This window comes from Trichococcus patagoniensis (assembly GCF_003051085.1).
Taxonomy (GTDB): Bacteria; Bacillota; Bacilli; order Lactobacillales; family Aerococcaceae; genus Trichococcus; species Trichococcus patagoniensis.
The window spans coordinates 57,672-115,342 of the sequence record NZ_QAOM01000010.1; the positions used below are offsets into that span (position 1 = coordinate 57,672).

The 57,671-nt window shown below is 50.4% G+C and carries 43 protein-coding genes and 1 pseudogene; 34 read left to right on the top strand and 10 right to left on the bottom strand.

Annotated features, from left to right (window positions below; translation table 11 throughout):
* The first annotated feature begins 392 nt into the window (after positions 1-392).
* From C8U37_RS08220 to C8U37_RS08245, 5 genes are all read left to right on the top strand, one after another.
* Positions 393-1,373 (top strand): LacI family DNA-binding transcriptional regulator, encoded by a 981-nt coding sequence (locus C8U37_RS08220; RefSeq protein WP_108032761.1) that lies wholly within the window; start codon positions 393-395, stop codon positions 1,371-1,373.
* Between the two features lie 408 nt (positions 1,374-1,781).
* On the top strand, positions 1,782-2,612 hold the full coding sequence (locus C8U37_RS08230) for a carbonic anhydrase family protein (protein WP_108032763.1): 831 nt from the start codon (positions 1,782-1,784) through the stop codon (positions 2,610-2,612).
* Between the two features lie 184 nt (positions 2,613-2,796).
* Positions 2,797-3,708, top strand: a complete 912-nt coding sequence (locus C8U37_RS08235; protein WP_108032764.1) for an AEC family transporter — start codon at positions 2,797-2,799, stop codon at positions 3,706-3,708.
* Positions 3,709-3,983: 275 nt separating this feature from the next.
* Complete coding sequence (locus tag C8U37_RS08240; protein WP_170100229.1) at positions 3,984-5,339, top strand: leucine-rich repeat domain-containing protein; 1,356 nt, start codon at positions 3,984-3,986, stop codon at positions 5,337-5,339.
* A 289-nt stretch (positions 5,340-5,628) separates the two neighbouring features.
* Positions 5,629-6,633, top strand: a complete 1,005-nt coding sequence (locus C8U37_RS08245; RefSeq protein ID WP_108032766.1) for an LCP family glycopolymer transferase — start codon at positions 5,629-5,631, stop codon at positions 6,631-6,633.
* A gap of 85 nt (positions 6,634-6,718) precedes the next feature.
* On the opposite strand, the gene C8U37_RS08250 is transcribed toward C8U37_RS08245, so the two are convergent.
* Positions 6,719-7,741: a PLP-dependent cysteine synthase family protein gene (locus C8U37_RS08250; protein ID WP_108032767.1), complete on the bottom strand. Its 1,023-nt coding sequence runs from the start codon at positions 7,739-7,741 to the stop codon at positions 6,719-6,721.
* A gap of 298 nt (positions 7,742-8,039) precedes the next feature.
* Between C8U37_RS08250 and C8U37_RS08255 the strand changes: the two genes are divergently transcribed.
* The 6 genes and pseudogenes from C8U37_RS08255 (at position 8,040) to C8U37_RS14670 (ending at position 18,436) form a co-directional block, all read left to right on the top strand.
* Entirely contained in the window at positions 8,040-9,470 is a 1,431-nt protein-coding gene (locus C8U37_RS08255) for a sucrose-specific PTS transporter subunit IIBC (protein ID WP_108032768.1), read from the top strand.
* An 8-nt stretch (positions 9,471-9,478) separates the two neighbouring features.
* Positions 9,479-11,158: a glycoside hydrolase family 13 protein gene (locus C8U37_RS08260; protein ID WP_108032769.1), complete on the top strand. Its 1,680-nt coding sequence runs from the start codon at positions 9,479-9,481 to the stop codon at positions 11,156-11,158.
* A gap of 4 nt (positions 11,159-11,162) precedes the next feature.
* A complete protein-coding gene (locus C8U37_RS08265) occupies positions 11,163-12,653 on the top strand; it encodes a glycoside hydrolase family 32 protein (RefSeq protein WP_108032770.1) in 1,491 nt (496 codons plus the stop codon).
* A gap of 438 nt (positions 12,654-13,091) precedes the next feature.
* Positions 13,092-14,765, top strand: coding sequence for a peptide ABC transporter substrate-binding protein (locus tag C8U37_RS08275; RefSeq protein WP_108032772.1), 1,674 nt, complete (start codon positions 13,092-13,094; stop codon positions 14,763-14,765).
* 655 nt (positions 14,766-15,420) lie between these two features.
* A complete protein-coding gene (locus C8U37_RS08280; protein WP_425445660.1) occupies positions 15,421-16,623 on the top strand; it encodes a quaternary amine ABC transporter ATP-binding protein in 1,203 nt (400 codons plus the stop codon).
* A pseudogene (locus C8U37_RS14670) lies at positions 16,616-18,436 on the top strand (ABC transporter permease/substrate binding protein). Before C8U37_RS08280 ends, C8U37_RS14670 begins: the two are co-directional and overlap by 8 nt.
* Here the strand turns inward: C8U37_RS14670 and C8U37_RS08295 are convergent.
* Together C8U37_RS08295 and C8U37_RS08300 are read right to left on the bottom strand one after the other, a co-directional pair.
* Positions 18,401-18,796, bottom strand: a complete 396-nt coding sequence (locus C8U37_RS08295) for a hypothetical protein (protein WP_108032776.1) — start codon at positions 18,794-18,796, stop codon at positions 18,401-18,403. The pseudogene C8U37_RS14670 and the gene C8U37_RS08295 sit on opposite strands and share 36 nt — an antisense overlap.
* Positions 18,789-19,604: a Fic family protein gene (locus tag C8U37_RS08300; RefSeq protein WP_108032777.1), complete on the bottom strand. Its 816-nt coding sequence runs from the start codon at positions 19,602-19,604 to the stop codon at positions 18,789-18,791. Before C8U37_RS08300 ends, C8U37_RS08295 begins: the two co-directional genes overlap by 8 nt.
* A gap of 752 nt (positions 19,605-20,356) precedes the next feature.
* Between C8U37_RS08300 and C8U37_RS08305 the strand changes: the two genes are divergently transcribed.
* The 7 genes from C8U37_RS08305 (at position 20,357) to C8U37_RS08335 (ending at position 26,674) form a co-directional block, all read left to right on the top strand.
* The gene (locus C8U37_RS08305; RefSeq protein ID WP_108032778.1) at positions 20,357-21,721 is read left to right on the top strand and encodes an aminotransferase class III-fold pyridoxal phosphate-dependent enzyme; all 1,365 of its coding nucleotides are present in this window, start codon (positions 20,357-20,359) and stop codon (positions 21,719-21,721) included.
* Positions 21,722-21,781: 60 nt separating this feature from the next.
* Positions 21,782-22,111 carry a P-II family nitrogen regulator gene (locus tag C8U37_RS08310; RefSeq protein WP_108032779.1) on the top strand — a complete coding sequence of 110 codons (330 nt, stop codon included), beginning with the start codon at positions 21,782-21,784 and terminating at the stop codon, positions 22,109-22,111.
* A 13-nt stretch (positions 22,112-22,124) separates the two neighbouring features.
* A complete protein-coding gene (locus tag C8U37_RS08315) occupies positions 22,125-22,442 on the top strand; it encodes a P-II family nitrogen regulator (protein WP_108032780.1) in 318 nt (105 codons plus the stop codon).
* 71 nt (positions 22,443-22,513) lie between these two features.
* Positions 22,514-23,365 (top strand): ABC transporter permease, encoded by an 852-nt coding sequence (locus C8U37_RS08320; protein ID WP_108032781.1) that lies wholly within the window; start codon positions 22,514-22,516, stop codon positions 23,363-23,365.
* A gap of 10 nt (positions 23,366-23,375) precedes the next feature.
* Positions 23,376-24,437: a taurine ABC transporter substrate-binding protein gene (locus tag C8U37_RS08325; RefSeq protein WP_108032782.1), complete on the top strand. Its 1,062-nt coding sequence runs from the start codon at positions 23,376-23,378 to the stop codon at positions 24,435-24,437.
* 11 nt (positions 24,438-24,448) lie between these two features.
* Positions 24,449-25,261 (top strand): ABC transporter ATP-binding protein, encoded by an 813-nt coding sequence (locus C8U37_RS08330; RefSeq protein WP_108032783.1) that lies wholly within the window; start codon positions 24,449-24,451, stop codon positions 25,259-25,261.
* Between the two features lie 264 nt (positions 25,262-25,525).
* Complete coding sequence (locus C8U37_RS08335) at positions 25,526-26,674, top strand: iron-containing alcohol dehydrogenase family protein (protein WP_108032784.1); 1,149 nt, start codon at positions 25,526-25,528, stop codon at positions 26,672-26,674.
* A gap of 236 nt (positions 26,675-26,910) precedes the next feature.
* Here the strand turns inward: C8U37_RS08335 and C8U37_RS08340 are convergent, their stop codons facing one another.
* Positions 26,911-27,867 (bottom strand): AEC family transporter, encoded by a 957-nt coding sequence (locus tag C8U37_RS08340; RefSeq protein ID WP_108032785.1) that lies wholly within the window; start codon positions 27,865-27,867, stop codon positions 26,911-26,913.
* 102 nt (positions 27,868-27,969) lie between these two features.
* Positions 27,970-28,743 (bottom strand): sulfite exporter TauE/SafE family protein, encoded by a 774-nt coding sequence (locus C8U37_RS08345; RefSeq protein WP_108032786.1) that lies wholly within the window; start codon positions 28,741-28,743, stop codon positions 27,970-27,972.
* 322 nt (positions 28,744-29,065) lie between these two features.
* Here C8U37_RS08345 and C8U37_RS08355 point away from each other — a divergent pair, with 322 nt between their 5' ends.
* From C8U37_RS08355 to C8U37_RS08365, 3 genes are all read left to right on the top strand, one after another.
* Positions 29,066-29,776, top strand: a complete 711-nt coding sequence (locus C8U37_RS08355) for a hypothetical protein (RefSeq protein ID WP_108032788.1) — start codon at positions 29,066-29,068, stop codon at positions 29,774-29,776.
* A 217-nt stretch (positions 29,777-29,993) separates the two neighbouring features.
* Positions 29,994-31,184: a family 16 glycosylhydrolase gene (locus C8U37_RS08360; RefSeq protein WP_170100230.1), complete on the top strand. Its 1,191-nt coding sequence runs from the start codon at positions 29,994-29,996 to the stop codon at positions 31,182-31,184.
* 517 nt (positions 31,185-31,701) lie between these two features.
* Positions 31,702-33,189 (top strand): DUF1538 domain-containing protein, encoded by a 1,488-nt coding sequence (locus C8U37_RS08365; protein ID WP_108032790.1) that lies wholly within the window; start codon positions 31,702-31,704, stop codon positions 33,187-33,189.
* 211 nt (positions 33,190-33,400) lie between these two features.
* Here C8U37_RS08365 and C8U37_RS08370 read toward each other — a convergent pair whose 3' ends face one another.
* Together C8U37_RS08370 and C8U37_RS08375 are read right to left on the bottom strand one after the other, a co-directional pair.
* The gene (locus tag C8U37_RS08370; protein WP_108032791.1) at positions 33,401-34,837 is read right to left on the bottom strand and encodes a response regulator transcription factor; all 1,437 of its coding nucleotides are present in this window, start codon (positions 34,835-34,837) and stop codon (positions 33,401-33,403) included.
* Between the two features lie 3 nt (positions 34,838-34,840).
* A complete protein-coding gene (locus tag C8U37_RS08375) occupies positions 34,841-36,574 on the bottom strand; it encodes a sensor histidine kinase (protein WP_108032792.1) in 1,734 nt (577 codons plus the stop codon).
* A gap of 107 nt (positions 36,575-36,681) precedes the next feature.
* Here C8U37_RS08375 and C8U37_RS08380 point away from each other — a divergent pair, with 107 nt between their 5' ends.
* The 6 genes from C8U37_RS08380 (at position 36,682) to C8U37_RS08410 (ending at position 43,566) form a co-directional block, all read left to right on the top strand.
* Positions 36,682-37,965 carry an ABC transporter substrate-binding protein gene (locus C8U37_RS08380; RefSeq protein ID WP_108032793.1) on the top strand — a complete coding sequence of 428 codons (1,284 nt, stop codon included), beginning with the start codon at positions 36,682-36,684 and terminating at the stop codon, positions 37,963-37,965.
* 88 nt (positions 37,966-38,053) lie between these two features.
* Complete coding sequence (locus C8U37_RS08385) at positions 38,054-39,004, top strand: carbohydrate ABC transporter permease (protein ID WP_211306152.1); 951 nt, start codon at positions 38,054-38,056, stop codon at positions 39,002-39,004.
* A complete protein-coding gene (locus C8U37_RS08390; protein ID WP_108032794.1) occupies positions 39,001-39,828 on the top strand; it encodes a carbohydrate ABC transporter permease in 828 nt (275 codons plus the stop codon). Before C8U37_RS08385 ends, C8U37_RS08390 begins: the two co-directional genes overlap by 4 nt.
* A gap of 6 nt (positions 39,829-39,834) precedes the next feature.
* The gene (locus C8U37_RS08395; RefSeq protein WP_108032795.1) at positions 39,835-40,497 is read left to right on the top strand and encodes a hypothetical protein; all 663 of its coding nucleotides are present in this window, start codon (positions 39,835-39,837) and stop codon (positions 40,495-40,497) included.
* A complete protein-coding gene (locus tag C8U37_RS08400; RefSeq protein ID WP_108032796.1) occupies positions 40,481-42,052 on the top strand; it encodes an alpha-L-rhamnosidase-related protein in 1,572 nt (523 codons plus the stop codon). The genes C8U37_RS08395 and C8U37_RS08400 overlap by 17 nt, the downstream gene beginning before the upstream one ends.
* A gap of 599 nt (positions 42,053-42,651) precedes the next feature.
* Positions 42,652-43,566 carry a nuclease-related domain-containing protein gene (locus C8U37_RS08410; RefSeq protein ID WP_108032798.1) on the top strand — a complete coding sequence of 305 codons (915 nt, stop codon included), beginning with the start codon at positions 42,652-42,654 and terminating at the stop codon, positions 43,564-43,566.
* Between the two features lie 473 nt (positions 43,567-44,039).
* Here C8U37_RS08410 and C8U37_RS08415 read toward each other — a convergent pair whose 3' ends face one another.
* On the bottom strand, positions 44,040-45,116 hold the full coding sequence (locus tag C8U37_RS08415) for a YeiH family protein (RefSeq protein WP_342749372.1): 1,077 nt from the start codon (positions 45,114-45,116) through the stop codon (positions 44,040-44,042).
* Positions 45,117-45,229: 113 nt separating this feature from the next.
* Between C8U37_RS08415 and C8U37_RS08420 the strand changes: the two genes are divergently transcribed.
* Together C8U37_RS08420 and C8U37_RS08425 are read left to right on the top strand one after the other, a co-directional pair.
* Complete coding sequence (locus C8U37_RS08420) at positions 45,230-46,102, top strand: LysR family transcriptional regulator (RefSeq protein WP_108032799.1); 873 nt, start codon at positions 45,230-45,232, stop codon at positions 46,100-46,102.
* 224 nt (positions 46,103-46,326) lie between these two features.
* Positions 46,327-47,358 carry a GMP reductase gene (locus C8U37_RS08425; RefSeq protein ID WP_108032800.1) on the top strand — a complete coding sequence of 344 codons (1,032 nt, stop codon included), beginning with the start codon at positions 46,327-46,329 and terminating at the stop codon, positions 47,356-47,358.
* Between the two features lie 1,502 nt (positions 47,359-48,860).
* On the opposite strand, the gene C8U37_RS14455 is transcribed toward C8U37_RS08425, so the two are convergent.
* Positions 48,861-49,031, bottom strand: coding sequence for a hypothetical protein (locus C8U37_RS14455; RefSeq protein WP_170100231.1), 171 nt, complete (start codon positions 49,029-49,031; stop codon positions 48,861-48,863).
* Positions 49,032-49,144: 113 nt separating this feature from the next.
* On the opposite strand from C8U37_RS14455, the gene C8U37_RS08430 reads away from it, so the two are divergent.
* Both C8U37_RS08430 and C8U37_RS08435 read left to right on the top strand, forming a co-directional pair.
* Positions 49,145-50,005 (top strand): helix-turn-helix domain-containing protein, encoded by an 861-nt coding sequence (locus tag C8U37_RS08430; RefSeq protein WP_108032801.1) that lies wholly within the window; start codon positions 49,145-49,147, stop codon positions 50,003-50,005.
* A 153-nt stretch (positions 50,006-50,158) separates the two neighbouring features.
* The gene (locus C8U37_RS08435) at positions 50,159-50,734 is read left to right on the top strand and encodes an NADPH-dependent F420 reductase (protein WP_108032829.1); all 576 of its coding nucleotides are present in this window, start codon (positions 50,159-50,161) and stop codon (positions 50,732-50,734) included.
* 623 nt (positions 50,735-51,357) lie between these two features.
* Here the strand turns inward: C8U37_RS08435 and C8U37_RS08440 are convergent.
* On the bottom strand, positions 51,358-52,185 hold the full coding sequence (locus tag C8U37_RS08440) for an AraC family transcriptional regulator (RefSeq protein WP_108032802.1): 828 nt from the start codon (positions 52,183-52,185) through the stop codon (positions 51,358-51,360).
* Positions 52,186-52,290: 105 nt separating this feature from the next.
* Here C8U37_RS08440 and C8U37_RS08445 point away from each other — a divergent pair, with 105 nt between their 5' ends.
* Genes C8U37_RS08445 through C8U37_RS08455 form a run of 3 tightly spaced genes read left to right on the top strand, consistent with a single transcriptional unit; the run spans position 52,291 to position 57,489 of the window.
* Complete coding sequence (locus tag C8U37_RS08445) at positions 52,291-53,742, top strand: PTS transporter subunit EIIC (RefSeq protein ID WP_108032803.1); 1,452 nt, start codon at positions 52,291-52,293, stop codon at positions 53,740-53,742.
* Between the two features lie 5 nt (positions 53,743-53,747).
* Positions 53,748-55,313 (top strand): sucrose-6-phosphate hydrolase, encoded by a 1,566-nt coding sequence (locus C8U37_RS08450; RefSeq protein ID WP_108032804.1) that lies wholly within the window; start codon positions 53,748-53,750, stop codon positions 55,311-55,313.
* Positions 55,294-57,489, top strand: coding sequence for an alpha-galactosidase (locus C8U37_RS08455; protein ID WP_108032805.1), 2,196 nt, complete (start codon positions 55,294-55,296; stop codon positions 57,487-57,489). Before C8U37_RS08450 ends, C8U37_RS08455 begins: the two co-directional genes overlap by 20 nt.
* Positions 57,490-57,671 lie beyond the last annotated feature (182 nt).

Sequence of the window (57,671 nt, forward strand, 5' to 3'; positions counted from 1 at the left end):
AGCCCCAAACCGCGCTTGCGGAGGCTGTCCGCGGTGGCGTGTGGATTTTTGCGTTCGATCTAAATGCGGGCTGTCCTCCGGCCAAGCCAGCGTTCGCCGGAGGACAGCACTTGCGAAATGCGCCCAGCTCCGGCGAGGCTGCCGCCGCCGGAGGAGCCCGATAATATCGTATCTCTCCTCCGATGGCGCATCCGCTGGTCGGAGAAGACGCTCAAAATGCCGGCCGGAACTCCGGCCAGTCGCGCGTTCGCTAGTCCCAACAGGCAGATTTCCTTCCCGGGTCCGTTGCGGCGAACCCCTCGCACCTGTATAATCAAAGACAGAGAACGAATATGTATACGGATACGGAACAAAGTCCGCTATGCAGCACAAGAAAGGGGTGCATGCTAACTATGGTCACCATCAATGACATCGCCAAAATGGCCGGTGTGGCGAAGAGCACCGTTTCCCGCTATCTGAACGGCGGGGCCATCAGCGAAAAAACAAAGGCGAAGCTGGATGAGATCGTTGCCGAGAACGACTATAAACCGAATAAATTTGCCCAAAGCCTGAAAGCGAAGCGCACGCACATGGTCGGGACGATCATTCCGCGTCTGAATTCCTTTGCGACGAATGAAGCGTTGCGGGGCTTGGAGAACAGTCTGCGCCTTTCCAAAAACCAATTGTTGATCACGAATGCGGATCAGAGCCGCGAACGCGAAATCGAAGCCATCTCCACCTTGGCGAAGCAGCGCGTCGACGGCATCGTCTTCTTCGCGGCAGCCATCACGCCGGCTCATGTGAAGGCGTTCGAAGAGGCTAATGTTCCCGTCGTCATCGTTGGGCAATCGCATCCCGATTTCCACTGCATCATCCATGATGACGAGAAGGCGGGCCATTCGGTCGGAGCCTACGCGGTGGCAAACGGGCACAGGAACGTCCTCGTTTTCGGCGTCGACGAATCCGATGAAGCGGTCGGGGTGAGCCGGCGCAACGGCATCGAGCAAGCTTTCGAAGGCCACGACATCGACTACATGTTCGTCAAAACCAGTTTTTCGATGAAGGATGCCTACGAAAAGGCGCTGGAAATCCTGCCGCAATCGAAAGCCACCTTCGTGATCGGCGCGACCGACAATATCGCGATCGGGATCATGCGCGCGGCCCACGAACTGCAGCTCGAGATCCCGAACCAATTCTCCTTGGCGGGCTTCGGTGGCTATGAAATCACGGAGGCAGTCTATCCGCGTATCACAACCGTCCATTATCCGTTCATGGAATCCGGTGAATTGGCGGCCAAAAGCCTGCTGGAATTGATCACGGAAAAAGAAGTCGCCATGATCCAGACGCTGGATAACGAACTTTTGATCAGGGAATCGACAATCAAAAAAGCATAATACCGGTGTTAGGGCCCGCAGCGAAGCGGGCAAGGAAGCGGCATTTATTTTGACTGTCCATTTTGGGACAGTCTGTTTTTTTGCATTTTTGATTTGGCGGGTTTCCCCGCGAAAATATAGCGCTCCTGGAAGCATCCAACGCAAATACAGAAAAAGTACAACCTATTCTGGTCGCTTGAAGCATGGCTGAACCTTGAACCGGCAAGCTTTCTCTTCCTTTTTAATTGCTCTCCTTATGCGCCGATGGGACGGGATAGCCCCGCCAGTCCTTTCATCGCAATATCCTTTTGAATTCAGGGAACGAAAGGGATTTGCTGTTGATTTATTGGTTTTCGAAAGCGAATCAATAATTTAATTGCGGATTAATATATAATAAGTGGATATTGCGTTAGAGGAGGAAAAGTAAAAATGAACGAAGCGAAAGGGTATAAAAAAATTTTGGCAGTTCTGGGGGCATTCGCCTTATTGGGACTGAGCGGCTGCGGCCAAGAAGAAACGCCGGAAGCGGATAGCAGCCTCCAGGCGACGACGGAACAGACTTCCGAGGCGGTAGCACAAGAAGCAACTGAAGAAACAACCGAAGCAGCCACTGAGGAACATTTGGATTATGAGAACCAGGATGAATGGGACTTCGAATCCGGCGAGATGCAATCCCCGATCAATATCGAAACGGGTGCAGCCGAAGCGATGACCACGGACGGCTCCCTGGCACTGGACTATGCGGAAGAAATCATCGATGTGGTCGACAACGGGCACAGCATCGAAATCGAGGACGGCGGGCAGGCGAAGATTGCCGGACGCAGTTTTGAACTGGCGCAATTCCATCTGCATTCCCCGAGCGAGCATACAGTGGATGGCGAAAGTTTCCCGATCGAACTGCATTTTGTCCACAAGGCCCAGGACGGACGCTTAGCGGTCATCGCGGTTTTCTTTAAAGAAGGAACAGAAAATGCTGCCTTTCAAGCGATTCTGGATGATGTCAAGGCGAATGAAGAAGCTACTGTTGCGAGCGGTCTCAGCCTCAACGTTGCCGAACTGCTTCCGGCCAACAAAAGCTACTACCATTACCTAGGCTCCTTGACGACACCGCCGCTGACCGAAAATGTCGAGTGGTATGTGATGGCTAACCCTGTGGAAGTTTCCGCGGAACAGATTGCGGCCTTCAACGAATATTATCAAGGCAACAACAGAGAGGTCCAACCATTGGGCGAGCGTTCTGTTTTGAAATACGAAGAATAACATGCCTTTGCGGTGATTTGAGCGCCTTGGCTGAAAAGTTCCGTCCCCCCGATTCGTATCGGGGCTGGCGGAACTTTTTCGTTTTCCTGGGAATCCGTAACGCGATTACAAAATTCCGAAAGATCGGAGACGCCGGCACTTTTTTTGATATAATGGAGGGAAAAACGCGAGCAGGAGGAACGTAATGGGGGAAATAGCAGCAAAGGCCGCATCACTGATTTTGATCATCGTGATCGGCTACGTCATCAAACGGATCGGATGGGTCAGCGCCGAGGATTTTCCGAAATTTTCAAAAATCGTATTGCGGATCACGCTTCCGTGCGCGCTGATCACGAGCTTCAATAATTTCGACATCACCTACAATCTGTTGTTTCTGACCGCGCTTGGCGTTGCCGCAAATTTGATCCAGCAAGTGACCGGTTATCTGGTGAATAAGCGCAAAGGCGGCAAAGAGCAAGCGTTCGCTATCGTCAATATCGCCAGCTACAATGTCGGGGCCTTTGCGATGCCATACATCGCCGGATTGATGGGCCCGCAGTCGATCATTTTCGCGTCGCTTTTCGATGTCGGCAATTCCTTCGGTGCTGCCGGAATCGGCTATGGCTGGTCCCGCTCGGTGGCTGATGAGAAGCAAAAAACGACGCTATTGAGCTTCCTCAAGCTTATGTTCCTGTCGCCGCTATTCGATACATACTTGATTCTTTTGTTGATGCGCCTCTTCGGGTTGCAATTGCCGGATGCAGTCATCACCTTTACGTCCACTGTCGGCGGCGCTAATACATTCCTGGCGATGCTGATGATCGGGATCGGTCTGGAATTGGGCTTGGATGCACACCGCTTCAAGTTGGCCTTCAAATATTTGGCCATCCGCTATGGCTATTCGCTGGTTTTCTCCATCCTGATCGTGCTCTTCCTGCCGGTCTCGACGGTCGTGAAGACAATCCTCTGCATGCTGTTCTTTTCACCAATCGCATCCATGGCGACCGGATTCACCGAAGAAGCGGGCGGCGACGTCGAAACCTCCGCCTTCATGAATTCCGTCTCCATCCTGATCGGGATCTTCGCGATGCCGCTCGTTTTGGCGGTTATGGGATAAAAACATATGGAATGAATCAATGGCTGCCTCAGATCAACTGAGGTGGCTTTTTTTTCCAGCCAAATTGAGGATGGCTTTTGAACTAGCGTATGGAGCGATTGCCTATACGAAGCAGCCCTTAATGTTAGCGCTTAAACAAACGGAGTCTTATAATGGGGGTATATCAAATCAGTTTCGGATCAAAGTAATCTGATTCAGCAATCATCGTCTGAGGGTCCCAAATGGAACGGATCCCATCGTCAGCTCCCGCAGTTCTATATAGGAGGCTGTTTTTTATGGAAAAAAGAATAAGGCTGTTAGCCCTCTTAACCTTGGTATTTTTGGTGGGTTGCACCGACACAATGATTTCGGGACAAAATGGAGGGATTGCCAGCCAAGAGAGCTCTGCCCAAGCCGTCAGTGGGGCAGATACAGAATCAGAAAATGAAATTGCAGAAGGCGGAACGGTTCTGACCTTCGCCGATGAAGATCTGGAGCTTTATGTGCGTAAGCTGATCGGGAAAGAAGAGGGCGAGCTTGCGTTAAGCGATGTCGAAGCGGTTGATGCCCTCTATCTGGGTAATAAAGACATCAGCGCCATCGATGGAATCGAGCATTTCACGAATCTGCGGATACTACACCTGAATCAAACAGAAGTCAGCGACATGAGCGCCTTGGCCGGGTTGACGCAATTGGAATACCTGGACATCAGCCATACCCGAGTAGAAGATATTGCCGCTTTAAAGGACCTGAAAAAGCTTAAAACCCTTTACCTCAACAACAACCAATTGGAGGACATCAAAGGATTAGCTGGTCTGAAGCAGCTTGAGGTGCTCTATTTGAACGATACTGCTGTCAGCAACATCCGCCCGTTGATCGACCTGACCAGCCTGCAATCGTTGAAGCTGCGCAACACCGAAGTTGAAAATGTCAGCTCCTTGGCTGACATGAATCAGTTGCGCTATTTAAGCCTAGGGAATACCCCGGTCAACAATATCACAGCTCTATCAGGATTAACTCAGCTGACTATCTTGGAGCTGGACAACACCTTCATCCTTGACGTTGAAGCTGTAGCAGCTTTGACGCAATTGCTAACGCTAGACTTGAGCGGGACTGAGATCAACGACGGTAGCGGGCTGGCGGAACTCGGAAACCTTTTGACGCTGGACCTGAGCGGCACCAACATAAGCGACATCTCACCGTTAGCCAACCTGAGGAAGCTATCGCGTCTGGATCTGAACAGTACATCGGTCGTGGACATCGGCAATTTGGCGGGCTTGACTGAACTGACGCACCTCGAAATGAGCGGGGCGCAAGTGAGCGATATCGGAGCCTTGGCAGGCCTGAAGGAATTGGTCTACCTTGATCTCGCGCACAATCAGATCAGCGCTATCGACAGTTTGGCCAATCTGACAAAAGTCAGACACCTGAATCTGGCAGGCAATCAGATCAGCGATGCCACCGCCTTGGCGAACTTGGCGGAGCTTTGGTACCTTGATGTGAGAGGGAATCCGATCAGCGATATCGCGCCTTTAACGGGCTTGGAAAAGTTGGGCAAACTCCACATCAGCGGAGCAGCAGTCAGCGCCGAACAACAAGCATTGATACAGAGCGCTCTGCCGGGCTGCGACATCAGTTGGTACGAAGAATGAACGCAAGAGCATAAAATCGCCCACGTAATTATTTGCGCTTCAGAGTCATCTTAGCGGACAAGGATTCAATTAATTCTTGAGAACTTTCGACAATTCAGATGAGTTGTCGAAAGTTCTGCTTGTTTCGGCTTCGTTTCTTCGGATAATCCGCGTTAAATGTCGTGACTTTCGGCAGCAATGGCCACTCAAAGATTGCAAAGCGGCTTTACTATCTGCTCCGACTCATCTAAAATATAGGCAACAGCAACAATTATTTGATAGTTGGCTATCGGGGAAGAGGAGAAAAATAATGCGCTCGAATAAGCGAAATAAGAACGGTTTGAAAATAGTTGTCAGTATCCTTGCAGTTCTGGTGATCGGTATCCTTGGATATGTCTACTCAATTTACGCAAATGTGAAAGACACGATGGACACAGCCTACATGCCTGTCGAAGTCGAAACTTTCCGCACAACCAACACCGGCACTGTTGCCGATTCGTCGGAAACAGTCGATGAAGAAAGCAGAGCGGATGCCGGAGCGTTGACCCCATCCGAGTTGTTGCAAGCGGGTGAACCGATTTCGATACTATTGTTGGGCGTCGACACCGGTGATCTGGGCCGCACCGAACAAGGCCGTTCCGATTCGATGGTCGTCGTCACAATCAATCCGCACACGCAAAAGACGACACTTTTGAGCATCCCGCGCGATACATACACGGAAATCGTCGGATACGGCACTTCCGATAAAATCAATCACGCCTACGCATTCGGCGGCACCGCGATGTCCATCAATACCGTGCAACAGATGCTCGACATTCCCGTTGATTTCTACGTGATGGTCAACATGGCCGGGATCCAGGAAATCGTCGATGCGGTCGGCGGCATCACCGTTGAAAGCCCACTTGCCTTCAATCAGAACGGCTATGCTTTCGTCCAAGGCACGAACCAACTTGATGGCGAAGCATCATTGGCGTTCGCACGCATGCGCTATGAAGATCCAGCCGGCGATACCGGCCGCCAAGGCAGACAACGCTCAGTCATCGAAGGCGTCATCCGCAAACTGGCGACACCGGAAACACTGCTGAACTACCAGACCATTTTGCAGTCCTTGTCATCCAACGTACAGACGAGCTTCCAATTATCCGATTTCTATACGCTCCAAAACAAGGATTATCTCGGCGCAGTCGACAACATGAGTCAGCAACAACTCGGCGGCACCGGCAGCATGATGAACGACATCTACTACAACTTCGTTGACGAAACCGAACTCACGCGCGTCCATGACCTGCTTAAGGCAGAACTCGAACTCGAATAAACGCCTAAACAAACAGAACTTCCGACAATTCAAGTGAGTTGTCGGAAGTTCTGTTTTTTCTCTTTTCACATATTATTCTTCAGCCTCAACGGATTGCGCGCATGCCGACCAACTCGACGTCGCACGCCAAATGATCCGCAGCAACAGGCTGCTCAAACATCAGATCGGTGGAGAGATATTTTTTGCTGTCGTCGGCAAAAACGGTCGCAACGACGGCATTCTTGTCGCCGAGCAGATCCTGTGCCTTCAGCACTCCCAAAAAGTTGGCGCCAGATGAGATGCCGACGCCGAGCCCGAGCACGCGCGCGAGGTTGCGGGCCATGTTGATGGCGTCGCAGTCGTCGATCGACAGTATATTATCGAGCTGATCCAGTTTGACGATGGCCGGCACGAACTCGTCGCCGATGCCGAAGATCCGGTGCGGGCCGACGACTTTTCCGCAGGTCGCCATCGTCGGGGAGGAGGCCGGATCGAGCGGAAAAGCAAGGCAATCCGGATAGCTTTCCTGCAGAAGTTCCTTGACGCCCATCAGTGTTCCGCCGGTGCCGACGCCGGCAACGAAGCCGTGCGGCCGTTTGCCGAGTGCAGCCAGCTGCGCCAGAATCTCCTTCCCGGTCGACGCATAATGGGCAGCGCAGTTTTCGGGGTTGGAGAATTGGTGCGGCAGAAAGGCGCCTTCGGTTTCGCCCATCCGGTCGGCGAGGGCGATCGAACCGGTGAAGCCGCCTTCCGACTTGGAAACGAGCCGGATGGTTGCGCCGAAACTTTCGATCAGGTTGATACGCTCCTTGCTCATCCAATCGGGCATGAAGATCGTGACCGGATTGCCCAGATAAGCGCCGATTGCCGCAAAGGCGATGCCGGTGTTGCCGCTGGTCGCCTCCGCGATCGGCGTACCTTCAGTGATAGCACCTGTTTCGTAGGCCTTGCGGAGGATGTGGCAGGCGACGCGGTCCTTGATGCTGCCTGAGTAATTGTAGTATTCCGCTTTTGCGTATACTAGCCGCGGTTCGCCTTTGTAAAGCAAGGAAATCTCAAGCATCGGGGTGTTGCCGATCAAAGCCTCCAAACCATCAAATTTTTCGGACATTTTTTTGTTTATCGTCATGGTCAAAAAACCTCCCATACTTATGTCATGTCGCTCTTTGTCTTCATTCTAATCCTTTTGGCGAGGAAAGGCCATCGCCAGCCGTTCGATAAAAACACAAAATAATTTTTATCAAAACACTTGACTTTATCTTTGAAAGGGTTTACTATTCATATCAAGAGGAACCGGTTTCGCCAATGCGGAAAAACTGCTCCTTATCATTTTGAATCAGAAGGGAACCGGTTCCGAAATGAGATGAAACACAGTTTTTATTGCACTTATTCTTAGGCACAACAGATAAAAGGAAAGAGGGAGAAAAATGGATTACAAAAAGATTGCAGAAGAATTGTTGACGGATATCGGCGGAAAAGACAACGTGCAGGCGGCGACGCACTGTGCGACACGACTACGCTTGGTTTTGAGGGATGAAAGCAAGGTCGATCAAGCGGGATTGGACGAACGCGACGAAGTCAAAGGGACTTTCTCCACAGCCGGTCAATACCAGATCATCCTGGGATCCGGGATCGTCAATGAAGTCTACAAAGAATTCATCAAAATGGCCGGCATCGACGCCATGAGCAAAGAGGAAGTCAAAACAGCCGGCACGCAAAAACTGAACCCGATCCAACAAGGCGTCAAGATGCTTTCGGACATCTTCGTACCGATCATCCCGGCAATCGTAGCCTGTGGTTTGATGATGGGATTGAACAACGTATTCACGGCACAGGATTTGTTTGTTGCCGGGAAATCACTGATTGAAGCTTATCCTTCTATTGAAGGTTTGGCAGCCATGATTAATACATTCTCTAATGCCGCGTACGTCTTCCTGCCTATCCTGATCGGTTTCAGCGCTACGCAGAAATTCGGCGGCAATCCATACTTGGGTGCCGTTTTGGGGATGCTGATGGTCCATCCGGATCTCGTCAACGCTTACGCTTATCCGTCAGTCTTGGCTGCCGGTGAAGTGCCTTTCTGGGATATCTTCGGATTTGAAGTCGCGAAAGTCGGTTACCAAGGAACAGTCCTTCCGATCTTATTCGCATCTTACATCCTGGCGAAAGTCGAAACGTTCCTGCACAAACGCGTACACACTTCTCTTGATAACCTGATCACACCGCTGTTCGCTTTGTTCGCAACCGGCTTCCTGACTTTCACTTTGGTGGGCCCGTTGACGCGCACGCTCGGCGATATGATGACAAACGGCCTAGTTTGGTTGTATGACACGACAGGTGCCATCGGCGGCGCCATCATCGGTTTCTTCTACGCGCCACTGGTCATAACAGGTATGCACCACAGCTTCATCGCCGTGGAAACACAATTATTGGCTGATATCGCCAAAACAGGCGGTACGTTCCTCTTCCCAATCGCGGCTATGTCAAATGTATCTCAAGGTGCTGCCGCATTGGCGATGTTCTTCATTATCAAAGAGCAAAAAGCGAAAAGCTTGGCTTCCGCATCCGCAATTTCCGCTTACCTGGGGATCACTGAACCTGCGATGTTCGGGATCAACCTGAAATACCGCTACCCATTCTACGCAGCGATTATCGGATCATCGATCAGCAGCGCTTATATCACATTCTTCAAAGTGAAGGCAGTCGCAATGGGGGCAGCTGGATTACCTGGGATTATCGCAATTACGCAAGGTAAACTTTTCCATTACATAATCGGAATGCTCATCAGTTCCGTAGTGACCATCGCGCTTACTTATGTATTCAGCAAAAAAGAGTGGTCAAAAGCTGTTAAGAAATGAGGGGTGATATGGGGAATTTAGAGTGGTGGAAAACAGCGACCGTTTACCAAATATATCCCAAAAGCTTTAAAGATTCGAACGGTGATGGCATAGGGGATCTTCCTGGCATCACCAGCAGAATCTCTTATTTGAAAGAGCTGGGTATCGATATGGTTTGGCTAAGTCCAATCTATGAATCGCCCAATGTCGATAATGGCTATGACATCAGTGATTATGAAAGCATTCATCCGGATTATGGGACGATGGCGGATTTTGATGATTTACTTGCCGAGCTGCACAGCAATCAAATAAAAGTTATGATGGACTTGGTGGTCAATCATACCTCAGACGAGCATCATTGGTTTCGGGAAGCATGCAAAGCTAAAGATAATCCTTACCGTGATTACTATATCTGGAGGAAAGGTACAAATGGACAGCCGCCAACAGATTGGTCGGCGTCGTTCGGCGGTTCCTCCTGGACATATGATAGGACAACGGACGAGTATTATCTGCATCAATTTTCCAAAAGTCAACCAGATTTGAACTGGGAAAATCCAAAACTTCGTCAAGAAATTTATCAAATGATGCGTTTTTGGCTGGAAAAAGGTGTTGATGGTTTTCGCATGGATGTCATCAATCAGATCTCAAAGAAAGAAGTGCTCGGTAGCTATCAGGAATTTGAACTTGGGCAGGGCTGGTATAAAGCTTTGAAGCCAGATCAAGCTTCGGTGCATGTCTGGCTCAATGAAATGAATCGGGAGGTACTCTCGCATTATGATGTTGTGACGGTCGGGGAAACGCCAAAAGTTACTTTGGAAGAAGCTTTAAAATACTCGAATCCGCTGCGTTCTGAGCTGCACATGGTCTTCCAGTTTGAACATATGCGTCTGGATCGTGTAAAAGGGAAATCTAAATGGGACATTGCGGAATTGCCCCTGGTAGAATTGAAGGAAAATCTATCGAAGTGGCAAAAAGCACTAGCCGGAAAAGGTTGGAATAGCCTGTATTGGAATAATCATGATCAACCTAGGATCGTCTCTCGTTTTGGTAATGACGAACCGAAGTGGCGAACACTCTCAGCCAAACTCTTGGCGCATACTTTGTATATGATGCAAGGAACGACCTTCTTGTTTCAAGGTGAAGAAATCGGGCTTCCCAATGCCTATTTTGATGATATTTTCGACTACAATGACATTGAGTCTGTCAACTATTATCAGCTAAAGAAGCAAGAAGGGATTCCTGATCAGCAGATCATACGCTCTTTGCAAGCACAATCCAGGGACAATGGACGGACGCCCGTGCCATGGAATAATTCGCATAATTTTGGCTTCACTACAGGAAAACCTTGGCTTCCATTTTCAAAACACAGTGATTTGCCGACAGCGGAGGACAATGTGAAAGATTTGGAATCTGTGTACCATTATTATCGAAAGCTGATTCGTTTAAGGAAAGAGCAAGCTATTCTTTCCGAGGGTACCTATACCTTGCAGCTACCGGAAAATAATCAGATATTTGCTTTTTCGAGAAAATATAATGAAGAAGAGTGGTTTACCTATACAAACTGGTCAGAGGAAACAATCACTATTCCGATGCAGCCAGAAAGAAGACAACGTGTGATTGGCAATTACGGGGAAGCTTTCTACACTAACTCTCGTGAAGAGGAATTAACTTTACGACCTTATGAAGCCATCACGTTCAGAAAGGAATAAAACGATGAAAGAATGGACGCGCGAGGAGCGCTATAAAAAACTCTCGGATTATTCCGACGACTATATGGAAGAATTGGCGAAACGGGTGGCGCAGTCGCCCTTCCGCCAAAACTACCATATCCAACCGAATACCGGCCTTCTGAACGACCCGAACGGCTTCACTTATTTCGACGGCAAATGGCATCTCTTCTACCAATGGTTCCCGATGGGCGCGGTCCACGGTCTGAAGCACTGGTACCACCTGACTTCGACCGACCTCGTGCATTGGAACGAAGAGGGCGTCGCGCTGCTGCCTGACACGGCGTACGACAGCCACGGCGTCTATTCCGGCAGCGGCTTCGTCAAGGACGGCCAGCTGCACATCATGTATACCGGCAATGTCCGCACGGAAAAATGGGAAAGGGTGCCGAACCAGATCGTTGCCCGCATGGAGGCGGACGGCAGCTTCACGAAGTTCCTGCCGCCTGCTATCGCCGGCAATCCGGAAGGCTACACCGACCACTTCCGCGATCCCAAAGTCTGGGAGCAGCAAGGCATCTATTACACCGTCATCGGTGCCCAACGCACGGATGAAACCGGCACAATCCTGATGTACCGTTCGGCTGATACGGTGGAGTGGGAATTGATGGGCGAAGTCGACGCCGGTTTGCCGGACTTCGGCTTCATGTGGGAATGTCCGGACCTGTTCGAAATCGACGGCAAAACCGTTTTGTTGTTTTCGCCGCAGGGAATCGAGCCGGAAGGCGGCCGCTACCACAATATTTTCCAGACCGGTTATGTCATCGCTGATGATTTCCGGATGGATGAGTTGAAATTGGCGCATGATGGTTTCCAGGAACTGGATGCCGGCTTCGATTTCTACGCTACCCAGACAGCGGAAAGTCCGGATGGCCGCCGCATTCTGACGGCCTGGATGGGATTGCCGGAAATTGCATACCCGACCGACAGCGAAGACTGGGCGCACTGCCTGACGCTGCCGCGCGAGTTGTCCATCAAGGACGGCAAACTGATCCAGAAACCGGTCCGCGAATTGGTTGCTTTGCGCAAAGCGAAGACTGTTTCCGATGCCGGCTTGTTGTCTGGCGAAAAGACGATCGACCGCGATGGCGTAAACTGCTACGAGCTCCAGTTGGAATTGACATTACCGGCGTCAGCCGATCGCTCGCCGGTAATTTTGGATCTCTGCGAAGATGCCGCAAACGACAAACGTTTCCGCATCATACTGGATCCGGCCAGCAAAAAAATCACGATCGACCGCAGCCGCTGCGGCATCCCATTTGCAGAAGAATTCGGAACGACCCGCACGCTGGCGGTCGGACAGATGGACCACGTGAAGCTGCAGATTTTCGTCGACACCAGCTCGATCGAGATCTTCGTCAATGACGGCGAGGGTACATTCACCTCCCGCGTCTTCCCGCAAGCGGGAGAAACCGGCCTGTCGCTCGCGGCAGGCAGCACAATCGATTACAGCCTCGAACTTTGGGAATTGGCCTGAAAAAGCGAGAAATAACAGTTGAACGCGCCACACTTGGCTCTGGAAGCAGAGCAAGGGGTGGTGCGTTTTTTGCGTTGGGGCGTGGGAGGCGCAGACGGGTGCGCGGAGATGCAGAAAAACCCGCCAACAGCGATTTGGCGGGGAAAAATGCAGGGCGCTCCACTGAATTTCCCCGTCGAGAGCGCGTTGGAAGGTTATCCCGAGGAAATCTGCTCCTGGAAACCCGCCAAAACTGTTTTGGCGGGGAAAAACGCTGAACTCTCCACTAAATTTCGCAGCCGGCGCGTTCCCCGGACAGTGTTATTAGGAAAATAATATAAAAAAACGCAAGCATCTGTTAATTATTCGTAAACTGAGGACCGCCTTGCTATAATTAGTTCACTAAAGTAAACTTACCTTGAGATTGATAGATAAAAAGTAGAGAAAGGATGAAAACTTATGATAAGAATCAACAAAAAATTACAGTTGCTGTTAGGTTTATTTTCCGTAGGATTACTGGTGGCATGCGGGAACAACAATGGGAGCACAAGTTTAGATAGCACAGATGCTAACGCAGTTTCGACGGAAAATGGAAACGCTTCCTCAAAGGCTTTGAGATTGACTGCAAGTGCCGACATTCCCACCATGGATATCATAGCAGCAACGGATTTGGTCAGTTTTACAGCTATGAATAATGCCTTTGAAGGACTTTACACGCTGGACTTGAACGGAAAAGTCGTGCCGGCTTCCGCTAAAAATATGCCAGAAATCAGTTCGGATGGGCTGATCTATACCTTCACGATCCGGGACGATGCCACTTGGTCAAATGGGGAACAAGTAACCAGTGCCGATTATGTGTATGCTTGGAGGAAAATGGTCGATCCAGCAATGGCTGCCGGCTATTCCTACATGTATGACGGTTTGATACAAAACGCGACTGAAATACTGGCCGGTGAAATGGATGCTGCTGAGTTAGCTGTGGAAGCGATCAGTGAAAAAGTGCTGAAAGTTACCTTGGCCCAACCGGCACCTTATTTCCTGGATCTTTTATCTATGCCCTTCTTCTTTCCTCAAAATCAAGCATATGTAGAAGAACAAGGCGATTCTTATGGTTCGAGTTCAGACACACTGATCTACAATGGCCCATTCATCATGACCGACTGGAATCAGGCAAAAGGCGGAAGTTGGACCTTCACCAAAAATGATTCTTATTGGGGCAAAGATGAGATCCCTTTAAATCAAGTCGTCGTCCAAGTCATGAAAGAAACTTCGACAGCCATAAATCTGTATGAGGCAGATGAATTGGACTACGCAGCTTTGAGTGGGGAATACGTAGCGGCCAACAAAGCGAATGAAGACTACCATTCTCAAATGAATACAACGTCAAACTTCATTGAAATGAATCAAGAAGTTCCCGCACTTGCGAATGAGAACATTCGTGAAGCTTTAACTAAATCACTGGATACTGCCAATTACACTGAAAATGTCCTGAAGAATGGCTCAGTCCCCATCTACGGATATGTTCCAAACGGATTGGCGACGAACCCTGGCACGGGTGCGGATTTCCGTGAAGACGCGGGAGACCTGACCAGCTACAACTTGGAAGAGGCTCAAACGGCCTGGGAAAAAGGTCTGAGCGAGTTAGGGGTCGAAACCATTTCATTGGAACTGATGACGACCGATTCGGAAGATTCAAAAAAGTTTGCGGAATTTTTCCAAAGCCAACTGCAAGGCAATTTGCCGGGGTTGACGCTCACTATTCGCCAAGTGCCTTTCAACGTCAAACAAGACAGTTTGCGCAATGGGTCCTTTCAATTGGGGACAGCTAACTGGATTGCTGATTTTGCCGATCCTGTGAATTATGTGGAGCGGTTCCACTCGGATATCAATCGCGGGAATTATGCTTTTGAAGATGTGGACACATTAATCGAAACTGCCAAAGCAGCCTATGATGATGAAGAGGCGCGTTGGGATTTACTGGTAGAAGCTGAACAAGTTGCGATTGGTGAACATTATGTTCAACTTCCTACTTATCAATCTGCAGGAGCGTATTTGCTGAAGGACCATGTGAAGGATCTGTATATTCCCGTATTCGGCCCGGATAGCTATCGCTATGCTTCCATAGGAGAATAATCTGGAGTGGATCGGATGTTTTAAGGGATAAAATGGATTGATGAACCAGATAAAACCAGATACCGGGGAGGAGCTTGTGCCTTACGGTGTCTGGGTTTTTTGATGGGATAAAAAAAGGCTAGTTTTTTGTTATACTATAGAGGACAAAAAGTTTAGGGGTGAATCCGTGCGTGGTAGATATTGCCAAGTTATTTCAGGGTAAATGAACCATCATCTGAAAAAATAACTGATTGAAAAAGGATTCCTGCTCATTAAAGAGACAGGGATCCTTTTTGCGTGCGCAATATGGAAGCCGTAAACACGGGATTGCAATTATGTTGAAATCGTGAAATAGCAACATATCGACTCTGAAAACAACTGTTTTTAAAAAAATTCGGATTCTTCACGGTTACCTTTAGAAAGCGTGTGTAACCGCTTCTTTTTTCGCGGAAAATTCACAAATAATTCATTTTTCATTTGCATATCCGCGCCATAACTGGATAATAGTGGTTATAGCTTTGTGATGTAATAAAATTATCTTCAATTTATATTTTCGGAATAAATGAAAATGTAAGACTATATTTGTACATTGCGGAGACGCACAGTCGGATTCGGGGATTTGATTCCCACCATTAAAAGAATCCACGCATACAGCATCAAAAATTTGAGAGGAGCAATGCACTTGCCGAAAATAAAAATAGAGAACGTAACGAAAATTTTTGGAAAAAAAGCAGATAAGGCTTTGGAACTGCTTGAACAAAAGAAGAGCAAGCAAGATATCCTGCGTGCCACTGGGGCGACAGTAGGGGTCAACAACGTGAGTCTTTCCATAGAAGAAGGGGAAATCTTCGTCATCATGGGGCTTTCCGGAAGTGGGAAGTCGACACTTGTGCGGATGTTCAATCGTTTGATCGAACCGACGAAGGGGAACATCCTGATCGACGGAGAGAATCTGTCTGTCATGGACAAGAAGCAACTGCGCCAAGTCCGCCGGGAAAAAATGAGTATGGTTTTCCAGAACTTCGGCTTATTCCCGCACCGCACGATTTTGGAGAACACCGAGTACGGACTGGAAGTGCAAGGTGTCGCAAAAGCCGAGCGCAAGGAACGAGCGCAACAGGCTTTGGAAAATTCCGGCCTTGGCGATTACAGCCAACAGTATCCTAACCAATTATCAGGTGGGATGCAGCAACGGGTCGGTTTGGCCCGTGCTTTGGCGAATGACCCGGAAATCCTGTTGATGGATGAGGCCTTCTCGGCTTTGGATCCGTTGATCCGTCGTGAGATGCAAGATGAACTGTTGGATCTGCAGGCAAACGTCAAAAAGACCATCATCTTCATCACCCATGATCTGAACGAAGCATTGCGCATCGGGGACCGGATCGCGTTGCTGAAGGACGGGGAATTGGTCCAAATCGGTACGCCGGAGGAAATCCTTACCAATCCGGCAACGCGCTATGTCGAAAAATTCGTGGAGGACGTCGACCGTTCGAAAGTACTGACGGCCGAACACATCATGAAGCGTCCAATCGTCATGAATATCGAAAAACATGGCCCGCTCTTCGCTTTGGAATTATTGCGCCAAGAAGGGATTTCAACAATCCTTGTGGTGGACAATCACCGCAGACTGAAAGGGTACATCACTGCCGAGGACGCTACGAAAGCGTTGAAAGCCAACACTACTAGAGTGGATGGCATCCTCAGAGAAGATATCCCGACCGTCTCCAAAGATACCACTTTGAGCGATATTTTCCCGATCATCCATGATTCAAGCTCGCCGGTCGCAGTCATCGAAAACGACAGATTGGTGGGTGTCCTTGTCAGAGGCGCTGTCATAGCCGCTTTGGCAGGAGAAAGCGAGGTGTCCGTAAATGGATAATCTATTAAATTTCATTCCTGAATTGCCGGTTGCCGAGTTCACTGAATACGTTACGGACAAGACCGCTGACACGTTCAGCTTCCTGTTCGATCCGATCAAAGAGTCTTCGCAGACTTTGATCGATCTGATGACTTCAACGCTGACGGCCATACCGGCAGTCATCTTGATTGTATTAGTCGCTCTGTTGGCATTCTTTGCCTCAGGGAAAAAATTCGGCCTGGCCATCTTTTCCGTCGTCGGACTTTGGTTCATCCATAACCAAGGGCTCTGGGAAGACTTGATGTTCACCTTGACGCTGGTCCTGTTTTCGAGTTTGCTGTCCGTCCTGATCGGCGTGCCTTTCGGTATCCTGATGGCGAAAAGCAAACTTGCGAACAGCATCATCAATCCGGTCTTGGATTTCATGCAGACGATGCCGGCCTTTGTTTATCTGATTCCGGCCGTAGCTTTCTTCGGAATCGGCATGGTTCCCGGGGTGCTTGCGTCACTTATTTTCGCAATCCCACCGACCGTCCGCTTCACGAATCTTGGGATCAGACAAGTTTCCACCGAACTGGTTGAAGCAGCCGAATCATTCGGCAGCACCGGCGCGCAAAGGTTGTTCAAAGTCGAATTACCGTTGGCGAAATCCACGATTATGGCCGGCATCAACCAAACCGTAATGCTATCCTTATCGATGGTCGTCATCGCTTCGATGATCGGGGCCCCTGGATTGGGCCGTAATGTCCTTTCCGCCTTGCAGCGCGCCAAAATCGGTTCCGGTTTCGTATCCGGATTGGCCTTGGTTGTGCTTGCCATCATCATCGACCGTCTGACGCAAAAATTCAGCAAAAAGAGCGCATCATAAAGCTACATAAAGACGCACCTATTCCTAATTGCCAAACAAAAAGGAGAGAAACATAATATGACAAAAACAACAAAACGTAACTGGAAACGCCTTGGACTTACTGCCGGATTAGGCTTAGGTGTCACACTGATCGCCGCTGGCTGCGGTGCGACAGAAGATTCAGCATCCATGGAAGATACAGTCGGCAAAGGCCAGGAAATCGAACTGGCTTACGTGGAATGGGATGACGCAGTGGCCACAAACCATGTGGTTGCCCAAGTATTGGAAGACCTCGGTTACGATGTGACCTTGACCCCATTGGACAACGCCATCATGTGGGAAGCCGTCTCCACAGGCGAAGCGGATGCCATGCTGAGCGCTTGGCTGCCAGGAACGCACGGCGCGCAACTGGAAGAATACGGCGATAAGATGGTCGACCTGGGTGGAAACCTTGAAGGCGCGAAAATCGGTTTGGCCGTTCCTGCGTATATGGATGTCGACTCCATCGCAGATTTGACCGATCAAGCCGGCAAATCCATCACCGGAATCGAGCCAGGTGCAGGTATCGTAGCAGCCGCTGAGCGTGCCATCACGGATTACTCGAATCTGAATGATTGGGCAATCGAAACGTCCTCATCCGGCGCAATGACCGTCACACTCAAACAGGCAATCGAAAATGAAGAAGACATCATCATCACAGCCTGGAACCCGCATTGGATGTTCTCGGCTTATGACCTGAAATACCTGGATGATCCCAACGGAACTTTCGGCGGCGAAGAGACAATCCACACCATGGCACGTGAGGGACTCGAAACAGACATGCCTGAGGCTTACCAAGTATTGGATCAATTCCACTGGACAATCGAAGATGTCGAAGCATTGATGCTCGCAATCTATGAAGGCGAATCAGCCGAAGATGCTGCAGCAGCCTTCGTTGAAGCCAATCCGGACCTAGTCGCAGAATGGACTGCCGGCGTAGCCAAATAATGAATGTATGGGGCCCAACCCAGACTGGACGTATGTTGTCCAGTCTGGGTTGGGCCTCTTTATTTTGCAGAATCGAAGCCGCTCAGAAACCAGTGGATCAGAAAAGATGGATAACTGCGGCTTATCCATCTTTTCTGGACCGAAGGCGGCAATAAAGATGAATAACAAAAAAGAATCCATCTTTTCGATCCCATCAGCGCTCAAAAAGATGAATAACAGCGAAAAATCCATCCTGGCGGGCCACAGCCCGCCGCCCGCAAGCCACAGCCCAAAACAAAAGCGAAGACGGTCAGCATCCACGAGCTGGCCATCTTCGCTTTTTTTTGTTCTTTTAAACATTTCGTCTTTGATCTTATTCATTCGCGTGCATTTCTTCGTCAGAAAGTACATGCTTTTTGCCCAACAGCAGATTTTCGAAAAAATGAATCAAGAATCGTTTATTTTGTTTCTCACCTTGATAATGGTAAAGCACGAGGGCATTCCTAAAATAGGCGGCATGCTCACTGAAGAGCGAATTATCGATATGGAAACCCAATTTCCTTAAGTACTGGATGCCGAAAACAGCGACCGTGCGGGTATTTCCTTCCCTAAATGGATGGACTTGCCAAATATCCGCTAAAAATGCCATCGCATGCAGCACTTTTTGCTCGTTGGTCAGACCACTATAAGAGAAATTCTGTTCTTTTTCAAAATCGTACGCTAAAGTATCCTGAATCATGAAATGCGAACTGTATTGAGCTGTGTCCCCATCGAGCACTGGCTCTTTTTTGGTGATGTTCACCGTACGGAACTTGCCTACAGGAATTTCTTCCGGGAAAACATCCGTGAACAAGTGCCTGTGGATGCCCAACAGCGTGGAAGGGGAGAGCCGGAAATGATCTTCGGCCAACAATTCCGCAATCCGGAGCGAAACAATATCCGCCTCGACCGTGTTTGCATCTACGTGTGCTTCCCGGTGATAATCCGAAATTTCGCGATAAATGGCGTCGTACCCTTTTTTTCCTTCTATATTTTCATAGGCCAGCTCGACCATGTACTCGGATGGGCTGAGGCCATCCACTTTTTGCAGGCCGAATGCCGTCTGCCATAACGCCAATCTTATTTGGTAAGGCAACTCGTTCTCGGCGACATCATAGGTGGGCGGTAATTTGCCTTCTGGATAGTCCATAGGTCGGTCCTCCTTTCAAAAAGGGGAAATATCGTGCTTATCAAATTATACAATTTTTTCAGGGAAGATGCGCTTAATTAGACGCTCAATCTTAATATCCGCAAAAAAGATTAACTGGTTTTTAGTGTTTCAACTAACTATAAGTTTTCTGCAATAGTAGATGGCTGATGCAATGGGTCAAAGTCAACAAAACGATTACCTAAAATCCCAAAAAGAATAGAACGCAGATCGGGCTCTCGGGATTTCGGGCAGCGGAGACAACTAAAATCCCGACAGCCCGATGTGTTGGGTGTATGCCCAGGAAAGTATCCTGAACACCCGACATCTCCCAACCCCCGCACTCTTCAACGGCAGAAATCCTCACATGCTTTTCCTCATTCGCCCCGAAATGAGCATTCCCCATTCGGGTGTGTCACGAAACCTCACGCGGATGCCGTGGAATCCGCACATTCGTCTTGTTGGATGCATAAATAAATCGATAGTCTGTCAGCAATCGGACTGACAAGCCGATAGTGATAACGCTTTTCTAAACCGTGAGCAGAAAGTCATTTTTATTCCAGAAAAAGACTGTGAACCTCACACCGAACCGAAAATACAGCCAAATGGAAGCGGAATAATTTCCCGAAAACCTCACGAATGTCATAAAGTCTATCATCAAATTAGAGCTTTCAGTTTACCGAAAGTAAAAATCACACTATCATGGGGACATATTAGAAATTGATTAAAACGATTTTCATTCGGGAGGGAACAGCATGACAGTGAACGCAACATGGACGACAACGACAGCAACAACTTTAACCGGAGGAGAAGTAATAGCGATGGATCAACAGTATGTGATGCGGGCCTGGTCGAAGCAGGGCCAAGCTGCCATGGCAGTCGAAAAGGCGGAAGGCATTTATTTCTGGGACTATGACGGCAACCGTTATGTGGATATGTCCTCCTTGTTGGTGAACGCGAACATCGGCCATCAGCATCCGAAAGTCGTGAAGGCGATCCAGGAGCAGGCTGAGAAGATGTGTTTCATGGCACCTTCCTATGCAACTGACGTGAAATCGTTGTTGGCGAAGAAGCTGGTCGAGCTGGCCGGTGGCGATATGGCGCGTGTGTTCTTCACGAATGCCGGGGCGGATGCGAACGAGAATGCGATCAAGATGGCACGGATCGCGACGGGCCGCACAAAAGTATTCAGCGGCTACCACAGCTACCACGGCGCAACGCTGGCAGCATCCAACGCTTCCGGAGATTCCCGACGTTTCGCAGCTGAAATCGGCGGCGCAAGCGGCTTCGTGAAATTCTCCAATCCATCTCCTTACCGCGACAATCTTCCATTTGAAACTGAAGAGGCATTGACAGCCTTTTACCTGAAGCAACTGGGTGAACAGATCCAATACGAAGGCCCGTACAATGTGGCGGCCATCCTCTTGGAAACGGTCATCGGCGCGAACGGCATCATTGCTTATCCGAAAGGGTATCTGGAAGGGGTGCGCAACCTCTGCAACAGCTACGGCATCGTGATGATCTGCGATGAAGTCATGGCCGGCTTCTACCGGACCGGTACGGCTTTCGCTTTCCAACAATACGGATTCACACCGGACATGATCACCTTCGCCAAAGGGGTGACATCAGGCTATGTGCCGCTGGGAGGCGTGATCGTTTCCGAGTGGATCAGCGAGTATTTCACCGAAAACCAACTCCAATGCGGCTTGACCTACAGCGGCCACACATTGGCTTGCGCAGCCGGCTTGGCGACTTTGGAAGTCTATGAGGACGAAAACATCGCCGCCAACGTCGAGAAGATCGGCGTCCTATTGAAGGACTACTTGGAAGAGATGAAAGCCAAACACCCTTGCGTCGGCGATGTCCGCACTTACGGCCTCTTCTGCGGAGTGGAACTGGTGCTCGACAAGGAAACGCGCGAGCCGCTTGTGCCGTTCAACACGCCGAACCGGATCATGCCGGCCATCTACAAGGAACTGAAGGACCGAGGCTTCTCGACTTTCGGCCGCGAAACGACGATCAGTGTCTGCCCACCGCTTACGATCACCGAAGCAGAGTTGGCTGAAGTGCTGCCGATCCTGGATGAAGTGCTGACGCTTGTCGATGCGACTTATTTGTAAAACGGCCCAGACACAGCGCCAAAATGAATTATTAAATAGAAGAAAAAGGATGGATGCCCCATGCTAGTGAAAATTGAGGCCATCGTGAGGCCGGAAAAAACCGAACAGATTTTGGCGAAACTCGCCGAAAAAGGGCACACCGCCGTGACGCGGATGGATGTGTACGGACGCGGGAAACAGGCCGGCATCCATATCGGCGACGTCTTCTACGACGAGTTGCCGAAGGAATTGCTTTTCCTGGTGGCCGAAGCAGCCCATGAAAAAGAAATCGTCGACGTGATCACCACCCAAGCGCGCACAAGCGACCTGGGGAATTACGGCGACGGTAGGATATTCGTGCACGCAATCGAAAATGCCTACACGATCAGTAACGGCACAGAAGGACTGTAAAGGTGGGAATTGTATGAAGGAAGTGACAGCGATCATTCGTCTGAACAAGGTGACGGAAACGAAACAAAAACTGGCAGCGGGCGGCTTTCCTGGATTCACCTGCCGAAAAGTCTTCGGACGCGGCAAAAATCCGCTGATAGGGAGAGACAAGCGCGAGCCAGCCGGACACAGCATGCTGATGCCGAAACGGATGTTTACGATCGTGACGGAGGATGAGCATGTGGCCAACGTGATCGATATCCTGCTGGCGGTCAACAGCACCGGCCAGGCGGGGGACGGCAAGATTTTCGTGCAGACGATCACCCGGGAATACCGCGTACGCCGCGCCTGATCGAAAGGAAGATTACAATGAAGATTCCAATGAAGAATCTAATGAAGAATCCAGTCAAGGAGGACGATTTTATGAAGAAAGCAGACACGCTCACAAGCGCTGCACTGGTTTCCGAGCAACGCATTGCCGGGACCGCGCCAAAAAAAAGACGAAAGAGGATCCAGCCAGAAAAAATGATCACCGTCGGCACCGTCGCAACGATCCTGGTGCTCTGGTATGTGGTTACGGCCCTTGGATTGGTCAATCCGATCCTCTTGCCCAGCCCTTTAGCGGTTTGGGCGGCCTTCACGCAGATTCTCTTCAACGGTTATAAAGGGTACTCCTTGCTGCAGCACATCGGCACCAGCTTATGGCGCCTGCTCAGTGCCTTCGGATTGGCGGTAGTCGTCGCCATCCCACTGGGACTGCTCAGCGGCTTCAACTCCAAGATCAAAGCGGCATTGGACCCGATCATCAACTTTTACCGCCCGTTGCCGCCATTGGCTTACTACACGCTGCTTGTCATGGCGCTCGGAATCGCGGATGCATCAAAAGTGGCCCTGTTGTTCCTGGCTGCCTTTGCACCGATCTACGTCAGTTGTGTCTCGGCCGTTTCGAAGGTCAACAAAGATTTCATCAACAGCGCGAAAACGGTCGGCGCAAATAAACGCCAGGTATTCTTCCATGTCATCCTGCCTTCTTGCTTGCCGGATATCATGACAAGTCTGCGCACCGCACTCAGCGTCGCCTATACGACGCTCGTATCGGCTGAAATGGTTGCGGCCATGACCGGGATCGGTTGGCTGGTCCTCGATGCCAGCAATTATATGCGGAGCGACATTGTCTTCGTCGGCATCATCATCATGGGCATCACCGGCATCCTCTTGGATAGAATCATCGTCATCATACAAAATAAATTTGTCCCATGGGCAGGAAAATACTAGGAGGCTTTTTATGAAAAAAAACCAGATGTTCTCTAAACTACTATTCTTATCTTGCTCTGCATTATTGTTCGCAGCTTGCGGAAACGCAGGCAGCGCAACCGATTCTTCCACCGCATCGGCAACCGGCGACGACCTGCCTGAAAAAGTCGTCATCGCGACTTTGGAAATGCCGAACGACGAAGGCATCGCGAAAGCGGAAGGCTATTTCGAGGATGAAATGGGTGTGCCGATCGAAATCGTCCAATTCGAAAGCGGAAAAGCGATCAATCAGGCCATGGTTTCCGGTGCCGTCGACTTCGGCTTGACCGGTTCGGGCTCTGCCGTATTGGGGATCGCGTCGGGCATCCCGATCGAAATGATCTGGATCCATGAAACGTTGGGTTCCGTGGAAGCCTTGGCGGCGAAGAGCGAATTGAACGCTACTTCCCTGGAAGACCTGAAAGGCAAGAACATTGGCGTACCGTTCGCCAGCACCGCCCACTACAGCCTATTGCGCGCCATCACGGCCAGCGGCTTTGAAGAGTCCGATTTCACCTTGATTGATCTGCAGCCGTCCGACATCTTTGCGGCATGGCAGCGTGGTGACATCGACGCAGCCTATATTTGGGAACCTACCTTAAGCTTGCTGCTGGAGGACGGAAATATTGTCCTGCACAGTGGGGATGTGGCCGAAATGGGCTTCATGACCGCCAACGTTGAAATCGTCCGCAGCGAATTCGGTGAAAAATATCCGGATCTCGTGGCGAAATACATCGCCAGCGTCGATAAAGCTGTAACGCTTTACAGAGAAGATCCTGATCAAGCCATCGCAATCATCGCGGAGCAATTGAACATCACCGAAGAATCCGCCAAGCTGCAAATGGAAGGCCAAAATTGGATCTCAGCAGCGGAACAGTTGGATGCAGCCAACCTGGGAACGACCGATGCAGTCGGATCGATGGCCACTACCATGCTTGATATGGGCCAATTCTACCTGGATCAAGGCAACATCACCGAATTGCCGAGCGAAGACATTTTCGCTGACGGCATCAACACATCATTCATCGAAGCTTACTTGGATTCAAAAGAATAGGGGGAACCAACATGCAGAGGACTTATGAAGGAAGCAACGGAAAGACAGTGGTAAAATTGGAGGACGTGGAACTGGTCTTCAACAGCGAAATCGGGACCGTGACGGCCTTGGCCCAAGTCAATCTCGACATCCAAGAAGGCGAGTTCATCTGCGTAATGGGACCATCCGGTTGCGGAAAAAGCACGCTCCTGAACATCATTTCCGGCTTTATGCAGCCGACCGAAGGGCAAGCCTTGATGGACGGCAAGCCGATCGAAGGACCGGATTGGCACCGTGGGGTCGTCTTCCAGACCCCGCCGCTCTATCCGTGGCTGACGATCAGGGACAATGTCGATTTCGGCCTGCGCATGCGCAATATACCGGAAAAAGAACGCAAAGCAATCACCGAAGAATACCTGGAAATCGTCGGACTCAAAGACTTCGCCGACCGCAAACCCTACGAGCTATCCGGCGGGATGAAGCAGCGCGCTTCCTTGGCGAAGGTGCTGGTCAACGAACCAAGCATGATTTTGATGGATGAACCGTTCGGCGCGCTCGACGCGCTGACCCGCGACAAGATGCAGGCGCTGATCCGCCGCATCTGGATGAAGAACCAGAGCACCGTCTTCTTCATCACCCATGACGTCGACGAAGCGCTCTCGCTGGCGACGAAAGTCATCGTCATGTCGAGCCGTCCCGGCCGCATCGTCAAAGTACTCGACACCGACTTCACCTACGACATGGACGGCGCCAACAGCGAAAGCGCCCGCTACTCCAAGCAATACATGACGATGCGAGAGTCGATCCTGAACGTCATCAACCAGAAAGACGAGCTAGCTGTGTAGGTTGGATGGTATAATCAGGCTTGTGGGTTTCGGCCGGTGACCGGCCGAACAGACCCGACCGGAAAAGATGAATAAAGAGAATGAATCCATCACAGCGGGCCCGCCCGCGGGAAAAAACATAAATAACAAGCATGAATCCCTGTTTGCGATCCTAGGCGGGCAACCCGACGAAAGATAAGCTTCAAAAATATGGGGCCGTCTCTAATGAGGCAGCCCCGTCACTGTTTAACTAGAGAAAAATTTACCGCAGAAAGGGTGCATGGAATGGATTGGAATTATCAACAACCAGTGAAAATCAGTTTCGGAAACGGTAAAATTTCCGCTTTGAAGGAGGTCATCACAGACCTCGGCGCAACGGACGGCATCCTGATCTGTTCGCGTTCCTTCCGCAAATCCGGCTTGGCCGACAAAGTCATCGCCGAAGCAGACGGACTGCTGACCGCTGTCTACAGCGACGTTTCGCCAAATCCTGAGGTGGCCGAAGTCGATGCTTGCGCGGAGCTTATGCGCGAAAAAGGCTCCACCTTTGTCGTCGCATTGGGCGGCGGCAGCGTGATGGACTTGGCCAAAGCAGCCGCCACGATCGCCACAACAGACGAGTCGATCAGGCTATACCACGGAACCGGCGAAGCCTTGCCGGAAACATTTCTGCCTTTGATCGCAGTGCCGACGACTTCCGGAACCGGCAGCGAAGTCACGAGCGTCTCCGTCCTTTCCGACCACGCAACCGGAAAAAAAGCGCCGATCTTTTCGCCGAATTTCTTCCCGGCCTATGCCGTCGTCGATCCGGAATTGACCTACACTTGTCCGTCGACCGTGACCGCCTGCTCCGGGATCGATGTCCTTTGCCAAGCAATCGAGGGCTACTGGAGCGTGAACCACCAGCCGATCTGCGATGCGTTGGCGATCCATGCAGCCAAATTGGTGTTCGAGCATCTGCCGATCGCCTATGCCAACCCGACAGACGCTACGGCGCGCGAAAAGATGGCCGAAGCATCCGTCATCGCCGGTTTGGCGTTCGCGCTGCCGAAGACGACCTCCTCGCACGCCGTCTCCTATCCGCTGACGAACCTGTATGGCATCCCGCACGGTGAGGCTTGCGGATTGACGATCGATTACTTCGCCCAAGTGAACGCTGACCTGGAGACGGATGGCCGCGTGGCCGCCTTCGCCAAAGCGCTCGGCTTCACCGACGCGCCCGCGATGGCGGATGCAATCGGCGAGCTGAAAAAACAGATCGGCTTGCGCATCGATTTGGTGGATCTGGACCTTTCCGAAGCCCAGGTCGATGAGCTGGTGCAGCTCTCCCATCACCCGAACCTCGAGAACAATCCGGTGAAGATCACGGATGATATCCTTTATGATCTGTTCGGGACACTGACCAAAAAAAATATGTATGCAGAGCAGCCTTAACCGGCTGCTTTTCTTTCCAAAAAACAAGGAATACCCCGCCAAAACCGGTTTTGGCGGGGTATTTCTGTTGTGCACATGACAAGTTTCCCCGCCAAAATTGATTTGGCGGGCTATTTTGGCCTTGCGGGGGTGCGGTTTCCCCGCTAAACAGACTTTGGCGGGGAAAACCGCCTCAGCAACCCCCGGAAAACGCAACTAATCGTGGCTCTGCTCGTTGCCTCACTATATTCATCAAGTCAAAGCAGCACCGTCATCAGAATGATGAATGTCACGATGGATAAGATGACGTTCAGCGAGAGGAAATTCATGATGAAGCTCTTGTCGGAGCAATCGCCTTCGATGAAGACAGGAATGATGAAGGAGGGCGGACAGATGAACATGGTGTAGACGGCCATCTGGAACAACCGGTCCAAGCCAAGTAGCCTGTCGATAACGAAAGTGTTCAGCAGATAGGCGAAAAGGAGCATCATGCCAATTCTGAGTAATACCGCCGGGAGCGGCACCAAAAGTTGTTTCAGATCGAAATGAAGCTCATAGCCGATCACCAGCAGAATAAGCGGCAAGGTGATTTCTGCCAGCATGCCCGCGGTGGTCACCAAGGCCGCCGTCGCCGGGTTCGTGTGTAAAAACGTCCGTCCGCCCAGCAAAGAAATCAGGATCCCCAAGAACATGGATATCAGAAAAGGAGATGTGACTACATTTTTGACCTGTTCCTTCAGACTGATCCTTTTTCTGCCGGTTTGGTTGCAGCCGACTTTATCCAAAAACGTCGCGAGCACGATGAAGATGAACAACAGATTGCCGATATCGAGGATGGCCAATCTGTACAGGTGCTCGGCGCCGAAAGTGGAGATGAAGAGCGGATAGCCAATGACGCCGTTGACGAAACTGGAATAGACCGCCGGGAAGAACGCATTGGATGATTTCCAGATTTTTTTGAACAAAAATCCCAACGAGAACGCCAACAAGCAGGTGATGAAGACCGCCACGGAGCCCCAGAGGTAGTCCGGTCGCAGATCGGCATCCAACAAAATCAGAAACAAAAGACAAGGCAGCGCCAGGTTCATGATCAGCTTCTTCATGCCTGTGACGGCATCGGCGCTGATGAATGCGGACTTCTCCAGAACAACTCCTGTCGTTATCAGCGCGATGACGGGAAATGCCCTCAAGGCGATGGTTATGATATCATTCATGGAACATTACCTCCTTCATCAACCGAACGCGCGCTTTTGACAGTTTTCTGATGTGGTGGCCACGATAACGGAAAAAGAAAGTGTTGATGCCGGCGGACGGCTTCAGATCAGCCCGACAGCGAGCAAAATACCAACCAAGGCAAGCATGACGCCGACGATGATCTGCACCACCCGCAAGGTAACTTTTTCCAGAAGCCGCGAGCCGATGAAGGCGCCCGCAAAAGCGGCAACAATCGCAGCGGCGACCAACACCCAGTCGGCATCCGTGCCGATGGTTCCTAGATGTCCCGCATACACAGACAGCCGGGTAAGGTCGATCAAGAAGGCAGTAACAACCCCTGTCGCGATGAAGGCTTCCTTTTCGAGGCCCGCTTTGCTCAGGAAAGCGGAGCGGAGGGCACCCTGATGCCCGGACAGCCCCCCGAAGAAGCCGCTGATGGCGCCGCCCAGCGGCAACCATTTCTTAGCGAACGCCATCTTTTCGAAGCGCGGGAGCAACTCAATCAGGGCAAAGCCGATCATCAGGAGTCCGATGACGAGCTTGACTGGCGTTATCTGAAATCCCCATTGGCCGATGGCATAGTCTGCGATCGGCGGCAATTCCGAAAAATAGTTCAGCAGCCAAGCACCTGCGAAAGCCGCGGCGATGCCGGGCAAGGCGAATTTCAGCAGCACGTGCTTGTCTGCTTTCCGACCGACAAGCGCCAGTTTGAAGGCATTGTTCGCCAGATGGACGACCGCCGTCATGGCTATCGCCGTTTCCAATGGGAAAAACAGGGCGAAGGCGGGCATCAGCAGAGTGCTCAGCCCGAATCCGGAGAAAAGGGTCAGGAATGATGCGCCAAGGGCAACAAGACAGACGATCACATACATCATTTTTTCCACAACCTTTGCTTTAATGAATGCAAAAATAGGCTAAGACAGTTGCTGCGGACATCCGCAAGACGATCTGGTCCTTCGCTTCTATTGTGCGCCCAATGGAGCGGATGATGCAAATGATATGGCACGGAACGGGCACCCTCGTTTGCCGCATTTTTATCCTGCTGGACTGCACCTCGCTGAATGTATATAGTCCAGTATGGATGCGGAGTGCTTTTCATAGTGGCAACAATCAATCCGGGAGTATAATGGGTACAAGGAAACGAAAGCCAGAACAACGGAACGAACCTTTTGCTTTGCGTAAGGAGGCTTTTGGAAAATGAAAAGAAGAATAGCTTTAATAGGGACATTGACGGCAATCGCCGTGTTTTCAGCCGCCTGCGGACAGGACGGGGCAGCATCGGACGAATCAAGCAGCAGCACCGCCAGCAGCCAAAGCGAAGTGGTCGAGTCAACCACGGGAAGCGGCAGCGAAGCATCTGCGGAAACCGAAACAAGCATAGCCAGCACCCATCTGGCCGAGCCGTATTTCGCGATTTTTGCGGGCAGACAGTACGTGGCGCAATACCATTACCGGCAATTCACCGGTGAGGCGCTCGAGGACCGCACACTGACGGTCGCCGTTGCTGGGGCAGATCAGGCAATCCGCATCAGCGGGGAGGGGACGGATACGACCTCGCTTATTTTGGATGGGCAAGCCTATGAAATCGATCACCTGAACCGGACGATCGATCGGAATGAAAATGCCGATCCTACCGAAACACCAGCAGACGCCGGCATCATCGCAGCCCCGCCGTTCAGGGATATCGGCAGCACCTATGTGGGCAGCTGGGAGGATCATGGCCTCATCTACGAGGAATATTATGCCGCGAACGGCGACCGGATGTTCTATTATTTCGAGGGCGACATCCTGAAACGGATCCGCTCGGCTTCCGGTGAAAACGAGTTTACGCTGGATGTGATCGAAATAAGCGACACGGCCGCACCCGAACGCATCGAACTGCCCGAAGACTACGAATGGCTGCCTTAAGAACGAATGCCGCCGACGAACCCGTCCTCCGGCGAAGCGTTCCTTTGCCGGAGGACAGCCAACCAAAAAAGGCCCATCTCCGATGAAGACGGCTTCGCCGGAGAAGAGCTACCCAAAACGACAGCAACTCCGGCGAACCGAGCTTCACCGGAGGAAAATCCCCGAGCCACTCATAAACTCCGAATTCCCAGCCACTCACGAAAGAAGAGGACCACCTATGAATAGGCACAAAACCCTGAAACCGCTCGTCACCGTGTTGCTGACCTTGGTGGCGCTCTTTTTTTGGCTCAATCGATTGCCCAGAGAACAGGCGACCGGCGATGAAACATACACAATCCCGGTCTACAACGGTGATTACCGGCTGATATTCGAAGAGAATTTCGACGAGGATCCACTCGATCCGGCCATCTGGAACGACCAGTATCTGGCTTCCTGGACGCCGGATCCGGAAGCAGCCCGCGCCGCCTACGAAGTGGAGGACGGCATCCTCAGCCTGATCATCACCGAGGACACGCAGCCTTGGAATCCCGAATTCGACGGAACGGTGCGGACATCCAGCGTGATGACCGGCAACCGGACCGGGCTCCATGAATTCAAAGAGGGCCTGGAGATCCGCAACGAAATCGAGCCGTTCATGGGTTTCATTTCGCAGTATGGCGTCTTCGAAATCCGGGCGAAAATGATGAACAGCCTCGGCAATATGTGTGCCTGGTGGCTCGTCGGCATCCAGGACACGCCGGAACAGGATGTCGAAGTGGACGTCTTCGAGAACGCCCTCAATTTCGGTAATGTCGTCACGGCTTCGCTCTATGCGCATCGCGATCCGATGGCGACGGAACAGCATTTCGTCTATGACGTCGGTGATGCCGACTTGAGCAACGAATTTCATATTTATACGTTCGAGTGGACTCCGGCAGGCTTCATCTTTTACTTCGACGATGAAGAAATCGGGAAGTTCCAGGCCGAGGTCGCCTATCCGATGATTTCCATCCTCTCAGCCTATGAAGGCCGCGAGAATTGGTGGGTTGGCCCGTTTGACCCGGCTGCGCCTTATCCGAAAGTGTTCCAGATCGACTACATGAAAGTCTGGAAAAAAGTGCCGGAAGACTTCGGACAAGTCGATAAACTGAAAATTGCTTCCCAGGATGAAGCGACCTTCACGCTGCCAGCCGGCCAATATGCCGTCGAACACGGACAGCTCGTCGGTTTCCCTTCCTACGTCACGATCCGCTACAACGACGGGACCGACACGCAGCAATGGGTCAGGTGGGAAGCGTTGACGCCGGCCACCCTCAAAAAGCTTGACCGACCTGGAACTTTTACATTAAAAGGCGACATCATCGGCCTTCCGGATGCCATTTTGGACAGCAAGAAAGCGACGATAAAGATTGTTGTTGAAGAACCTTGAATAATCTTGATGAAGCATGTTTGTATATCGGCACTTACGAAGTAGCGTTCGCGCAACGACAAGATCACGTCGTTGCGTCAAGCTGCTTCTTTATTTTGCAGCGTTCGCGCACGCAATTCCGACAAATGACCAAGCTATAAGAGGAATCCCTAAGTTGATCGCATCCGTTGCTCTGGCCAGCGTCCCCCAGCTTGGCATTTTTTGCCATCTCCGGCGAAGCGGCCCTTCGCCGGAGATGGCACCCCAAAAGTATCCGCTGCTCCGGCCAGCGGGTCTTTATCGGAGATTATCGGCCGCTTGCATCCTGTTCTCCGGTCAGGCAGGTCTTCACCGGAGAAGGGGGGATCCGATCTTGGAGCAGACAGAAAAGGGATCGGATAAACGCATCATCAATGGAAATAATGGTGGGCGGAGTGTTTATCATCTTGCCTGAAGCCGATTTCGCTTATAATGAAAGTGAAAATAGAATAGACAATTCTGAATACAATGCCTTAGCTCAGGAAAGGTGGTGGCTCCGATGAAACTGTTCTTGTCAAAAATCCGGGAAGTGCTGCATGCGGTCCTTCCCATCGTCGCGATCGTCCTATTGCTGCATGCCACGCTGACGCCTCTGACCGGGTTGCAGCTCCAACGCTTTCTCCTCGGCGCCTTTCTCATCACCGTAGGGCTCTCGATTTTCCTGCACGGCATCGATTTCAGCATCAGCATGATCGGTAAGGCGATGGGCCGGACCTTCTCCAAAACGGATAATCTCTTTCTCCTAGGTGGCGCAGGGTTGGCGCTCGGTTTCATCATTTCGATTGCGGAACCCGATCTGCACATCCTGGCGGGGCAGGTCGAACGGGTTGCAGCCGGAGCGGTAGCGAAATGGGAAATCATCCTCGTCGTGTCGCTCGGCATCGCCGCCATGCTCGCGCTCGGATTGATCCGGATCGTCAAGAAAATTACCCTGCACAAAATGCTGGCGTTCCTGTACGCCGGCGTGTTCGGCCTAGCCCTGTTCGCCTCCGACGATTTTCTGGCGATCGCCTTTGATGCATCCGGTGCCACGACCGGCGCCATGACGGTTCCGTTCATCATGTCGCTGGCGCTGGGCGTCACGCTTTTGCGAAAGAACACCCTCGCTTCCAATGAGGAAGGCTTCGGCTTGATCGGAGTCGTCTCGGTCGGTCCGATCATCGCGGTTCTGGTGATGGATCTGTTCAGGAACGACCAGGCCACCGCAAACCAAGTCCCAACCACTGTCCCGGCCGGACAAAATCTTTTGGGCCCGTTCCTCGATAAGGTGCCCATCATAGCCGAGGAAGTGTTGCTGGCGCTGTTGCCCATCTTCCTGATTTTCACCATCCTGCAGCGCTACTCCTTCCGCCTCTCGCGCCGCAACGTCTCATGGATCGTCTACGGCCTCCTGCTGACGTACATCGGCCTGTTCCTGTTCCTCCTCGGGGCCCAAGGCGGCTTCATGGACGTCGGCAGGACGATTGGATTCCACGTCGCCTCTTTGGAAAATAAACAATATTTGCTTCTGATCGGCTTCGTGCTCGGTTTCGTCACCGTCTTGGCGGAACCAGCCGTGCACGTCCTGACGCACCAAATCGAGGAAATCACGGGCGGTGCCGTCAAAAGGAAAGCGGTCAGAACCGTGCTCTCACTCGGCATCGGAACGGCAGTCGCCTTGTCCATGCTGCGCATCATTTTCCCTGTCATCCAACTCTGGCATATTCTCCTGCCGGGCTACCTCATCGCGCTGACACTGGCCTTTTTCGTCCCGAAAATGTTCGTCGGCATCGCCTTCGATTCCGGCGGCGTCGCCTCCGGACCGATGACCGCCACCTTCATCCTCTCTTTCGTCCAGGGAGCAGCCAGCGCCATGGCCGGCGACAACCTCCTGTCCGAAAGCTTCGGCATGATCGCCCTCGTCGCGATGACCCCGATTATTGCTGTGCAGCTTTTGGGGCTTGTGTACAAGCTGCGGGCCGAGCGCAGCAGTGGACCGGATATCTGAAGAAGCGAGAAAACCCGCCAAAACCGGTTTGGCGGGGAAACTCCGCCCGGAGCAACCCAAAATAACCCGTCAAAGCATGTTTGGCGGGCTAAAATCGCCCAATGAAAAGAGAAGTAATTTGCTAACCGAAGCCATTAGTCAATAATACACAAAACAAGGCAGCCGCCTCTCCAATGATGGATGAGGCGGCTGCCTGGCTTTGTATCACTTGTTATTTTTGTTTCCGGTATTGTTCCGGCGTCATGTCCGTGAATTTTTTGAAGACTCTGTAAAAGTACTTCTCATTGTCATATCCGACCAGCCTAGAAATCGTCGCAGCGCGCCTGTCGGTCGTTTGCAACAGCGTTTTGGCGGCATCAATCCGCAAACCATTTAGATAATCGACGTATTTCCTCCCGGTCTTTTCTTTGAACAAGGTCGACAGATAAGAACTGTTGATGTAGAAAATATCCGACAGGAAATCCAACGTGATCGGGTCGGCATAGTGGATATCCAGGTAGTCCTTGACGTTGACGATGATATCCTGGGAAGAATACAAGTGCTCATAGGACATCGATTTGGCGATATTCCCCAAAAAATCCAGGAAATAAGTGCTGATATCCATAAAAGTGAAGAGCCGCTCCAGCACTTCCTGATGAATTTCCGGATAGGTATAGTTTGATTGCATCCGGTAGTAATCATCGAGGAACTGCTTCGATTTTTCGATTAAAGACAGACCGATTTTCTTCAAATCAAGAAGGGTCGCGTTGTCGCTGAAATAAGCCGTTTCAAAATAACCGCGCAATTTCTCCTTCAGCACGTTTTCCTTGCCGGTCTCCAAGTAATACATCAGTTCAGCGATATGCGGGAAGGCATATTTTTCATTCTTGACCGTACTGTCATAGTAAAAAAGGGCAGGCTGACTGTGACTTTTCCGGGAATTCAACGCATCAATACAATTGTCATAATAGGAACCGATTGCAGCAGCATCCATCACCGGGCTGCTTATGCCCAACAACACATCATCAGGCAGGCTATTGATGAGACCCGATATTTGTGATTTTTCGATGAGCGAAAAGCGGGTCTGCGCATATTTCGGGACAGGCTCCGAGAAAATCGCGGATTGATCCAGCAAATCCAAGGAAGTTTCCGGATCGCGGCAGACGGAAAGGACCAGATAGTACTGGTTCGGGACAGGGATCATCTTCTGCAGGGCCTTCATACCCAGTTCTGTCTGATGGCCGATGATGGTGCTGATGATCACTTCGTTTTCGTTGCTTTTCTGGGCTTGCTTGTTGTCCAGGATCGCGATGACATCAAGCAGGGATTTTTGGATATCTTCCCGGCTGAATGGCTTCAGGATATAGTTGATGGCATTGGCTTGGATCGCTTTCTGGAGATAAGCGAAATTCTGGTAGCCGCTGATGACAATGATCGGCATTTCTGGGAACTGCCTTTTCAGATAATCAAGAAACTGGACGCCATCATATTCCGGCATGTCCATATCCGTGATCACAAAATCGACAGGGTTTGCTTCCAGATAGGTGAGGGCTTCCTTGCCGTTGCCCGCTTCGAAGGCGCATTGGATTGGCAGGTCCAACTTTTCGATTTTCTTTAAAGTCCCTTTTCTAATCAGTATTTCATCGTCCGCAATTAAAAATTGATACATTTTCTAGTTCACCGCTTCCTGAATTGGTAAATGAATGACGACCGTAGTGCCTTTTTCTATATGACTGAAAATCGTAATGCCGTAATCGGTCCCACTGAAATTCTTGATTCGGGCTTCGATGTTGATCAAGCCGATATGGGCAGTCTTTTCCCGCACCAAAGTCGATGCTTGAAGCAACTCAGCCCGCAATTTGTATAGGTTTTGCTCGCTCATTCCGATGCCGTTGTCGGATACATAAAGATACAGATCATCTTCGATAATTGCGGCGGAAACCCTTATTTCCCCATCGAATCCGCCTTTGTTCATTCCATGGTAGATGGCATTTTCCACCAACGGCTGCAGGATTATTTTGGGCACCGTCGCAGCGAGGATCTGCTCGCTGGTGATGTTATTGCGGTAGTCGATTGCATGTTGGTAACGGATCTCCTGGATATGTAGAAAGTCCTCGACGTTCTGCAATTCCTCGGCTACTGTGGCCTCGTTGATGAAGCCGTTGGAGGCGTAGCGGAACATATTCGATAAGGAAAGAGTCATGACCGATATTTCATCTATCTCTTCTATCTCAGCCAAGGAATTGATCGATTCCAGCGTATTGTAAAGGAAATGCGAATCGATCTGGTTTTTGTAAACGTTCAGCTCCGATTTCAGCAGCGACTGTTCCGAATTGAGTTTATCGATCAGAAACGCATCCAGTGTCTCCAACATGTTGCGGTATTCCTGATAGAGGATTCCGATTTCATCCGATCTGTTCTCGTATTTGTTTGCACGGAAGTGATAATTCGTCGTCTGTTTTTTTCGCATCAGACTGGATAAATTGACGATCGGTGTAGTGAACAAGTTCGAAAAGCGTGTGGATGTCAAGTAAATAGCGATAACCAGTAGAACCAAAATGATGAACAGGTTTCGCAGCAGGCTTTTGAATAATTCCGCATACTCGCTGTTGTCGATCGTCACCGCCAGCAGGATGGGTTGGCGATTGAGATTTATCGTTGTCTCCAACTGGCTCGTGTCGGCAATCAGCTTATCGGAAGCGGCTGTGTAGAGTACCGTGTTATTTTTTGTTTCCTTCAATTCGAACCCGATGACTTTATCCGGGAAATTCTGGGAAATGAAATCAAAAAATTTAGGTTCGCAGTTCACTACGAGCGTTCCGAGCAGTTCCTTTGAGTAAAAATCATAGATGGTCCTGGAAAAGAAGAGTGTCGGATCGGCGCCGGCGTTGATGATCGCCGGATCCTCCTCAGCCACAGAAATGTTCAGGTTTCCTTTCGCTTCGAGTGTTTCCCGGTACCATTCACTCGCAAGCGGATCGTATCCGTAGGAAAAATCCTTTTGCGTATTCGAATAAGAAATGATTTCGCCATTTGGCAGTATGATGGCCATAAAATTGATGTAATCCATCCGATAAATCACGGTACGGAAAATACCCTCGATCTCTTCGGAGGAATAGAACAGATTCTCCGGCGTATAGGCCTCCTCATCGGCGTATTTCCGCAAGTCCGTCATCAAATCGTACGAACTCTTCGAGAAAAATTGCACCTTTTCGGTGAGGATGTCGATGTCATTGATCTTCTCCTCGACGATGGAGGCGCTCCGGTTCAAAGAATTTTTTGTATTCGCTTCCAAATCTTGGGAAGAAAAATGATAGTACATCCCGAACGAAAGCAGCGTCACGACCATCAAAGATGCTGTTGCGATAACGAAAATCGCGAGGCGGAGTTGCTTGTTTATTTGCATGTAAAGACCTCCCGTTGCATAATCCAAAAAAAGTATACCACGAAATAAGAAAAAAAATTACTCAATCTAAATTATGATAAGACTATAAAAGAAATGGAGGAATCAAAATGAAAAGGATTTTACGTTTGTCGGCTTTGGCTATTGCATCAATGGGTGTGCTTGCTGCTTGTGGGAACGGTGGCGGCAGCACCGATGATTCTGCGGCGGATAGTGGAGAAAAAACAATCACGGTAATGGCTTCCGGAGTAAAGGATGGGTCACAAGGAGTATTTTTAGAATCATTCAAAGAATTAGTCGAAAAACAATACCCCGACTACACAGTCGAAACGACGCTGTTGCCGGATGATCAGTATTACACAGCTTTGAAAAGCAAACTTTCCACCGGTCAATCACCGGATCTGTTTTTAGTACAACCCAAAAAAGCCAGCGCAAGTTCCGTTGAGGAAATGGCAGAAGCCGGTTACATCGAAGACCTTTCCGATCTGGAAAACTGGGACAAACTAATTGATCAGGCGAAAGCTGACATGTCTTATGAAGACAAACCTTACGCCTTGTCAAGCAGTGTCGGAGTGCTGGGAACTTGGTACAACAAGGATGTGTTTGAGCAGAACAACATCGCGATACCGACGAATTGGCAAGAATTCCTGGCTGCCTGTGAACAACTGAAAGCGGCTGGCATCACCCCGATCGTGATGGGTGACAAAGATTCCTATATGATCCAATTCGGGATGTATCAGGTCGCAGCCAACCAAGTCTACACTGCAAATGCTGATTTCGATAACCAGCTCTACACAGGCGAGACGAAATTCACGGACGAAGAGTGGGTCAACACAATAACAATGTACAAAGAGTTGTATGACAAAGGCTATGTGACCGAAAACTCGCTTGGATTGGGCCAACCGCAAGCGCAGCAATTGTTCATGGACCAAAAAGCAGCGATGATCTTTGACGGCGACTTCAGCTACCCGGCTCTGGAAGATGCTGCCTTCAACCTTGGATTCATGGGAATGCCGGCTAATGATGAAGGGGACACTTACATCGCAGCTGCAACCGGCGCTGGTTACGCAATCAGTTCACAGAGCGAACACAAAGACATGCTTAAGGACGTTTTCAACGAAATGACGGATGGATCATCCGAACTATACAACGCTTGGGTTTCAACAGCAACGTCCTTTTCTACTTATAAAGGCGTAGAGTTGAGCAATGAAGTGTTTGCCGATGTCGTGCCAGCATTTGAAGCAAGCCAATCCTTCTACTGGTGCAACCAAGCGTGGCCAGCCGGTACTGAAACAGAGATGCAATCCAAATTCAGCGAGATGATCGGAACAGGGAAAGTCACGCCTGAAGAAGTTGCTGAAGCGATGCAAAAGAAATTCGAAGAACTTAAATAGACGAACTTAAATATAAGAAAGCTTGTTCTGGAGAGGCCAAAGAAGACCTCTCCGGAACATTCTTTATAAAGGAAGGATGAATATTAAAATGGAACTGAAGCAAACGACGACAGCCGCTCCAAAAAAGAAGGCAATCAGCTTCCTGTTCAAAAAGAACCAATCCCTGGTCATGAATAACCGCATGTATCTTTTTGTTATTCCTGCTCTGGCAGTATTCGGCACTTTTTGGATCTGGCCTTTTCTGAAGCTGTTCACCTATAGTGTGACGGATTTCAACGGCTTTAACCTGAACTACAATAATGTGGGATTCGACAATTTCAAAGCGATCTTTGAATCCGGTATTCTGTTCAACTCGATCGGGAACACCTTGACCTATACGGCCTTGTTGGTGATCGGCGGCAACCTTTTAGCACTTATTTTGGCATTCGCCCTCAACAGCAAAATCAAAGGCATGGCTTTTTACCGCTCGGCAGCCTACATTCCGGCACTTTTCAGCGCCATCGTCATCGGCTTTGTCTGGAGCTACGTGTACATGCCCGAATCCGGCTTGATTGCTTCCGTAATGAACTTGTTCGGACTTGACGGCGCTGGCTTCAACGTCCTCGGCGACTACGGCAAAGCCCTCTACGGAATCACGCTCGTCGATGTCTGGAAAAACGTAGGGCAGACGATGATCATTTACTTGGCGGGTCTGCAGACGATCGATGACTCCGTTCTGGAATCCGCTGAAATGGATGGCTGCACCGGTTGGCAAGCGATCCGTCATGTCAAAATTCCTTTACTTGCGCCTTCCATCACGATCAATGTCATCCTGAACGTCATCAACGGCCTGAAAGCCTTCGACTATCCTTTCATCATGACGAACGGTGGACCTGGGGATTCGACGAATACCTTGATGTTCTCAATCTACAAGATGGCCTTTACGGAACAACAATTCGGCAAGGCAGCCGCCTTTTCGGTAGTCTCGTTTATCGTCATCATTGCTATAACAGCAGTGCTGCTAGTATTTATGTCCAAGAAAGAGAGTGAGATGGAATGAGTAAAAAATCAAGCAATTTAGCAGTCCACATCGGATTGAGCGTATTCTTATTGGTTACCTTATCACCTCTTGCCATCGCGTTGTCGACTTCCTTGAAAAGCCCAGGGGACAAATCTTCACCCTTGATGCTGTTTTCGGATCTTTCATTCGAAAGCTACCGTGTGGCATTTGAAAAGATGAATTTTATGACATCCTTCATGAATAGTTTGATTACGACGATAGGCAGTGTCGTAATCGTCGTCCTGTTGGCGGCGATGGCAGCCTACCCATTAGGCAGAATCAACAGCAAACTGAGCAAAGCCCTCTACATCCTGTTCATTTCCGGACTGGTCATTCCAGGGCAGATGGTCATCATCCCGATTGCGCAAGTGTTCAGCACAATCGGTATCCCAAGCAACCGGTTCACGCCCATGATCATGTTCATCACCTGCAGCATCCCGTTCTCGACGTTCCTGTACACGGGGTTCATGCGCAGTGTCCCTCCCGAAATAGAGGAATCGGCTTATTTGGACGGGGCCAATCTCTTCACGCGCTTTTTCCGGATCGTCTTCCCTTTACTTGTACCAGCGACCGTTTCCGTCGTGATTACGCAAGGCATCTGGATCTGGAACGATTATTTCTATCCGCTGATTTTCGTCAACAAACAGGCTGAAATGAGCCTACCGGTCACGATGCTGAACTTCTTGGGCGATAAGGAGAATCCTGCCCAGTGGAGCGTCCTCTTCGCCGCCTGTATTTTGTGCGCCATTCCATTGATTACGCTATTCTCATTACTGCAGAAATATTTCATAGGCGGCATCTCGGCAGGCGCAGTGAAAGGATGATGAATCGTGACTGACCGACTGACAAAATTGATGGGATTGTTCGATTTGTTTTATCGTGTGATCATCCTGAACACCCTGTTTCTGGTGACGAACGCCTTCTTTTTCCAAGTATTCTTCCTGTTTGATTTCAAAGTCGTGTTCTTCCCGATCTATCTGCTGACCAGCCTCACGCTATTGCCCAGCATTCTGGCCTTGCTGCGGACGGCGCATGCATTGAAAGGGGAGAACAGCTCCGGCATCTTCAGGATCTACCTGAAGGAACTATGGTTCACGGTGCGGAATGAAATGCATCTGTCGGCGCTTTTGACGTTGGCTTTCTACCTCGGCATGACCACCCTTTATGTATCAGCCGTGACCGGCCCAATCACGTATTTGCTCTATGCGATGAACATCGTACTAATCGTCTTTGAAATGAGCTTCGGCATCAACCTGACCCGAGAAGCCATTTCGTTCAAGGGACGGAACCTGTTGAAACAGGCTCTTGCGACATACCTGCCGAATTTCCTGAAAAATGCGGCCCTTCTCGGGATGACTGCCCTCAGCATTTTTGTTTCCTTCAAGCTGTCCTATATGGCGATCATCTTTGTTTTTGGGGCAGCGATCATGTGCCTGCACGGCCTATTTCATAACAGCAGAAAGGACATAAACAAATATGGAGTTCCAAACTAACCCTGATATCCGTTTTATCACCAATGAAGCTTTCGAAGCAAAAATCAAACAGATCGAAATTGAAATGTACCACGAACAAGTGCTGCCAAAAAGAATCGTCGCTGCAGCGCCAGAGTCAGCATCCGCAAACGAGCTGGTGGAAGTGGCCGGATACGATCCCGGCGAAGGCATCCGGATGGACCGCAAAGAGCAGGTGATTGTCGATTTCGGCGAACACTGCGTCGGCAGAGTCTCGCTTGCGATCACCTCCTTGGGCAGCCCACCGGATGCACCTGCAAAATTGCGGTTGTCTTTTGGCGAAACGCCTGTCGAAGTGATCCGCTCGTTCGACAGCTACAAAGGCGAGTTGAGCGCTTCTTGGCTCCAGGAAGAACTGTTGACGATCGATGTGCTTCCGGAAACCTTGGAGCTCAAACGCCGATATGCTTTCCGCTACCTGAAGATCAAAGTGGTGGACACGTCCCCAAAATACCAGATCAACCTGAAGCTGAGCTGCACAACGGAAAGTTCCGCCGACAAGGAAAAGATGAAGCGATTGGAAACCGACGATCAGCTACTGCAGGAGATTGATCGGGTTTCGCAGAAAACGCTGATGCAATGCATGCAGGACGTGTTCGAGGACGGACCGAAACGGGATAGACGCTTATGGTTGGGTGATCTGAGACTGCAGGCTTTGGCCAACTACGCCACTTTTGGAGCGAACGACCTAGTCAAAAAATGCCTCTATCTCTTTGCGGCCCAAACGACGAGCGAAGGGCAGGTCTCTGCTAATGTCTTCATCGAGCCGCGATTGATTCCTGACGATACCTTCCTGGCGGACTACAGCCTTTTCTTCATCGATACTTTATTGGACTATTACCGCGAGACGAACGACAAGGAAACGTTGAACGATCTATACGCCACAGCTGTCGCGCAAATGCGCGTGTTGGAAGATAACATCCTGCCGACCGGGGAAGTTGTCGTACCCCAAGGCTGGTGGGCTTTCATCGATTGGAACGAACCGTTGAATAAGCAGATCGCCATCCACGGCATTTTCATCTACTCCTATAAACGACTGAAAGAATTGGCTCTTCATATGGCGGACAACCAGTTGGTCAAGGAGCTGGATGATAAAATCCAAGCTTTGGAGCAGTATGCTTTGAACACTTACTACAATGAAGAAAAAGGCTTGTTCGTAGATCCGGCGAGCGGACAGATCGCGATCCCATCGCAGACATGGATGCTGCTGGCTGAAATTGGCGATGGGGACCTGCGTAGGAATGTACTGGAAAACTTGCTGGCTCTGGATGATGAATCGGTTGTCGGATGCAACTCGCCTTACATGTACCACCATTATGTGGAAGTATTGTTGCAGGAAGGCTTCCGCGAAGAAGCCGTCCGCATCATCAAACTGTACTGGGGCGGCATGGTCGAAAACGGCGCTGACACCTTCTGGGAAGTCTATTATCCCGAAGACGTCACATTCTCGCCTTACGGGGATGAAATGATCAACAGCTATTGCCACGCCTGGAGCTGCACGCCTTGCTATTTGTTCAGGAAATATGGGATAGTTTGAGACGGAACTATATAGAAACAACCTGGGCAGCCGGCTTTTTTAGTCCGAATGAGCCTGAAAAGCACGAATGTCGGTTGAACGAAGAGCGAATGTTGCCGAAGAGCCGACGAAACTCCGATGTGTTGACTGAACAGAAAGCGGCGGATGCTGAACAGCCGACAAGAAGAAAAATCGTCGACTGAACGAAGGGAAAAGGAAAACAAACAGCCGAGAAACCATGTATGTCAGGCTTACGCCCATCGAAAGCACAAAACACCCTAGAACAACATAACTGCTCTCCAAATATACAATAAACAGGCAGCTAACTCTCCAACAAAGGATGAGGTAGCTGCCTGTTTTTAGTCCGAATGAGCCTGAAAAGCACGAATGTCGGCTGAACGAAGAGCGGAGGATACCGAAGAGCCGACTTACGCGCGGTATGTCGACTGAACGAGGAGTGAGGAATACCGAACAGTCGACGCAATCGATCCGGTACCCCACCTCATTTGCGCAGAAATAGACTTGTGTTCCATAAATAATAATACTTTCCTCAAATACAGAAGCCGTATAGCAAATTATGCGTATACTATCTTTGAAAATAAATATTGGAGGCGGATGAATTGGCATTTAAGGAACGCACGAAATCCATGAACCTACGCATTTATGAAATTTTGGCCAGTCGTATGCGATTGGATAAAGAGGATTATTATTACTATCTCAATTTGAAAAAAGGCTATGAGGGTGAGTGCAAATTTGATGGATTGACAGAAAAACTGGGGGCGAAATGTATTATTTTGAATGATTTGCAGTTGGAAATTAGACGTTCTTCATTACAGATAGATGCATTGCTAATTTGTGAAGGTAAAATATTGTTATATGAAATCAAGAATTATGCAGGTGTACATCACTGGGGGCCGGAAGAATTTACGAAGCAATCGGGCACTACTTTGGAAAATCCTTCCCTGCAGCTAACAAAAACAAAAGTCAGGCTGCGGAAGCTCTTGAAAAGCATGGGATACTCGATGGAAATTGAAGCATTCATTATATACGTCAATCCGGAATTTTCTATCTGGGGAGCCCCATGCGAGGGGGACAGCATTCTTCCTGGGCAGATTTCGGAGCATTTCCGCGAACTGCAAAATATGACACCCGTAACGAATCTGAAATTGGAAAAGTTGGCGCAAGCACTTGTTGATTGCCATGACCCTGAATACCCAAGCAAATTGATCAAATATGACTACGAGAAGATGAAAAAAGGCATCAGTTGCCCAACTTGTGGGCTGCTCGTACAAAATTTCTGCAGACGCTCACATATGTGTGAAAGCTGTGGGAAGAAATTAATCATACAAAAAGCCATCAGTAACAGTATTTCAGACTTTCATACGCTTTTTCCAGAAGAAAAATTGACAACAAAACGTTTGGCAGATTGGTGTGGTACGGAGCATACAAATCGCGTGTATAAGGTTTTGAAACGAGAGTATCAGGCTGCTGGAAGTGAACGTGGAAGATACTATGTCCCATTGAACACAATGTGAATAAGGAATGTAGATGGATCTAATGAACGTGCGTTGCGCGGAAGAGCCGACGCCGACAATCGTGCGGTATGTCGGCTGAACGGGAAGCGAAGGATACCGAAGAGCCGAGCGAAACCGTGTATGTCAGGCTAACGACCATCGAAAGTGCCCAACACCCTAGAACAACATATCTGCCCTCTAAATAAACAATAAAAAGGCAGCAGCCAATCCAACGATGGATGAGACTGCTGCCTTTTTTAGTACGCATAAATTCTGAAAAGCGCGTATGTCGGCTGAACGAAGAATGAAAAACACCGAACAGTCGACATCCGTGTGGTATCTCGACTGAACGTAGAGTGAAAACTACCGAAGAGTCGACGTCGGCGGAGTATGTCGACTGAACAGACAATGAAAATTACCGAACAGTCAATGAACGGCGATTTTGTGACATAAAAAGCATCGGCTCCCTAAGGAACCGATGCTTTTTGGTGCTATTACCCGAAAAATACCCGTATCAAAACAACTGCCATCGCGACCTGCACGGCACCGACAGTCAACCCATAAAGCATGGCTTTGGGGCCTTCTTTGATGATGTCGGCGAATTTGACGCGCATGCCGATTGCGGCAAGGGCGGCGACTTCGAATTGGCTGCTGATCGCTTTTGAGGCGACGAGGGCGCTGTCGGGGACGCCGATGAAGCTGCGGATCAGGAAGAGGACGACGAATCCGGTCAGGAACCACGGCACGCCGTAGGAGACGGCTGCCGGGCTAGCGGCTGATTCCGCTCCGCCAGATCCTTCGCTTGCAGCAGTAACCCCCGCGCGCTTTTTGCGCGTGAACAAAGGCTCACCTTCATTCATGTTCATCCGCCCGTACAATACAGCGACGCCGATGATGAGCAGGACGCGCATAAGCTTGAAGACGGTCGCGAGCGTGACGACGTCGTCATTGACGAGTTTGGCGGCGGCGACGACTTGGCCGACGGATTGGACGGTTCCGCCGATCAAAGCGGATGTCCGGAGCGTGTCGCTGCCGTACAGGACAGCGCCCAAAAGCGGCAGCAGGATCATCAGCGCGGTGCCGGTCAGGTTGACGATGGTGATTGAGATGCCTTTGTCCTTGTTGTCGGCTTTGACAATCGGCGCAACGGTGCCGATGGCGGAGGAGCCGCAGACGGCGTTGCCGGCGCCCATCAGCAGCGAGAAGCGTTTGCCGAAGCCGAAGAATTTGCCCAACCGGTAGGTGACAAAAATTGTCAGCCCCATCTGCAGGATAATGAAGATGAAGCCCTTGATTCCGGCTGATTTCAGCACCTGAAAATCAAGAATCAGCCCGTTGAGGACGATGGCGTATTCCAGCAGCCGTTTTTCGGAGAATTTCGTCCCCTGGCTCAATTCCGGCCGGTTCAGGAGCGTGTTCCCGAGCAGCATGCCCAGCAGAATGGCGATCAGCGCGGCGCCCAAAGTCGGCAGGAAGCGCGCTAAATATTGGCTCACGACCGAGATGAGGATGCTGGCGGCGAGGCCAGGCAGGGCGCCGTCGAGTTCTTTTTTGAGTGCGTTCATTTTCATGGAAATTACCCCCTATTTGATGCTTGCATCCATCATTCTACCCGATTTTTTGCATAAATAAAAATAATGATTTATTATGCATGTATAAGCACAGATAATAGGAGGCGCCAAGCATGTTGGATTACCACTACAAAACGTTTCTAACACTGATTGAGGAGGGCAGCTATACGAAAGCCGCCAAAAAATTGAACATAACGCAACCGGCCGTCACCCAGCACATCCAACATCTGCAGGAGGAATTGGGTATCCAGCTGTTGCGCTATGAAGGGAAACAAATGATCGTTACGGAAAAGGGAAAGTATCTTGAAGAACAACTGTTGTTGCTGAACCGCGACATTCTGCGAATCCGCAAGCAGCTAAATCAGCAGGACGATGCACCGGCACTGACTTTCGGAGCAACGCTGACGATCGGCGAATACGTCATGCCGGGACTGATCGGCCGCTATCTGGAAAAGCATCCAGGGCACCATCTGTCGATGATCGTAGACAACACGGAGACGCTGATCGGCTTGATCCAGAAAGGCAAAATTGACTTTGCGCTCATCGAAGGCGACTTCAACCAGAGCCAACTCGGCTTCGAAAAGCTGTCCGAAGAGCCATTCATTGGCGTATGTGCAGCCGCAAATCCGTTGTGGAACAGTGAACAGGACTTATGGGCACTCTTCCGGGAGCACCTCTTTGTTCGCGAAGAAGGATCAGGATCGCGGCGGATACTGGAAAAGGCGTTGCTCTCAGAGGGAGCGAGCCTCAGCAGCTTCGAACGGGCGACCGTCGTCGGCGGTATCGGCCCGATCAAGAAGTTGGTGGCGCAGAACCGGGGCATCGCATTCCTCTACCGCATCTCAGTCCAGGCTGAACTGGAGGAGGGGACGCTGAAGGAAATTCCAATCCGGCGCTTTTCTGTGTCGCACCCGTTCCATGTCGTTCATCTGAAAGAATACCGTGGTCGCGGGCCGCTCCAAGAATTCCTGTCTTTTTATCGCTGACTGGAATCGGCCGAACTGTGCTGGGGTGCGCCATCCATCAGCAATTCGTGACGCTCGAAAGCAATCCGAACTTTTCATCAACAATAAATCTTTGACAAACAGTAGGCAGTAGTGTAACTTACTATAGGGACTTTACGATAGAAGACAGTTTTGCCTTCACGTCCATGTCTGTGTAAAGCGATTCCCAAAAGGATTTGTGCACTAACAGAAAGAGGGAAATAGAAATGAAAATTTTTGATTATGAAGATGTCCAGTTGATTCCGAACAAGAGTGTGGTTGAAAGCCGTTCTGAATGCGATACGACGGTGGAGCTTGGTGGCCGTACGTTCAAATTGCCGGTGGTGCCTGCGAATATGCAGACGATCCTGGATGAGGAACTTGCCGAAAAATTGGCGAGAGAAGGTTATTTTTACATTATGCACCGTTTTGATGAGGCGAGCCGTTTGCCGTTCATCCAATCCATGCATCATAAAGGTTTGTTTGCTTCCATCAGTTTGGGGATCAAAGAGGCTGAGTTTGATTTTGTCAATGAGTTAGTGGCTAAAAAAGCCATTCCTGAATATACAACGATCGATGTGGCGCATGGTCATTCCGACCAGGTCATCCGCATGATCAAGCACGTCAAAGAAGTAATGCCGGCAACCTTCCTGATCGCCGGAAACGTAGGCACTCCTGAAGCCGTCCGCGAATTGGAAAATGCTGGTGCTGATGCGACGAAAGTGGGCATCGGGCCCGGTAAAGTCTGCACGACCAAAATCAAGACCGGTTTCGGTACGGGCGGTTGGCAGTTGTCTGCGGTCAGCTGGTGCGCGAAAGCCGCAAGCAAACCGATCATCGCTGATGGTGGCGTCCGCACAAACGGCGACATCGCGAAATCGATCCGTTTCGGCGCAACGATGGTCATGATCGGCTCGTTATTGGCCGGCCACGATGAGTCACCGGGCGAAACGAAGGAAATCAACGGCCGTCTCTATAAAGAGTACTTCGGCAGCGCGTCCGAATACCAAAAAGGCCAACGCAAAAACGTGGAAGGCAAGAAGATCCTGACGCCGTATCGCGGCACGATTGCCGACACGTTGAACGAAATGCGCGAAGATCTGCAGTCATCGATCTCGTACGCCGGCGGAAAAGACATCACAGCCATCCGCAAGTGCGACTATGTTTTGGTGAAAAACTCGATCTACAACGGCGACAGCAACCAAAGCATCATCGAAGCCGGGCGCAGCTCATTCGGCGAAGGCGACACGATCCTATAAGAAAGGCTGAACGGGTTCGTTCAGCCCTGAAAGAAATTTAGGAAATCTGGCCCTGCAACGTTCCCTACGGTCACCTTATACTGGGGCTCTAAGGGATGAATCCCTAAGAGTCCCATGCAAATGAGCATCGCAGAGCGCAATGGGTCAGATTTATCTAATTTCCGAAGGGCTAACCCGTGCAGCTGGACATCTTTCGAGAAGCAAAATATTTTACGAGAAAAGCGGAACAATTGCTTTTCAAAATACATACAGAAAAAGAAGAGGTCATCTCGCTCGTTATGAGATGGCCTCTTCTTTTGCGCCCTCTGAATGGAGAAGTGTAGGTAATCCGTCCCCAGCTCCGGTGAACGGTCTGCTCACCGGAGGACACCGGTAACAATCGGCCTTAACTCCGATGAAGCCACCTTCATCGGAGAACGGAAACGGAATGCATCCTGAACTCCGGCGAAGCCTCCGTTCGCCGGAGAAGAACGTCGAGAGATCCCGCATCTGTCAGGTGTCCGCTAGCTGCAGCCATCTCAATACCCAATCAGATATGAATAACGCTAAAAAAATAAATATAAGAGGGGCCAGCTCATTAAATTATGAGCCGGTCCCTCTTTTTTTTGATAACAAAAGTTTGAATGGTTGGTTTTGCGCACAGGGAAACAGTACCTAACAAAAAGGTTTGAACACGCTTATAAAATAGCGAAAAAAGATCTCCAAGAAATACAATTTCGTATTTTGGGGGATTAATTCACTATAAATTATCATTTTTAAGAAGGTTAGTATCAATATCGAATCAACGCATGACAATGATAAATCAATTAGAAAGTCAGCCTGATTGCCAATATACGCCTTTGTTTTAAACGTTTTTGTAAATTTAATAACTATAAATTGCGTTTATATAAATGGTTAAAAATTCTGTATTTACATTTTGCTAAAATGTGGAAATCCAAAAAGAACGGTGCTATACTTAGTTCAGCGAAGGAAATCCTTTGCTGGAAATACAACAAATGTTTGATAAACGACAAGGATGAAGCGCTGGTAACGGTTGTCTTTGCCGGAAAAAACACTTGCTGGGGGTAGATTGTATCGACCGATCAACTTTGAGGCAGTCACATGCGCGTTCTCTGGTGCACCCATAGATAATATACCTTGCTCCGCTTTAAAAACCTTCCTAATAAATTAAATACTTTTATTTAAAAGATTCATCCCCAATCAATGATGAAATTCCTCGCTACAAAATAAATAAGAAAATCTATTTTATGGGTTTATCGGGAAAACACGTGGATGAAATAGCTGCTTCAGGCAGTCTGCAGGTTAGGACACTTCGTCCTGACCTGCTTTTCCTTTTTACGGGAAGTCCAAGACTGCCTGTATTGGACCAATGAACTGAGCAATAAGATCATCGATCAGCATTGCTTTTGCGTACAGAAAGGTTTGTTGATTGAACTTATCTATCCTACGAATAACTTATTCCATACAGAAGACTCTCTTGTATTCCCGTCAAAAATTAAAACTCAGCCTATGAACCAAATGATGTAAGGAGTATACTTTACTGGTGCTTTTGCCACTTGTTCATGTTGAACATCTTTGCTGGAAAGGTTGGCATCAGTAGTTGTTTCCTTTACAATAAAACCAGTACTACCGATTATTCCTAAAACGATGGATAAAACAATAAACTTTTTCATGATAGTTACCCCTCTTCGAAAAAAATATTTTGTTTCATAGTTACATTATAAAGAAGAAAAATGCATTTTGAACCAATTAGTCGTATAATACTATTAAAAAAGAAGGTGAATGTATGGCGAAAGATTTTGGTGATGTTCTGAAAGAAATCAGGATAGACAGAGGGTACTCCCAACAGAATGTGGCAGAGGGAATTATGGGCCAATCAGCTTATTCAAAAGTAGAAAGAAGTGAAATAGAGCCCACTTTCCGGAAATGGTTGGCGATTCTGGAAAAACTGAATGTTTCCGTGGAAGAGTTCAGGTATATCTTAAATAAAGATAGTTTGACTCAAAAAGAAAAACTGATCAATGAATTTTTCTTGTTGAACTATAATCACATTGATGATTTGAATTTGATCAAAGATGAAATAGTCGCGTACTTGGATGTCAAGGAAGACTATATGTTAAGATCACTATACTATGCCTGTGAAAGTCTAATCATTTTAAACACAACTCAAAATATTGAAAAGGCACGAGTCTTTGCCAAAAAGATTTGGGAGCGCATGGAGAAATTTGATAAGTGGTATTTGTCGGATATTCGCTTAATCAACACCGTTCTATTCATGTTCCCCCTTGATGTCGCCGTACTCATCGGTGAAAGAGTTACTAAGCAATTGGAACCCTATCATAGTCTTAAAGATGCCGAACTATCATTGATCAATCTCGATGTCAATTTAGCTGTCTTGCTGATAGATGGTCAAAAATATCCTGAAGCCCTAGCCTCCTTGGACAAAGTGATTCCTTTATGCAAGAAATATCAAAGATACAACCAATTAGCGATTGCCTACGCCCGAAAAGGCATTGTATTGAACAAAACAGAGAAATCAGATGAAGGCTCCATTTTCATCGGGAAAGCTTACGCCATATTGAATGCGATAGAAGACAAAAAGCTGTTATCGAATTTGGAGAGTGAACTTGCGCATTATTTGAAATAGAGATTGTTGCTTCCGCTCAGAAATCACAAAAAAATCGGCTATCCAACGGGAAAGCTGATTTTTTGCGTTCGCTTTGGTAAGTTGTATAATAAAAATGTAATCGCTTTTTTTAAGTTAGCACGCAACGCGCAAGCGGAAGATGAGGAATGGAATATGGCTGAAATCAGTATTTTTGGCAAAGGCAACATGGGAAGTGCAATCGGGGGTAATTTTGAGGCCGCCGGGAATCAAGTAACCTACATCACAAAGGATACAGCCGTTGAGAAATTTGGGGATATTGTGGTTTTGTCGGTTCCGTATCCGGCTATTGCCGGTATCTTGGCTGCCCATCGCGACCTGTTTGCCGGGAAAATCGTCATCGATATCAGCAATCCATTGAATTTTGAGACATTCGACAGCCTGGTTGTGCCGACCGACAGCTCAGCCGCTGCGGAAATCGCCAAGGAACTGCCGGATGCATCTGTCATAAAAGCTTTCAACACCAATTTCGCCACTACCTTAGCAACCAAAAAAGTAGCGGGTGCCCACCCAACGACAGTGTTGTTGGCGTCCGACGACAAGGAAGCCAAGGAAAAATTGGTGGACGCACTGGAAGGCAGCGGCCTAGCGTTCATCGATGCCGGATTGCTAAAACGGGCCCGCGAGCTCGAAGCAATGGGCTTCCTGCAGATTTCCCTTGCTGCTGCCGACAAAATCAGCTGGACGGGCGGCTTCGGCATCTTCCATTAATAATAACCAACATCAATAATACAAGCAAAGGCCGTCTCGGAAATGAGGCGGCCTTTGTCTGTAGCTGGAGCCAACACCAGGGCTTGCTGTCAGTTGTTTTGGGTGCCGTCCTGGGCCGAAGCCCGACAGAAGAGCGATCTGTCGGTTGTTTTGCGGTTTTCGGTAATCGTTTTGTCGACAGATGCACAATCTCTCGACAGTTCAGGGTGCCGTCCTGGGCTGAAGCCCGACAGAAGGGCGATCTGTCGGTTATTTTGTGATTTTCGGTAATCGTTTTGTCGACAGATGCACAATCTCTCGACAGTTCAGGGTGCCGTCCTGGGCTGAAGCCCGACAGAAAAGCGATCTGTCGGGTATTTTGCGGTTTCCGGTAACCGTATTGTCGACAGATGCGTACTCTCTCGACAGTCCGGGAACCCGTCCTAGGCCGAAGCCCGACAGAAGAGCGATCTGTCGGGTATTTTGTGTTTTCCGGTAACAGTATTGTCAACAGATGCGTACTCTCTCGACAATTCGGGATACCGTCCTGGGCTGAAGCCCGACAGAAACGGATACTATACGCAAAAAGATCAGATATCCCGCGAAAGATATTTGATCTTTTTTTTGCGTTGACATTCTTAGCTTTAAACCTTCTCTTGCTGCTTGTTCCTACGGTATTGGTTCGGCGTCAGCTGTTCGCGTTGCTTGAACGCATGCGAAAAACGCTGCGGGTCGTCGAAGCCGACCGATTGGGCGATGACTTTGACGGGCCAATCGGTCTGCAGCAGCAATTCCTTGGCGTGGCTGATGCGGATGCCGGTCAGGTACTCTTTCGGGCTGACGTTCATTTCCTGCTTGAAGATCCGGTGCAGATAGGTCCGGTCGATCGCCAGCGAATCGGCGATGTCGCCGATCTGGATCGCGGAATCATAGTTGTTTCGCATGATCTGCAGCGCCTGGGTGAACAATCGGTTCGAACTGCTCTGCGCAGTCGCCGCAGCCGGGAACGCCTGACTCAAATAAAACAGGATCTCCATCAGCCGGGCATTCAGCAGCAGATCATTGTCCTCGGAAATGAAAGAAATTTCGATCATCTCGCTGATTTTTTCCTTGATCAGGTCGCCACCGTTTTTGGTGCTGAAAACAGGGTTATCTTTCGATATCGCCGTGCGCATGAGGTATTCTGTAACCAAGGAACCTTTGAAGCCGATCCAATAATACGTCCAGGGATGCCGGTCATCCGCCTGGTAACTGACGATCTCCTGTGGTTCGATGAAAAAGAAATCGCCTTTTTTCAGCTCGTAACGTTTGCCGCCGCTCCGGAAGGTCCCGCTGCCCGAATGGACATAGTGCAACATATAACCACTCCTCGTCGTCGGGCCATATGCGTGTCCGGGCTGCGTTTCCTCGTAGCCGACCGTATAAAGGAACATGTAGCCATTGTCATTATGATTATTGAAGAAATATCGCATCCGTCCTCACCTTTCCACAAAACAAGCTTATTTGTCGACATTATACCATTTATTTAAGAGCGTTTTCCAAATAAAATAAAGGCACATCAAAAGGAGGAATAAAAAATGTCCAAAAAGTATGAAGCTATCTGCCAAGCATTGGTTGAAAATGTCGGCGGTCAAGACAACATCCTGTTTGTAACCCACTGCGCGACCCGTTTGCGGTTGGTATTGCAGGACAACACGTTAGCCCAAATGGAAAACATTCAGAATATAGAACACGTCAAAGGAGCCTTCGTGGCGGGGGACCAGCTGCAGGTCGTCTTCGGCGCCGGCTTGGTCAATTCCATCTACGATGAGTTCGTCGCGTACACCGGCAACAAGACCGGCGATGAACTGCGCCAGACCGTCTCCCAACAGAAACAAAACCCATTTCAACGCTTCATCAAAGCCATTTCTGACGTGTTCATCGAAATCATGCCATCGATCCTGGCTGCGGCGCTGCTGATGGGACTCAGCTCACTGCTGTCGACAAAAGGGCTGTTCGGTCCGCGTTCGATCGTTGAAATCGTACCGGCCATCGCCGGGCTGAATCGCGTCATCTCGATCGCCTCATCCGGCATCTTCGCCTTCTTGCCGATGATCGTCGCCTATTCTTCGACAAAACGCTTCGGCGGCCGGGCCGCATTGGGATTGGCAATCGGGGCTGTCATGGTGCATCCGAATTTGGCTGACGCCTTCACAGTCGCTTCCGGCAACCTCGAACCAGAAACCGTCAAATTGCTGGGCCTTTCGGTTGACCTCGTCGGTTTCCAGGGCGGCATCATCATCGCCTTGATGATCGGTTTCGTCGTCGCTTGGCTCGACCGTTTCTTCAACAAAATTCTGCCGGACATCATTACTTTCGTCATGACGCCGATGCTGACGATCCTGATCTCCTCGCTGCTGCTGTTCACGATCATCGGACCGCTCGGAAGGGAACTCGGCAACGGCTTGACAAACAGCCTTCTGTGGGCGACTGAGCACCTAGGCATCTTCGGTTACATGCTATTTGCAGGCGTGCAACAACTGATCGTCATCAGCGGCCTGCACCACACATTCGGCGCGATCGAAAGCCAACTAATCGCCAACACCGGCCGCGACTTCCTGAACCCATTGATGTCCGTGGCACTGCTGGGACAAGGCGGCGCGGTGCTGGGCTACATGCTGCTGAACAGACACGACAAAAAAGTCCGTGAAGTCTCGGTTTCCGCCTTCACATCCGTCCTTTTCGGCATATCCGAACCCGCTTTGTTCGGCGTCACGGTGAAATACAAGTTCCCATTGATCGCCGGCTGCATCGCGGGTGCTGTCAGCGGGGGCTACGCCTACTTGACAAAATTGACGGCTGTAGGCTACGGGACGACCGGAGTGCCTGGTTTCACCATCGTTGACCCGGCCAACAACGGCTACCTGCATTTTGTCGTCGCCCATCTGCTGGCCGTTTCGGTCGGTTGCGCGCTGACTTATTTCTGGGGCAAAGCTGTCGCAACCAAAACGGCTAACGGACCGGTCATCGACCAAGAAGTCGAGGTGTAGACCGGATGATCAACAAATTGGGCGTTGCGCCTGAGCACTATTACACCAACTATGCCGCCATTCCGGACCATCTGAAGGAAGAGGCGGTAGCCCGATCCGCTGAGAGCCCGTTCCGGCAATTGTTCCACACGGAGGCGGCATCCGGTTATTTGAACGACCCGAACGGTTTCAGCCATTTCGACGGGAAATACCATCTTTTTTACCAATGGACGCCGCTGAAATACACGCAAGAGCCAAACGTTTGGTACCAAGGCTGGCATCATCTCATCTCCGATGATATGGTCACGTGGGAAAGTCTGGGGCCCGGCATTGAGCCGGACACCCGCTTCGAGACGCACGGCGCCTACTCCGGCAGCGGTTGGGACAACGGCGACGAACTGCTGCTTTTCTATACAGGCAACACGCGCAACGAAGACTGGCAACGCACGCCGTACCAGTTGCTGGCGACGATGGACCGCCAAGGCCGCATCAAAAAAGCCGCAACGCCGGCGATTTCCGGCACCGTTCCGGGCTACACGGATCATTTCCGCGATCCGAAGATCTGGAAAACGGAAGAGGGCTACTTCGCCGTCATCGGCGCCCAACGAACCGATCTGACCGGTGCAGCCTTGGTGCTGCACTCGGAAAACGGCAAGACGGACTGGCGCGTGCTCGGCGAAGTCGGCACCGACCGCCACACAAACTTCGGCTACATGTGGGAATGCCCCGACTACTTCGAATTGGACGGGAAGGGCATCCTGCTGTTTTCACCGCAAGGCTTGGCTCCGAAACAAAACCGTTTCGAAAACATCTACCAGATCGGCTATCTGGTCGGATCCCGAATCGACAAAAACAACCTGTCGCTGCGCGAAGAGGGCGACTTTATCGAACTGGACCGCGGCTTCGACATCTACGCCACCCAGACGGCCATTTTGCCGGACGGACGCCGGATCCTGAGCGGCTGGATGGGCCTGCCGGAAATCGAGTACCCGACCGAAGCGTACGGCTACTGCGGCTGCCTGCTGCTGCCGCGCGAACTGCGCTTGGAGGACGGGCGCCTGAAACAACGGCCGATCCGCGAATTGGCCGCCTATGAAACCGAAGAAAAAGTCCTGTCCGTCCGACTCAACCAGGACACCGCAGCGGAACGGCTCGCCATCAGTTTCGGCCATGTGCTCAAGCTGCACTGCAAAAACCCGGCAGCCGGACAGCTCGTCATCGACCTTTACAGCAATGAGGAAAGAACCCGCTATACCCGGGTGCTGTTCGATTCCGTCAAAGGCGAAGTCTGGCTGGACCGCGCGAAATCCGGGCTGCCGGTTGGGGAAGCCTATGGAACCAAGCGTCTGATCTGGGGAGGCGATCTTTCCGAAATCGAGCTGGCGCTGTATTTGGACCGCAGTTCCATCGAACTGTTTCTGCAGGATGGGCTGGTCACTGCATCCGCGCGCATCTTCCCGGATGAGTCCCAGCAATTCGTCCATATGGAAAGTCTGGCTGGCGCTTGGGAAGTTGCCGGGACGCAGGCGAAGTTGGACATGCAGGCGAAACCAGGGAAAAAGGAGATTCATGATGCAGCACATTCACTTTAACGAAGAAAAACAGCAGTTCCATCTGCAGAACGGGTCGATCAGCTACGTGTTCGGCGTCGAAGAAAAGGGGATGCTGTCGCAGCTTTACTTCGGCAAACGCATCGCTTCCTATAAAGGCGGGCGGCGCTATCCGCGTTTGGAGCGCTCGTTCTCGACCAATTTCCAGGACGTCATCGACCGCAATTATTCGCGCGACACGATTCCGCACGAATACCCGACCTACGGCAACGGCGATTTCCGCAGCGCGGCCATCGCGGCGACGCTGACGGACGGCGACCCGACTTTGGATCTCCGCTACGCCGGCTTTTCGGTCGAAAAGGGTAAACCGGCGCTGACCGGGTTGCCGGCCACTTATGTGAACGACGCGAGCACAGCCGAGACATTGTTCGTCGAATTGCGCGATGAAAAAGCGCAGTTGACGGTGCGTCTGGCCTATACGATTTTTTCCGATCAGCCGGTGATTGCCCGCTCGGCTACGATCATGAACAATGGCTCCGCGGCAGTGCAGCTTGATAAAGCGGCCAGTCTGAGCATTGATCTGCCTTATCAAGAGTGGGACTTGCTGCATCTGAACGGTTCCTGGGGGCAGGAACGCAGCCTGATGCGCGAACCGGTCACGAAAGGCATCAAGATCTTCGACAGCAAGCGCGGCACGAGCAGCCATCAACAGAATCCGTTCGTGGCGCTCGTAGACCCGAACTGCAGCGAGGACAAGGGCACCGCAATCGGCTTCAGCCTGGTCTACAGCGGCAACCACGAGGAGCTGGTCGAGATGGACCAGTACGGTCAGATCCGCGTATCGGTCGGCATCAATCCGAGCGGCTTTTCCTGGGAACTGCAACCGGAGGACACGTTCCAGACGCCGGAAGCGCTGCTGATCTATTCGGAGGAAGGCCTGAACGGGATGTCGCAGACATTCCACACGCTGTTCCGCGAAAACCTGTCAAGAGGGCAGCACCGCAAAAAAGAGCGCCCGATCCTGATCAACAACTGGGAAGCGACTTATTTCGATTTCACCGGCGAAAAGATCCGCGCCATCATCGATGAGTCCGCCGATTTGGGCATTGAACTGTTCGTGCTCGACGACGGTTGGTTCGGGACGCGTTCGCATGACCTGCGCTCGCTCGGCGACTGGGCCGAGAACCGCGAGAAATTGCCGGAAGGGCTGAAAGGCATCGCCGATTATGCGCACGGTAAAGGGATGCAGTTCGGCCTCTGGTTCGAACCGGAAATGATTTCCGAAGTCAGCGAACTGTTCACAGCGCATCCGGACTGGGCGCTGCAGATTCCGGGCCGGGAGCGGACGCTGAGCCGCGATCAGCTCGTACTCGATTTTAGCCGCAAGGAAGTCCGGGACGGGATACTGATCCAGATGCAGGCCATTCTGGATCGGGTGCCGATCGATTACATCAAATGGGACATGAACCGTTATTTGACCGAAGTTCACAGCAGCACTTTGCCGCCGCACCGCCAAGGCGAAACGGCCCACCGCTATGTGCTCGGGCTATATGCAATGATGGAGGAACTGGTCCAGGGCTATCCCGAAATCCTTTTCGAGGGCTGCTCCGGCGGCGGGGGACGGTTCGACCCGGGCATCCTCCACTATATGCCGCAAAGCTGGACCAGCGACAACACAGATGCCGTCCAGCGCCTGCAGATCCAGTACGGCACCAGCCTTGTGTACCCGATCTCTTCAATGGGCGCGCATGTTTCGGCCGTTCCGAACCATCAGACCCACCGCATCACCTCGCTTGCGATGCGCGGCGATGTCGCGATGGCCGGCGTCCTCGGCTACGAACTCGATCCGACCACGCTGACGGAGGAAGAAAAACAGATCATCCGCCAGCAGGTAGCCGACTACAAACAATTCCGCCGGCTCGTCCAATACGGCACGTTCCATCGCCTGCGCAGCCCGTTCGAGAAGAACCAGACGATCTGGGCGTTCGTCTCGGATGACAAAACCGAGTGCCTGTTGTACTACTACAGCGTACTCGCCCAAGCGGCACCGCCGCTCGACATCATCCGGCTGCAAGGATTGGATCCGGCGCGCGATTACCATTGCGAAGCGCTGGCTGCAACCTTCAGCGCCACCGAACTGATGCACAGCGGCTTCTACGTCGATCCGATCATCAAAGGCGACTTCCAGAGCAGAAGGTATTATTTCAAGGGAAAATAAGAGATAACAATAAGGTATACGCAAAAAGGCTGGAGCTATTTCCAGCCTTTTTTGCGGTATTCGGTGATTGTTTTGTCGACGGATGAGTGATCTCTCGACAGTTCGAGAAGCGAAGTATTCCGGATACCCGACAGAGAGATACTGAACGCAAAAAAATCGGGTACCCGCGAAGGATATCCGAT

What these genes read in the sequence shown, in the direction of transcription:
- C8U37_RS08220 (WP_108032761.1), top strand. Translation starts at nt 393, where the DNA reads ATGGTCACCATCAATGACATCGCCAAAATGGCCGGTGTGGCGAAGAGC.
- C8U37_RS08230 (WP_108032763.1), top strand. Translation starts at nt 1,782, where the DNA reads ATGAACGAAGCGAAAGGGTATAAAAAAATTTTGGCAGTTCTGGGGGCA.
- C8U37_RS08235 (WP_108032764.1), top strand. Translation starts at nt 2,797, where the DNA reads ATGGGGGAAATAGCAGCAAAGGCCGCATCACTGATTTTGATCATCGTG.
- C8U37_RS08240 (WP_170100229.1), top strand. Translation starts at nt 3,984, where the DNA reads ATGGAAAAAAGAATAAGGCTGTTAGCCCTCTTAACCTTGGTATTTTTG.
- C8U37_RS08245 (WP_108032766.1), top strand. Translation starts at nt 5,629, where the DNA reads ATGCGCTCGAATAAGCGAAATAAGAACGGTTTGAAAATAGTTGTCAGT.
- C8U37_RS08250 (WP_108032767.1), bottom strand. Translation starts at nt 7,741, where the DNA reads ATGACGATAAACAAAAAAATGTCCGAAAAATTTGATGGTTTGGAGGCT.
- C8U37_RS08255 (WP_108032768.1), top strand. Translation starts at nt 8,040, where the DNA reads ATGGATTACAAAAAGATTGCAGAAGAATTGTTGACGGATATCGGCGGA.
- C8U37_RS08260 (WP_108032769.1), top strand. Translation starts at nt 9,479, where the DNA reads ATGGGGAATTTAGAGTGGTGGAAAACAGCGACCGTTTACCAAATATAT.
- C8U37_RS08265 (WP_108032770.1), top strand. Translation starts at nt 11,163, where the DNA reads ATGAAAGAATGGACGCGCGAGGAGCGCTATAAAAAACTCTCGGATTAT.
- C8U37_RS08275 (WP_108032772.1), top strand. Translation starts at nt 13,092, where the DNA reads ATGATAAGAATCAACAAAAAATTACAGTTGCTGTTAGGTTTATTTTCC.
- C8U37_RS08280 (WP_425445660.1), top strand. Translation starts at nt 15,421, where the DNA reads ATGCACTTGCCGAAAATAAAAATAGAGAACGTAACGAAAATTTTTGGA.
- C8U37_RS08295 (WP_108032776.1), bottom strand. Translation starts at nt 18,796, where the DNA reads ATGAATAAGATCAAAGACGAAATGTTTAAAAGAACAAAAAAAAGCGAA.
- C8U37_RS08300 (WP_108032777.1), bottom strand. Translation starts at nt 19,604, where the DNA reads ATGGACTATCCAGAAGGCAAATTACCGCCCACCTATGATGTCGCCGAG.
- C8U37_RS08305 (WP_108032778.1), top strand. Translation starts at nt 20,357, where the DNA reads ATGACAGTGAACGCAACATGGACGACAACGACAGCAACAACTTTAACC.
- C8U37_RS08310 (WP_108032779.1), top strand. Translation starts at nt 21,782, where the DNA reads ATGCTAGTGAAAATTGAGGCCATCGTGAGGCCGGAAAAAACCGAACAG.
- C8U37_RS08315 (WP_108032780.1), top strand. Translation starts at nt 22,125, where the DNA reads ATGAAGGAAGTGACAGCGATCATTCGTCTGAACAAGGTGACGGAAACG.
- C8U37_RS08320 (WP_108032781.1), top strand. Translation starts at nt 22,514, where the DNA reads ATGAAGAAAGCAGACACGCTCACAAGCGCTGCACTGGTTTCCGAGCAA.
- C8U37_RS08325 (WP_108032782.1), top strand. Translation starts at nt 23,376, where the DNA reads ATGAAAAAAAACCAGATGTTCTCTAAACTACTATTCTTATCTTGCTCT.
- C8U37_RS08330 (WP_108032783.1), top strand. Translation starts at nt 24,449, where the DNA reads ATGCAGAGGACTTATGAAGGAAGCAACGGAAAGACAGTGGTAAAATTG.
- C8U37_RS08335 (WP_108032784.1), top strand. Translation starts at nt 25,526, where the DNA reads ATGGATTGGAATTATCAACAACCAGTGAAAATCAGTTTCGGAAACGGT.
- C8U37_RS08340 (WP_108032785.1), bottom strand. Translation starts at nt 27,867, where the DNA reads ATGAATGATATCATAACCATCGCCTTGAGGGCATTTCCCGTCATCGCG.
- C8U37_RS08345 (WP_108032786.1), bottom strand. Translation starts at nt 28,743, where the DNA reads ATGATGTATGTGATCGTCTGTCTTGTTGCCCTTGGCGCATCATTCCTG.
- C8U37_RS08355 (WP_108032788.1), top strand. Translation starts at nt 29,066, where the DNA reads ATGAAAAGAAGAATAGCTTTAATAGGGACATTGACGGCAATCGCCGTG.
- C8U37_RS08360 (WP_170100230.1), top strand. Translation starts at nt 29,994, where the DNA reads ATGAATAGGCACAAAACCCTGAAACCGCTCGTCACCGTGTTGCTGACC.
- C8U37_RS08365 (WP_108032790.1), top strand. Translation starts at nt 31,702, where the DNA reads ATGAAACTGTTCTTGTCAAAAATCCGGGAAGTGCTGCATGCGGTCCTT.
- C8U37_RS08370 (WP_108032791.1), bottom strand. Translation starts at nt 34,837, where the DNA reads ATGTATCAATTTTTAATTGCGGACGATGAAATACTGATTAGAAAAGGG.
- C8U37_RS08375 (WP_108032792.1), bottom strand. Translation starts at nt 36,574, where the DNA reads ATGCAAATAAACAAGCAACTCCGCCTCGCGATTTTCGTTATCGCAACA.
- C8U37_RS08380 (WP_108032793.1), top strand. Translation starts at nt 36,682, where the DNA reads ATGAAAAGGATTTTACGTTTGTCGGCTTTGGCTATTGCATCAATGGGT.
- C8U37_RS08385 (WP_211306152.1), top strand. Translation starts at nt 38,054, where the DNA reads ATGGAACTGAAGCAAACGACGACAGCCGCTCCAAAAAAGAAGGCAATC.
- C8U37_RS08390 (WP_108032794.1), top strand. Translation starts at nt 39,001, where the DNA reads ATGAGTAAAAAATCAAGCAATTTAGCAGTCCACATCGGATTGAGCGTA.
- C8U37_RS08400 (WP_108032796.1), top strand. Translation starts at nt 40,481, where the DNA reads ATGGAGTTCCAAACTAACCCTGATATCCGTTTTATCACCAATGAAGCT.
- C8U37_RS08415 (WP_342749372.1), bottom strand. Translation starts at nt 45,116, where the DNA reads ATGAAAATGAACGCACTCAAAAAAGAACTCGACGGCGCCCTGCCTGGC.
- C8U37_RS08420 (WP_108032799.1), top strand. Translation starts at nt 45,230, where the DNA reads ATGTTGGATTACCACTACAAAACGTTTCTAACACTGATTGAGGAGGGC.
- C8U37_RS08425 (WP_108032800.1), top strand. Translation starts at nt 46,327, where the DNA reads ATGAAAATTTTTGATTATGAAGATGTCCAGTTGATTCCGAACAAGAGT.
- C8U37_RS14455 (WP_170100231.1), bottom strand. Translation starts at nt 49,031, where the DNA reads ATGAAAAAGTTTATTGTTTTATCCATCGTTTTAGGAATAATCGGTAGT.
- C8U37_RS08430 (WP_108032801.1), top strand. Translation starts at nt 49,145, where the DNA reads ATGGCGAAAGATTTTGGTGATGTTCTGAAAGAAATCAGGATAGACAGA.
- C8U37_RS08435 (WP_108032829.1), top strand. Translation starts at nt 50,159, where the DNA reads ATGGCTGAAATCAGTATTTTTGGCAAAGGCAACATGGGAAGTGCAATC.
- C8U37_RS08440 (WP_108032802.1), bottom strand. Translation starts at nt 52,185, where the DNA reads ATGCGATATTTCTTCAATAATCATAATGACAATGGCTACATGTTCCTT.
- C8U37_RS08445 (WP_108032803.1), top strand. Translation starts at nt 52,291, where the DNA reads ATGTCCAAAAAGTATGAAGCTATCTGCCAAGCATTGGTTGAAAATGTC.
- C8U37_RS08450 (WP_108032804.1), top strand. Translation starts at nt 53,748, where the DNA reads ATGATCAACAAATTGGGCGTTGCGCCTGAGCACTATTACACCAACTAT.
- C8U37_RS08455 (WP_108032805.1), top strand. Translation starts at nt 55,294, where the DNA reads ATGCAGCACATTCACTTTAACGAAGAAAAACAGCAGTTCCATCTGCAG.